Annotated in this window: 45 protein-coding genes and 1 pseudogene (1 of these 46 only partly in view); 16 read left to right on the forward strand and 30 right to left on the reverse strand. The window is 72.0% G+C overall.

Going from position 1 to position 57,671, the window contains the following annotated elements:
- Positions 1-146: 146 nt before the first annotated feature.
- The 4 genes from ACFWW8_RS12700 to ACFWW8_RS12715 form a co-directional block, all read right to left on the reverse strand.
- A complete protein-coding gene (locus ACFWW8_RS12700; RefSeq protein ID WP_386527302.1) occupies positions 147-875 on the reverse strand; it encodes an HAD family hydrolase in 729 nt (242 codons plus the stop codon).
- Positions 876-981: 106 nt separating this feature from the next.
- Complete coding sequence (gene gltX / locus ACFWW8_RS12705; protein ID WP_386527304.1) at positions 982-2,457, reverse strand: glutamate--tRNA ligase; 1,476 nt, start codon at positions 2,455-2,457, stop codon at positions 982-984.
- Complete coding sequence (locus tag ACFWW8_RS12710; protein WP_386527307.1) at positions 2,450-3,256, reverse strand: fumarylacetoacetate hydrolase family protein; 807 nt, start codon at positions 3,254-3,256, stop codon at positions 2,450-2,452. Before ACFWW8_RS12710 ends, gltX begins: the two co-directional genes overlap by 8 nt.
- A 97-nt stretch (positions 3,257-3,353) precedes the next feature.
- Positions 3,354-3,539 carry a hypothetical protein gene (locus tag ACFWW8_RS12715; RefSeq protein ID WP_386527308.1) on the reverse strand — a complete coding sequence of 62 codons (186 nt, stop codon included), beginning with the start codon at positions 3,537-3,539 and terminating at the stop codon, positions 3,354-3,356.
- Between the two features lie 568 nt (positions 3,540-4,107).
- On the opposite strand from ACFWW8_RS12715, the gene ACFWW8_RS12720 reads away from it, so the two are divergent.
- The 8 genes from ACFWW8_RS12720 (at position 4,108) to ACFWW8_RS12755 (ending at position 14,492) form a co-directional block, all read left to right on the forward strand.
- Positions 4,108-7,803 carry a nitrate- and nitrite sensing domain-containing protein gene (locus ACFWW8_RS12720; protein WP_386527311.1) on the forward strand — a complete coding sequence of 1,232 codons (3,696 nt, stop codon included), beginning with the start codon at positions 4,108-4,110 and terminating at the stop codon, positions 7,801-7,803.
- Positions 7,804-7,812: 9 nt separating this feature from the next.
- On the forward strand, positions 7,813-8,226 hold the full coding sequence (locus ACFWW8_RS12725) for a roadblock/LC7 domain-containing protein (protein WP_008739864.1): 414 nt from the start codon (positions 7,813-7,815) through the stop codon (positions 8,224-8,226).
- A gap of 151 nt (positions 8,227-8,377) precedes the next feature.
- Positions 8,378-8,770: a DUF742 domain-containing protein gene (locus ACFWW8_RS12730; RefSeq protein ID WP_007266775.1), complete on the forward strand. Its 393-nt coding sequence runs from the start codon at positions 8,378-8,380 to the stop codon at positions 8,768-8,770.
- Positions 8,751-9,335 carry an ATP/GTP-binding protein gene (locus tag ACFWW8_RS12735; protein ID WP_385229961.1) on the forward strand — a complete coding sequence of 195 codons (585 nt, stop codon included), beginning with the start codon at positions 8,751-8,753 and terminating at the stop codon, positions 9,333-9,335. Before ACFWW8_RS12730 ends, ACFWW8_RS12735 begins: the two co-directional genes overlap by 20 nt.
- A gap of 292 nt (positions 9,336-9,627) precedes the next feature.
- A complete protein-coding gene (locus ACFWW8_RS12740; RefSeq protein WP_386527315.1) occupies positions 9,628-12,855 on the forward strand; it encodes a nitrate- and nitrite sensing domain-containing protein in 3,228 nt (1,075 codons plus the stop codon).
- 10 nt (positions 12,856-12,865) lie between these two features.
- Entirely contained in the window at positions 12,866-13,279 is a 414-nt protein-coding gene (locus ACFWW8_RS12745) for a roadblock/LC7 domain-containing protein (protein WP_267717653.1), read from the forward strand.
- Positions 13,280-13,372: 93 nt separating this feature from the next.
- Positions 13,373-13,927, forward strand: coding sequence for a DUF742 domain-containing protein (locus ACFWW8_RS12750; protein WP_386527318.1), 555 nt, complete (start codon positions 13,373-13,375; stop codon positions 13,925-13,927).
- The gene (locus ACFWW8_RS12755; protein WP_267717655.1) at positions 13,908-14,492 is read left to right on the forward strand and encodes an ATP/GTP-binding protein; all 585 of its coding nucleotides are present in this window, start codon (positions 13,908-13,910) and stop codon (positions 14,490-14,492) included. Before ACFWW8_RS12750 ends, ACFWW8_RS12755 begins: the two co-directional genes overlap by 20 nt.
- 177 nt (positions 14,493-14,669) lie before the next feature.
- Here ACFWW8_RS12755 and ACFWW8_RS12760 read toward each other — a convergent pair whose 3' ends face one another.
- The gene (locus ACFWW8_RS12760) at positions 14,670-14,867 is read right to left on the reverse strand and encodes an acyl-CoA carboxylase subunit epsilon (RefSeq protein ID WP_267717656.1); all 198 of its coding nucleotides are present in this window, start codon (positions 14,865-14,867) and stop codon (positions 14,670-14,672) included.
- A gap of 17 nt (positions 14,868-14,884) precedes the next feature.
- Entirely contained in the window at positions 14,885-16,468 is a 1,584-nt protein-coding gene (locus ACFWW8_RS12765; protein WP_383921094.1) for an acyl-CoA carboxylase subunit beta, read from the reverse strand.
- A 271-nt stretch (positions 16,469-16,739) separates the two neighbouring features.
- Here ACFWW8_RS12765 and ACFWW8_RS12770 point away from each other — a divergent pair, with 271 nt between their 5' ends.
- Entirely contained in the window at positions 16,740-17,354 is a 615-nt protein-coding gene (locus ACFWW8_RS12770) for a YceI family protein (RefSeq protein ID WP_386527322.1), read from the forward strand.
- A gap of 26 nt (positions 17,355-17,380) precedes the next feature.
- Here the strand turns inward: ACFWW8_RS12770 and ACFWW8_RS12775 are convergent, their stop codons facing one another.
- The 6 genes from ACFWW8_RS12775 to ureA form a co-directional block, all read right to left on the reverse strand.
- Positions 17,381-18,724: a hypothetical protein gene (locus ACFWW8_RS12775; protein ID WP_386527325.1), complete on the reverse strand. Its 1,344-nt coding sequence runs from the start codon at positions 18,722-18,724 to the stop codon at positions 17,381-17,383.
- A 74-nt stretch (positions 18,725-18,798) separates the two neighbouring features.
- Complete coding sequence (cimA, locus tag ACFWW8_RS12780) at positions 18,799-20,412, reverse strand: citramalate synthase (protein WP_386527327.1); 1,614 nt, start codon at positions 20,410-20,412, stop codon at positions 18,799-18,801.
- A gap of 361 nt (positions 20,413-20,773) precedes the next feature.
- Positions 20,774-21,400, reverse strand: coding sequence for a TetR/AcrR family transcriptional regulator (locus tag ACFWW8_RS12785; RefSeq protein WP_386527329.1), 627 nt, complete (start codon positions 21,398-21,400; stop codon positions 20,774-20,776).
- A gap of 18 nt (positions 21,401-21,418) precedes the next feature.
- Positions 21,419-22,477: an agmatine/peptidylarginine deiminase gene (locus ACFWW8_RS12790; protein WP_386527332.1), complete on the reverse strand. Its 1,059-nt coding sequence runs from the start codon at positions 22,475-22,477 to the stop codon at positions 21,419-21,421.
- A gap of 28 nt (positions 22,478-22,505) precedes the next feature.
- Complete coding sequence (locus ACFWW8_RS12795; RefSeq protein ID WP_386527335.1) at positions 22,506-24,239, reverse strand: urease subunit alpha; 1,734 nt, start codon at positions 24,237-24,239, stop codon at positions 22,506-22,508.
- Positions 24,236-25,093, reverse strand: a complete 858-nt coding sequence (ureA, locus tag ACFWW8_RS12800; RefSeq protein ID WP_386527339.1) for an urease subunit gamma — start codon at positions 25,091-25,093, stop codon at positions 24,236-24,238. The genes ACFWW8_RS12795 and ureA overlap by 4 nt, the downstream gene beginning before the upstream one ends.
- Before the next feature lie 155 nt (positions 25,094-25,248).
- On the opposite strand from ureA, the pseudogene ACFWW8_RS12805 reads away from it, so the two are divergent.
- A pseudogene (locus ACFWW8_RS12805) lies at positions 25,249-26,674 on the forward strand (cytosine permease).
- A 99-nt stretch (positions 26,675-26,773) separates the two neighbouring features.
- Here ACFWW8_RS12805 and ACFWW8_RS12810 read toward each other — a convergent pair.
- From ACFWW8_RS12810 to ACFWW8_RS12825, 4 genes are all read right to left on the reverse strand, one after another.
- The gene (locus ACFWW8_RS12810) at positions 26,774-27,859 is read right to left on the reverse strand and encodes a branched-chain amino acid aminotransferase (protein ID WP_386527342.1); all 1,086 of its coding nucleotides are present in this window, start codon (positions 27,857-27,859) and stop codon (positions 26,774-26,776) included.
- Positions 27,860-28,087: 228 nt separating this feature from the next.
- Positions 28,088-29,128 carry a 3-isopropylmalate dehydrogenase gene (locus ACFWW8_RS12815; protein WP_386527344.1) on the reverse strand — a complete coding sequence of 347 codons (1,041 nt, stop codon included), beginning with the start codon at positions 29,126-29,128 and terminating at the stop codon, positions 28,088-28,090.
- Between the two features lie 120 nt (positions 29,129-29,248).
- Positions 29,249-29,380 (reverse strand): hypothetical protein, encoded by a 132-nt coding sequence (locus ACFWW8_RS12820; protein WP_267717669.1) that lies wholly within the window; start codon positions 29,378-29,380, stop codon positions 29,249-29,251.
- Between the two features lie 514 nt (positions 29,381-29,894).
- Positions 29,895-30,434: a GNAT family N-acetyltransferase gene (locus tag ACFWW8_RS12825; protein WP_386527347.1), complete on the reverse strand. Its 540-nt coding sequence runs from the start codon at positions 30,432-30,434 to the stop codon at positions 29,895-29,897.
- 174 nt (positions 30,435-30,608) lie between these two features.
- Between ACFWW8_RS12825 and ACFWW8_RS12830 the strand changes: the two genes are divergently transcribed.
- Entirely contained in the window at positions 30,609-31,310 is a 702-nt protein-coding gene (locus tag ACFWW8_RS12830; RefSeq protein ID WP_386527350.1) for a nitroreductase family protein, read from the forward strand.
- A gap of 91 nt (positions 31,311-31,401) precedes the next feature.
- Here ACFWW8_RS12830 and pruA read toward each other — a convergent pair whose 3' ends face one another.
- Together pruA and ACFWW8_RS12840 are read right to left on the reverse strand one after the other, a co-directional pair.
- Complete coding sequence (pruA, locus tag ACFWW8_RS12835) at positions 31,402-33,033, reverse strand: L-glutamate gamma-semialdehyde dehydrogenase (protein WP_386527353.1); 1,632 nt, start codon at positions 33,031-33,033, stop codon at positions 31,402-31,404.
- Positions 33,034-33,064: 31 nt separating this feature from the next.
- Complete coding sequence (locus tag ACFWW8_RS12840; protein WP_386527356.1) at positions 33,065-33,991, reverse strand: proline dehydrogenase family protein; 927 nt, start codon at positions 33,989-33,991, stop codon at positions 33,065-33,067.
- A 184-nt stretch (positions 33,992-34,175) separates the two neighbouring features.
- On the opposite strand from ACFWW8_RS12840, the gene ACFWW8_RS12845 reads away from it, so the two are divergent.
- A complete protein-coding gene (locus ACFWW8_RS12845; protein WP_386527359.1) occupies positions 34,176-35,558 on the forward strand; it encodes a PucR family transcriptional regulator in 1,383 nt (460 codons plus the stop codon).
- A 114-nt stretch (positions 35,559-35,672) separates the two neighbouring features.
- On the opposite strand, the gene ACFWW8_RS12850 is transcribed toward ACFWW8_RS12845, so the two are convergent.
- Entirely contained in the window at positions 35,673-36,317 is a 645-nt protein-coding gene (locus tag ACFWW8_RS12850; protein WP_386527362.1) for a TetR/AcrR family transcriptional regulator, read from the reverse strand.
- Positions 36,318-36,406: 89 nt separating this feature from the next.
- On the opposite strand from ACFWW8_RS12850, the gene ACFWW8_RS12855 reads away from it, so the two are divergent.
- A complete protein-coding gene (locus ACFWW8_RS12855; RefSeq protein ID WP_386527365.1) occupies positions 36,407-37,978 on the forward strand; it encodes an MFS transporter in 1,572 nt (523 codons plus the stop codon).
- Positions 37,979-38,057: 79 nt separating this feature from the next.
- Here the strand turns inward: ACFWW8_RS12855 and serA are convergent, their stop codons facing one another.
- From serA to ACFWW8_RS12885, 6 genes are all read right to left on the reverse strand, one after another.
- Complete coding sequence (gene serA / locus ACFWW8_RS12860) at positions 38,058-39,647, reverse strand: phosphoglycerate dehydrogenase (protein WP_386527368.1); 1,590 nt, start codon at positions 39,645-39,647, stop codon at positions 38,058-38,060.
- 273 nt (positions 39,648-39,920) lie between these two features.
- Positions 39,921-40,922: a ketol-acid reductoisomerase gene (gene ilvC / locus ACFWW8_RS12865; RefSeq protein ID WP_386527369.1), complete on the reverse strand. Its 1,002-nt coding sequence runs from the start codon at positions 40,920-40,922 to the stop codon at positions 39,921-39,923.
- A 151-nt stretch (positions 40,923-41,073) separates the two neighbouring features.
- Positions 41,074-41,598 (reverse strand): acetolactate synthase small subunit, encoded by a 525-nt coding sequence (gene ilvN / locus ACFWW8_RS12870; RefSeq protein ID WP_069922074.1) that lies wholly within the window; start codon positions 41,596-41,598, stop codon positions 41,074-41,076.
- 32 nt (positions 41,599-41,630) lie between these two features.
- Positions 41,631-43,517 (reverse strand): acetolactate synthase large subunit, encoded by a 1,887-nt coding sequence (locus tag ACFWW8_RS12875; protein WP_386527374.1) that lies wholly within the window; start codon positions 43,515-43,517, stop codon positions 41,631-41,633.
- A gap of 204 nt (positions 43,518-43,721) precedes the next feature.
- Positions 43,722-46,586, reverse strand: a complete 2,865-nt coding sequence (locus ACFWW8_RS12880) for a putative bifunctional diguanylate cyclase/phosphodiesterase (protein WP_386527377.1) — start codon at positions 46,584-46,586, stop codon at positions 43,722-43,724.
- Positions 46,587-46,860: 274 nt separating this feature from the next.
- Positions 46,861-47,808 (reverse strand): 2-hydroxyacid dehydrogenase, encoded by a 948-nt coding sequence (locus tag ACFWW8_RS12885; RefSeq protein WP_386527380.1) that lies wholly within the window; start codon positions 47,806-47,808, stop codon positions 46,861-46,863.
- Between the two features lie 71 nt (positions 47,809-47,879).
- On the opposite strand from ACFWW8_RS12885, the gene ACFWW8_RS12890 reads away from it, so the two are divergent.
- The 3 genes from ACFWW8_RS12890 (at position 47,880) to ACFWW8_RS12900 (ending at position 50,551) form a co-directional block, all read left to right on the forward strand.
- Positions 47,880-48,887: an aldo/keto reductase gene (locus ACFWW8_RS12890; protein WP_386527383.1), complete on the forward strand. Its 1,008-nt coding sequence runs from the start codon at positions 47,880-47,882 to the stop codon at positions 48,885-48,887.
- Between the two features lie 105 nt (positions 48,888-48,992).
- Positions 48,993-50,270 (forward strand): PQQ-dependent sugar dehydrogenase, encoded by a 1,278-nt coding sequence (locus ACFWW8_RS12895; protein WP_386527386.1) that lies wholly within the window; start codon positions 48,993-48,995, stop codon positions 50,268-50,270.
- A gap of 92 nt (positions 50,271-50,362) precedes the next feature.
- Positions 50,363-50,551: a DUF6191 domain-containing protein gene (locus tag ACFWW8_RS12900; protein ID WP_386527389.1), complete on the forward strand. Its 189-nt coding sequence runs from the start codon at positions 50,363-50,365 to the stop codon at positions 50,549-50,551.
- On the opposite strand, the gene ACFWW8_RS12905 is transcribed toward ACFWW8_RS12900, so the two are convergent.
- The 5 genes from ACFWW8_RS12905 to ACFWW8_RS12925 form a co-directional block, all read right to left on the reverse strand.
- Positions 50,514-53,585, reverse strand: a complete 3,072-nt coding sequence (locus ACFWW8_RS12905) for an AAA family ATPase (protein WP_386527580.1) — start codon at positions 53,583-53,585, stop codon at positions 50,514-50,516. The two genes, ACFWW8_RS12900 and ACFWW8_RS12905, sit on opposite strands and share 38 nt — an antisense overlap.
- A gap of 79 nt (positions 53,586-53,664) precedes the next feature.
- Entirely contained in the window at positions 53,665-53,868 is a 204-nt protein-coding gene (locus ACFWW8_RS12910) for a hypothetical protein (protein WP_386527391.1), read from the reverse strand.
- A 163-nt stretch (positions 53,869-54,031) separates the two neighbouring features.
- Positions 54,032-54,691, reverse strand: a complete 660-nt coding sequence (locus ACFWW8_RS12915) for a hypothetical protein (RefSeq protein WP_386527394.1) — start codon at positions 54,689-54,691, stop codon at positions 54,032-54,034.
- Between the two features lie 116 nt (positions 54,692-54,807).
- Positions 54,808-57,096, reverse strand: a complete 2,289-nt coding sequence (locus ACFWW8_RS12920; RefSeq protein ID WP_386527397.1) for an MMPL family transporter — start codon at positions 57,094-57,096, stop codon at positions 54,808-54,810.
- A gap of 249 nt (positions 57,097-57,345) precedes the next feature.
- Positions 57,346-57,671, reverse strand: partial view of a signal peptidase I gene (locus tag ACFWW8_RS12925; protein WP_386527400.1) — the 3' portion only. The gene runs 91 nt beyond the window's last position; the window shows 326 of its 417 coding nt (coding positions 92-417); the start codon falls outside the window, past its right edge; its stop codon occupies positions 57,346-57,348.

The raw sequence follows: 57,671 nt of genomic DNA on the forward strand, positions 1-57,671 counted from the left end.
GACTCGAACCTAGAATAAGGGAACCAGAAACCCTCGTGTTGCCAATTACACTATACCCCACCATAAGTCAACCCCTTGTCGGGGTTTTTCTTTGGGTGGCGCCTCCGTCCGGCCTTTCGGCCCGCTCCGGCGGCGCAGAAAGAACATTACCGGATGCCTGACCGTGCTCCAAAACGGGTATCCCCTGCCAGCAGCTCCGGCAGCCGGTCAAGCCCCTCGATGCGGTGGATCCCTCCGGGCCCCGGTCCCCGGCCTCCGTCGCGGTCCAGCCAGACCGCCAGCAGGCCGGCGTCACGGGCCCCGCGGGCGTCGATCTCCGGCTGGTCCCCCACGTACGCCACCTCGCCGGGCCGCAGCCCGAGCGCCTCGCACGCGGCGAGGAAAGCGGCGGCCTCGGGCTTGCTCACCCCGAGCTCGGCGGCGCAGACCAGCACCTCGAAGCGGTCGCGCAGCCCGAGGTGGCGCAGCTTCGGGTCCTGGTTGGCGACGGAGGAGTTGCTGAGCACCCCGTGCCGGTAGCCGGCGGCCAGGGAATCCAGGACGGAAACCACGTCGGGGAAGACGACCCAGGCGGCCTTGTAGTGCGTGACGTACCGGTCGAACCAGGAGTCCGTCTCGGCGCCGGTCATGGCCGGCGCGCCCAGGAAGTCCCGGACCCGGTCGCGGCGCTGTTCCCGGAAGTCCACCTGCCCGGCGGCGAAGCGGGCCCAGTGCCGTTCGGTGATCTCCCGCCACAGCGCCAGCGCTTGCGCCGGGGACCCGTACCGGCCCTCCAGCCCCTCGTCGGCGAGCTGCCGCGCCAGGCCGGCCCGGTCGGCGCCGGTGTAGTCGAACAGGGTGTCGTCGATGTCCCACAGCACGGCTCTGATCACCATGGGCCAAGTATGCGAGGAGGCGGTCCGCCGCACCCCGGATACGGCGAAGAGGCCCGGCCCCGGAAGCGTGCTTCCGGGGCCGGGCCTCGTGTGCGCGGCGCGGCGGTCAGCCGGCGAGCTTCGCCAGGGCGGCGTCGATGCGGGACAGCGAGCGCTCCTGGCCCAGGATCTGCAGGGACTCGAAGAGCGGCAGGCCGACCGTGCGACCGGTGACGGCCACGCGGACCGGTGCCTGGGCCTTGCCGAGCTTGAGGCCGTGGGCCTCGCCGGCGGTCAGGACGGCCTGCTTGAGGGACTCCGGGTCGTTCCAGTCGGCGGCGGCGAGGTTCTCGCGGGCCGTCGTCAGCAGCGCCGCGGGCTCGCCCTTCATCGCCTTGTCCCAGGACGCCTGGTCCTCGACCGGCTGCTTCAGGAACAGGAAGTCGACGTTCGCGGTGATGTCCGACAGGACGGTCACGCGGGTCTGGGCGTACGGCGCGATGGCCGCCCAGGCGTCGGCGTCGAAGTCCTCCGGGGCCCAGTTCGCGTGCGGGGCCCGCAGCCACGGGCCGCAGGCGTCCGCGAAGGCCTTCGGGTCCAGCAGGCGGATGTGGTCGGCGTTGATGGCCTCGGCCTTCTTGAGGTCGAAGCGCGCCGGGTTGGCGTTGACGTCCGGGATGTCGAACTTCGCCACCATCTCCTCGATCGAGAAGATGTCCTGGTCCTTGGAGAAGGACCAGCCGAGGAGCGAGAGGTAGTTCAGCAGGCCCTCGGGGAGGAAGCCGCGCTCGCGGTACAGGTTGAGCGAGGACTCCGGGTCGCGCTTGGAGAGCTTCTTGTTCCCCTCGCCCATGACGTACGGGAGGTGGCCGAAGTCCGGGACGCCCTTGGCGATGCCGAGCTCGATCAGCGCCTTGTACAGGGCGATCTGCCGGGGGGTGGAGGACAGCAGGTCCTCGCCGCGCAGGACGTGCGTGATCTCCATCAGCGCGTCGTCGACGGGGTTGACCAGCGTGTACAGCGGGGCGCCGTTGGCCCGGACGATGCCGAAGTCCGGCACGTTCTCCGGGCTGAAGGAGAGCTCGCCGCGGACCAGGTCGGTGAAGGTGATCGTCTCGTCGGGCATCCGGAAGCGGACGATCGAGGTGCGGCCCCCGGCCTCGTACGCGGCCTTCTGCTCGGCGTCGAGGTCGCGGCAGTGGCCGTCGTAGCCGGAGGGGCGGCCGGCGGCGCGGGCGGCGTCGCGGCGCTGGTCGAGCTCCTCGGTGGTGCAGTAGCAGCGGTAGGCGTAGCCGCCGTCCTGGAGCTTCTTCGCCACGTCCGCGTAGATGTCCATGCGCTGCGACTGGCGGTACGGGGCGTGCGGGCCGCCCACCTCGGGGCCCTCGTCCCAGGTGAAGCCGAGCCAGCGCAGCGAGTCGAGCAGCTGGTCGTACGACTCCTCGGAGTCGCGCGCCGCGTCGGTGTCCTCGATGCGGAAGACGAACGTGCCGCCGTGGTGCCGGGCGAACGCCCAGTTGAAGAGGGCGGTCCGGACCAGGCCCACGTGGGGGTTGCCGGTCGGGGAGGGACAGAAACGTACGCGGAAGTTCGCGTTAGCCACGCTTGATCACCTTGTTGGTGAGAGTGCCGATGCCTTCGATGGTGACGGCGACCTCGTCGCCGACGTTCAGGGGGCCGACTCCGGCCGGGGTGCCCGTCAGGATGACGTCGCCGGGGAGCAGCGTCATGGCCTCGGAGATGTGGACGACGAGGTCCTCGATGGACCGGACCATGTCACTGGTGCGGCCGAGCTGACGCTGTTCGCCGTTGACGGTGCACTGGATGGTCAGGTCGGCCGGGTCGAGGTCGGTCTCGATCCAGGGGCCGAGGGGGCAGGAGCTGTCGAAGCCCTTGGCCCGGGCCCACTGCTTCTCGCGCTGCTGGACGTCGCGCGCGGTGACGTCGTTGGCGCAGGTGTAGCCGAGGATCACGTCCTTGACGCGCTCCTTCGGGACCTCGCGGCACATCCGGCCGATGACCACGGCGAGCTCCGCCTCGTGGTGGAGGTCCTGCGAGAAGGAGGGGTACGTGATCGGGTCGCCCGAGCCCACTACCGAGGTGGAGGGCTTGAAGAACGTGATCGGCGGTTCGAGGCGGCCCCGGTCGTCGACGACCGAGTGGCCGAGCTCCGCCGCGTGCTCCGCGTAGTTGCGGCCCACGGCCACGACCTTGTTCGGGAGCACGGGCGGCAGCAGCCGGACCTTGCCGAGCGGGACCTTCACCCCGGAGAGCTCGAAGTCCGCGAACGGAATCCCCTTGATGATGTCGAGGACGAGCTCACCTTCGGCGCCGGGGGCAGTGCTGCCCTCGACCGCGCCGAACGCGACATTGCCGTCGATGGAGAACCTGGCGATGCGCACGTGTTGCGTCTGCCCCTCTGTATGTCCGCTGGCTGGAGTCTGCGGACTCCAGGCTAACGCGGCGGACAGGGGCGGTCCGCGTCCGTTTGCGCGGCGCCTACTGCGCGGCGGCGACCGGCGCGTCCATCAGGACGGTGCGGCGCGGGTTCGCGGTCTGCGCCGGCAGCTCGACGGCGTGCTCCGGGACGGCCGGGGCCGCCTGCAGCTCCTCTGCGTCCTTCAGGTGCGCGAGGGTGGTGCGGCGGGGGTTGGCAATGTTGCGGAACATCGTCGTCGTCTTCATCGGAGTTCGGGGTCCTCGGTTCGGTCTCGTGGATGGACGGCTGCGCGTGTGCCAACCCTTTAAGGGGCAAGGCTAAACATCTGAATCCCCCGCGGAACCGGGAAGTATTGGCCACGACTGTGTGAGTTTGCTCACCCGTGACCCGACATAACTGACATAACAGACAGTCACATCCGGCTAACAAAGCGGACATTGCGCTACTGAATGCGCCATTCCGCTCCTGATCATCGCGACTGGGACACCTTGCCAGCCTTGGGGTTTGGTTGGCGTAAGTCCGGTTCCTCCCGAAAGCAGCCCCACATCGTGTAGCCCGTCTGTCACGTGCCGTCACCGACTCCCCGGGCCGACACGCGCACCTTGTTGGAGATCCTCCACTGTGCTGGAATTCGCGGGACCGCCGCGGGAAACAGTCGGCGCGCAGGTGGCGCGAACCAGCGCCGAGCGCGGCGGCAAGGAGAGGGAAACGCGCCGGTCACCGACGACCACACATGGGGCCGTTAGTGCCCCACGACTCGACACCGTCCCGCCGGTCACCGGTAGGGCGCCTGGTCCAGAGGTTGCGACGCTAGTGCAGGGACGATTCAAGAGGGATGGCAGCGCTGCGGCGGAGCAGGAGCCGCGCGGCGGGACCGACCGTGGCTCCTCACCCCAGCACGCCCAGAACCGCGGGCCGGCTGTCGAAGGGGCGAACCCCCATGCCTCCACCACGGTGAAGGTGAAGGGTCGCGGGAAGCCCGGCAAGGGCAAGGCGGCCGTCAAGGCGACGCCGGCGACGCAGGACGTGGCGATACCGAAGGCCCCCAGCGGGCCCGGCTCTCGTCTCGCCATGCAGAACTGGCGCATCAGCACGCGACTGGTGTCGCTGCTGACCCTGCCCGTCGTCGCCGCCACCACGCTCGGCGGCTTCCGCATCAACGACTCGATGAACGACATCGCCCAGCTGGAGCACATGCAGCTGCTGACGACCATGACCCGGCAGGCCACCAACCTGGCCGCCATGCTCCAGGAGGAGCGGGACATGTCGGCGGGTCCGATGTCGATCACCAAGAACGGCAAGAGCAACAGCATCGTCGACGGTGTCCGGGAGCAGACCGACACCGCGGCCAAGGCCTTCGCCTCCGCGACCGACAAGGTCGACAGCGCGGAGGACAAGGACGAGACGCTCAAGTCGATCCGCAACAACATCCTGCAGATCGGCCGCCAGCTCACCGGCATCGAGGACATCCGCAAGAAGGCGTACGCCAACGGCGCCCAGCAGACCATCACCGAGTACAACGCGCTGATCGTCTCGCTGCTCTCCCTCTCCCAGGACATGGCGCAGGCCACCTCGAACCCCGAGATGATCAAGCGCACGCGCGCCCTGGCGGCGTTCTCCTCCGCCAAGGAGTACGCCTCCATCCAGCGTGCCGTCATCGCCGCCTCGCTCCCCGACAGCGGCGAGAAGCAGGGCAGCCTCGGCGAGAACGACCGTTTGTACGCGCTCTCCGCCCTCCGCGGCGAGAGCCAGGCGAAGAAGACCTTCGAACTCGTCTACCAGGGCAAGCCCGAGGAGCTCCTCGCCGCGCTCGGCGACGGCAACCAGGAGATCGGCAAGGCCGACCACTTCACCCGCCGCGTCCTGAGCACCGAGGGGCAGTTCGCCAAGGAGCAGCAGTACCGCTCCTGGATGGACTGGTACGACGCCGACGGCACCAAGCTCCAGGCGATGAAGGTCATCGAGCTCACCCTGCTCGAGGACATGGAGCAGAAGGCCCGCGAGCTCAAGAACGAGTCGCAGCAGGACGCCATCCTCAACGGTGCGCTGATCCTCCTCGTCCTCGGTGTCTCCCTCGTCGGCGCCTTCGTCATGGCCCGGTCGATGATCCGCTCGCTGCGCCGCCTTCAGGACACCGCGACGCGCGTCGCCCAGGACCGCCTCCCCGAGCTCGTCAAGCAGCTCTCCGAGTCCGACCCGCAGGACGTCGACACGTCCGTGGAGTCGGTCGGCCTGCACACCCGCGACGAGATCGGCCAGGTCGCCGCGGCCTTCGACGACGTGCACCGCGAGGCCGTCCGCCTCGCCGCCGAGCAGGCCCTCCTCCGGGGCAACGTCAACGCGATGTTCACCAACCTCTCGCGCCGTTCCCAGGGCCTCATCCAGCGTCAGCTCTCGCTCATCTCCGAGCTGGAGTCGCGCGAGGCCGACCCGGACCAGCTGTCCTCGCTCTTCAAGCTCGACCACCTCGCGACCCGCATGCGCCGTAACGGCGAGAACCTCCTCGTCCTCGCGGGCGAGGAGCCGGGCCGCCGGTGGACCCGCCCCGTCCCGCTCGTCGACGTGCTCCGCGCCGCCGCGTCCGAGGTGGAGCAGTACGAGCGCATCGAGCTCACGTCGGTGCCGGGCACCGACGTCGCCGGCCGCGTCGTCAACGACCTCGTGCACCTGCTCGCCGAGCTGCTGGAGAACGCCACTTCGTTCTCCTCCCCGCAGACCAAGGTCAAGGTCACCGGCCACGCGCTGCCGGACGGACGCGTGCTCGTCGAGATCCACGACACCGGCATCGGCCTGTCCCCCGAGGACCTCGCCGCGATCAACGAGCGGCTCGCCGCTCCGCCGACCGTGGACGTCTCCGTCTCCCGCCGCATGGGCCTGTTCGTGGTCGGCCGCCTGTCCCTGCGACACGGCATCCGCATCCAGCTGCGCCCCTCCGACTCGGGCGGTACGACGGCCCTCGTCATGCTGCCGGTGGACGTCGCCCAGGGCGGCAAGAAGCCGGCTCCGATGCCGAACCAGGGCGGCCCCGGCGGCGCCCCGGGCGGCTCCGGCGCGCAGACCTCCGTGTCCGGCGGCGCCCGTCCCCCCGTGGGTACGGCGCCCCAGCGCGGCCAGGTCTCCGGGGTCGGCCAGCGCACCGCCCTGCCGGGCCGCGACGGTGCGGGCCAGCAGCGGCCGCAGGGCCAGCAGTCCCCGCAGGGCGGTCTCCCGCAGCAGGGCGGTCCCGGTGCGGCGGGCGGCCGTCCGCAGGCCGGGCCGACCACCTCCGCCCAGGGCCAGGGAGCCTTCGGCTCCGGCGCCCCGATGCCGGGTCGCGGCCCGGCCGGCGGCGGCGCGGGCGGTTCCGCGGGCGGCTTCGCCGGCGGAGGCCTCTCGGGCGGCCCGCAGGCCCGTCCGGCGTCCCCGCCCCCGGGGTCCGGCGGCCCCGCCGGGTTCCCCCAGGGCAACGGCTTCCAGCGGCCGCAGCCGCAGCAGCCGGCGGCCCAGCCCCCCCAGCAGCAGCCCCAGCAGCCCGCCGACCCGTCTTCGCGCGGTCCCCGGCCGCAGCTGCCGCCGCGCGGTGGCGCCCCGCGTCCCGAGCTCCCCGGCCCGCAGACCCCCAGCTGGGGCGCCGACCAGGCGCGCGGCCACGACGAGCTGTCGGGCCCCGGCTCGACCTCCGAGTTCGCCCGCCCGGACTTCAACGCCCCGATGCCCCAGGGCGACGGCTTGAACAGCACCACGGGACAATTCGAGCGCCCGGACGTCCGCGGTTCCCTGGACCCGTCCTCCACCGGCCAGTTCGAGCGCCCGGGGTACCAGCCCCAGCGGCCGGGCGGTCCCGGTGTCGGCGGCTTCGCCCCCCAGCCCCAGGCCCCGCAGCAGCCCCAGCCGCAGCAGTACCAGCCGCCGCAGCCGCAGCCCGGCGCGGACTTCGCGCCCGTACCGCCCCGGCGTCCGGAGCCTGTCGGCCTGCCGCCGGCCTCCCGGCCCGAGGCGCTGCCACCGGCGCCGGGTGCCGGCGAGGCGCGCAGCCCGATCTTCGACACGCTGGAGTCGAACTGGTTCCGCGAGGAGGGGCAGCAGCCCCCCGCGCAGGGACCGGCCGTACCCCAGCAGCCGCAGCAGTCCGCCCCGGCATCCGCTCCGCAGCAGCAGCTGCCGCAGCGCGGCCAGGAGCAGGTGGCCGAGACCGCGGCGGCGGCCACCGGCGCCATGCCGACGGTCAGCTGGCGCTCCTCGCCGAACGACGAGCTGATGCGGCAGGCCGAGCGCGTGCGCCAGCCCGCCGCCGGCGGCATCACGACCTCGGGCCTGCCCCGCCGGGTGCCGCGGGCGAACCTCGTGGCCGGCACCGCGCAGCAGCAGGCCGAGGAGCAGGCCGGCCCTCAGGTCTCCCGGTCCCCGGACGACGTCCGCGGCCGTCTGACCAACCTCCGACGCGGTATCCAGCAGGGCCGTCAAGCCGGCACCAGCGGTCCGGCGACCGGCAGTTACCACATCGACCCCACTTATCAGCAGGAGCGTTAGTTGAGTTCGATGAGCCAGGCGGCACAGAACCTGAACTGGTTGATCACCAACTTCGTGGACAACACCCCCGGGGTGTCCCACACCGTGGTGGTCTCCGCCGACGGACTCCTTCTGGCCATGTCCGAAGGATTCCCGCGCGACCGCGCCGACCAGCTGGCGGCCGTGGCCTCCGGTCTGACCTCCCTCACGGCCGGCGCCTCCCGCATTTTCGAGGGCGGCGCCGTCAACCAGACCGTGGTCGAGATGGACCGGGGATTCCTCTTCCTCATGTCCGTCTCGGACGGTTCCTCGCTGGCCGTGCTCGCACACCCCGAGTGCGACATCGGCCTCGTGGGCTACGAAATGGCCCTCCTCGTGGACCGCGCGGGCAGTGTCCTCACCCCGGACCTGCGCGCCGAGCTTCAGGGAAGCCTGCTCATCTGACCTCTCCCCTCCCGGCCGGACGGTACTTCCGGCCGGGAGACCGGGGCCCGTGCCCCGGAACCAAGTACCCCCGACAGGCCGTCATACCGTCCCCCCACCGGCCGCCCCGTCAGACGGCACGCTGACCACTGCTGTCCAGCCCGGAGGATCAATGACCCCGCCCCCCGCCTACCCCGATGCGTACGGAGATTCGTACTCGGAAGGCGACCAGCCGCTGGTGCGTCCGTACGCGATGACCGGCGGCCGGACCCGGCCCCGCTACCAGCTCGCCATAGAGGCGCTGGTCAGCACCACCGCCGATCCGATGCACCTCTCCGGCCTGCTCCCCGAGCACCAGCGCATCTGCACCCTGTGCCGAGAGGTCAAGTCGGTCGCGGAGGTCTCTGCACTGCTGTCGATGCCGCTCGGTGTCGCCCGGATCCTCGTCGCCGACCTGGCGGAGGCCGGAATGGTGGCCATCCACCAGCCGGGCAACGGAGAGGCCGGCGGCACGCCGGACGTGACTTTGCTCGAAAGGGTGCTCAGTGGACTTCGCAAGCTCTAGCGGCGGAGCGGCTCCTCGCTCCACCACCTCCGCGAAGATCGTGGTGGCGGGCGGCTTCGGCGTGGGCAAGACCACGTTCGTCGGCGCGGTCTCCGAGATCAACCCGCTGCGCACCGAGGCGGTGATGACCTCCGCGAGCGCCGGGATCGACGACCTCACCCACACGGGCGACAAGACGACCACCACGGTCGCGATGGACTTCGGCCGCATCACCCTGGACCAGGACCTGATCCTGTACCTCTTCGGCACACCGGGCCAGGACCGCTTCTGGTTCATGTGGGACGACCTCGTCCGAGGCGCCATCGGCGCGATCGTGCTCGTCGACACCCGCCGCCTCGCCGACTGCTTCCCCGCCGTCGACTACTTCGAGAACAGCGGCCTGCCGTTCGTCGTCGCGCTCAACGGCTTCGAGGGACACCAGCCGTACACCCCGGAGGAAGTCCGCGAGGCCCTCCAGATCGGCCCGGACGCCCCGATCATCACCACCGACGCCCGCCACCGCGCGGACGCCAAGAGCGCACTCATCACGCTCGTCGAGCACGCCCTCATGGCGCGGCTCAAATAGCACGGTTCAGGTGCCGCGCGGGAGGGGCGGGTTGTGTCGTGCGACACGGCCCGCCCCTCTCGTTCATAACGTTTCGACAGAGAATTCCCGCCGGCCGGGCACAGGGTGCGTTCAGTTGGTGCCGCTACGCTCACAACTTCCCCCATTTTTGCCGCCGGAAGCTCTTTATGTCCGATTTATGTGGGGCATAAGGCTCTGGGAATGGCCGATTTCAACTGTTTGGAACACGGCCGTTAACCGTGCTGGAATTCAACGAACCAGCTAGTAGCACCGCGGAGAGGTTGTTGGTCGAGTGAGGCGAAGCAACGCAAGCCCCGCGGATGAACCCGCGCGCGGCAACTTCACCCCGCCGCCGAGAGCGGGCGTGTCGCCCGTCGACGCGCCCATGGAGCCACCGGCCAGCAGCGGCAGCACCAGCCGGTTCGCACCCCGCAACTGGCGCGTGCCGACCCGCCTGAACGCCATCCTGCTCGTGCCCGCCCTCGTCGGGCTGGTCATGGGCGGGTTCCAGGTGAAGGGCTCCGTGGACACCTGGAACGAAGCCCAGGACGCCGAGAAGATAGCCAGGGTCGTCCAGGCCTCCTCCGAGTACAGCCAGGCGCTGCTGAACGAGCGCGACCTCACGGCCGAGCCGCTCCTGAGCGGCGACACCAAGAGCGAGACGGTCACCAAGGCCTACTCGGCGACCACCGCGGCCAAGGCCAAGTTCGACAAGGCCGTCCAGGACATGCCGAAGCAGCAGGGCCTGGAGCGCCGTCTGGAGCTCTTCCGCGCGGACGAGCCCAAGCTGGAGCTGGTCCGGAAGTCCGCCTACCAGGCGGCGATCGAGACCCCGAAGAAGAACCTCCCCAACTCGGCGGGCCCCATCCCCACCGAAGAGGGCTACGTCCTGGTCCAGCACTACCTCATGCAGTTCGCCAACGAGCTCGGCCTCGGCACCGGCAACGTGACCTCGTACGGCCGCATGGTCTACGCGATCCAGCTGGCCAAGGCGGCGAACTCGCTGCAGCGCGCGGTGGGCACCCACCTGCTGGTCCGCCCGAGCACCAACGAGGACATCCGCAAGTCCCAGCTCGTGGCCTTCACCTCCTACGCCTACCTCGAAGAGATCGCCATCGGCGAGTTCGTCGCGGCCGGCACCGAGGCGGACACCAACCGCCTCAAGGAGGTCATGGGGCAGAAGTCCGAGGAAGGCGCGCAGAAGCTCGCCGAGGCCAAGTCGGCCGCCGAGCAGGCGGGCACCGCCTTCAAGCCGCCGCCGGTCGTCAACGGATCCGCGCTCACCGGCATGACCGAGGACATCGCCGGCGGCAACAGCAAGGCCAAGCTGGCTCTGAACGGCACCACGCCCGCCGCCTGGCAGTTCGCCTCCACCGCGAAGTTCGACGGCTACGACCAGATCGAGAGGGAATTCCTCGACAGGGCCGTCAAGGAGGCCGGCGCGATCTCCGACGAGGCCCGCAACGACGCCATCACCAACGGCGCCATCGTCGTCCTGGCCCTGCTCGCCGCCTTCATCCTGGCGGGCCTCATGGCCCGGCAGATGGGCCGCGCGATGCGCGGTCTGCGCGGCGCCGCCTTCGACATCGCCGAGCAGCGCCTGCCCATGCTCGTCGACCAGCTCTCGCGCACCGACCCGGGCAAGGTGGACACCCGGGTCCGGCCGATCCCCATCGACTCCCAGGACGAGATCGGCGAGGTCGCCCGCGCCTTCGACCAGGTCCACCGGGAAGCGGTACGGCTCGCGGCCGAGCAGGCGCTCCTGCGGGGGAACGTCAACGCGATCTTCACGAACCTCTCCATACGCAACCAGTCCCTGATCGAGGGCCAGCTGACCCTCATCACCGACCTGGAGAACAACGAGGCCGACCCGGACCAGCTGGAGAACCTCTTCCGCCTGGACCACCTGGCCACCCGCATGCGCCGCAACGGCGAGAACCTCCTCATCCTCGCGGGTGAGGAGCCGGGCCGCCGCTGGGACCAGCCGGTCCCCCTCGTCGACGTCCTGCGCGCCGCCTCCTCCGAGGTGGAGCAGTACGAGCGCGTCGAGCTCTCCGGCGTCTCCGACGCCGAGATCCACGGCCAGGCCGTGACCGACCTCGTGCACCTGCTCGCCGAGCTGCTGGAGAACGCCACCACGTTCTCCTCCCCGCAGACCAAGGTCCGGGTCAACGCGACGCGCCTGCCCGACGGCCGCGTGATGATCGAGATCCACGACAAGGGCATCGGCCTCACCGCCGAGGACTTCGCGGACATCAACCACAAGCTGGCCAACCCGCCGACCGTGGACGCCGCGATCTCGCAGCGCATGGGCCTGTTCGTGGTCGGCCGGCTGGCGGACCGCCACAGCATCCGCGTCCAGCTGCGCCCCTCGGGCGAGGCGGCCGGCACCACGTCGCTGGTCATGCTCCCCGACGCCATCACCCACGGTGGCGGTGGCGAGGCCGTACCGGACGGCGACTTCACGGTCTCGCAGATCATCCCGGAGCAGCAGACCCGGCAGCCGCAGCAGGCCCTCCAGGCGCCCGCGATGCGCACCGCGGCCGAACTCGGCTTCGACGACTCCCGGTACGACCAGCAGGGCGCCGACGGCCCCGGCCTCGACCCGGTCGGACGCTCCCTGGGGCGCGAGGAGCGCCGGGCCGCGCTGGAGGCCCAGGCCGGATACGGCCAGCAGGAGCAGGGCCAGCAGCCGCACCAGGCCGTACCGGCGTACCCCGGCCCGGAGTATCCGGAACCCCAGCCTGAACACGGGTACCAGCCGTACCAGGGCTACGAGCAGCAGCCCGAACAGGGCTACGAAGCCCCGTACGAGCAGCAGGGCGCGCAGTCCGGCTTCGACGCCTACCCGCAGCAGGGATACGGCTATCCGGAAGCCGGCCTCCAGGACCGGCAGCAGGCCGCCCCGGCGTACGACGGCGGCTACGATGCCCAGTCCGGAGCCGCCGAGTGGCCCGAGCAGAACACGTATCCGGCTGCCTACCAGCAGGATTACGGGACCGAATCGGAATCACCGTCCGGTGCCGAACAGGCCCCGGAACGCGTAGGCTTCGACCGTCCGGACACCGATGCCGACACCGGTCACAAGATGACCGGAGCGGGTCTGCCGCGGCGCGGCAGCCAGCAGCAGTGGCAGCCGGCACAGAAGGAAGCGGAGTCCACCGGATCCCTCTTCGCGCAGCGGCCGCCGCGTCAGCAGCAGCCCGCCGAACCGGAGAAGGCCCCGGAGGAAACCGAAGGCACCGCGGCCTGGCGTTCGCGCAACGACGATCGCTGGCAGCAGGCCGGCAAGCTCCGTGAGCCGAAGGCGGGCGGGATCACCCCGTCCGGTCTCCCTCGGCGGGTACCCAAGGCCAACCTGGTCGAGGGTGCGGCGGAGACGACCCCGCAGGGAGGCCCACAGGTCTCCCGCGCCCCGGAGGACGTCCGCGGCAGGTTGAGCAACCTGCGGCGCGGTGTCCAGCAGGGACGCAGCGCGGGTTCCGAGCAGTCAGGTAACAGCTATGACCAGGAGCGTTAGTGTGAGCCCGATGAGCCAGGCGGCACAGAACCTGAACTGGTTGATCACCAACTTCGTGGACAACACCCCCGGGGTGTCCCACACGGTGGTGGTCTCCGCCGACGGACTGCTTCTGGCGATGTCCGACGGGTTCCCGCGCGACCGCGCCGACCAGCTGTCGGCGGTGGCGTCCGGTCTGACCTCGCTGACCGCCGGGGCTTCCCGGATCTTCGAGGGCGGCGCCGTCAACCAGACCGTGGTCGAGATGGACCGGGGGTTCCTCTTCCTCATGTCCGTCTCGGACGGTTCCTCGCTCGCGGTGCTCGCGCACCCCGAGTGCGACATCGGCCTCGTGGGCTACGAGATGGCTCTTCTGGTGGATCGCGCGGGCAGTGTCCTCACCCCGGACCTGCGTGCGGAGCTGCAGGGAAGTCTTCTCAACTAGCAGACAGGCAGTGCGTTTCGCGCCATCGCACCATAGGGTGCGGTGGCGCGGTCCCACAGGGAGCACTGCGCACTTGGAGTCGGAGGAGGAAACGTGACAACACCCGGAGGACATCCCTATGGCGGCCCGCAGCAGCCGCAGGGTGGGCACGACCAGAACCGCTTCAACTTCCCGTCTGCTCCCAGTCGGCCTGTGTCGGAGCACAACCCCTATCAGCAGCCGTACGGACAGCCCCCGCAGTACCAGCAGCCACAGGTGCCCCCGCAGCAGCAGCCGCGCGCCGCGCGCCAGCCCGCTCCCAAGGCCCACAATCCGCTGGTGCGCCCGTACGCGATGACCGGCGGCCGTACCCGGCCGCGCTACCAGCTCGCCATCGAGGCGCTGGTCAGTACCACGGCCGATCCCGCGCGGTTGCAAGGGCAGCTGCCCGAGCACCAGCGCATCTGCCGTCTGTGCCAGGAGATCAAATCCGTCGCGGAGATCTCGGCACTTCTCTCCATTCCTCTTGGTGTCGCCCGCATCCTCGTCGCCGACCTGGCGGAGGCGGGCCTTGTCGCCATTCATCAGCCCGGCGGCGACGAGTCTGCCGGCGGCCAGCCAGATGTGACACTGCTCGAAAGGGTGCTCAGTGGACTTCGCAAGCTCTAGCGGCGGAGCGGCTCCTCGCTCCACCACCTCCGCGAAGATCGTGGTGGCGGGCGGCTTCGGCGTGGGCAAGACCACGTTCGTCGGCGCGGTCTCCGAGATCAACCCGCTGCGCACCGAAGCCGTCATGACCAGCGCCTCCGCCGGGATCGACGACCTCACCCACACGGGCGACAAGACGACCACCACGGTCGCCATGGACTTCGGCCGCATCACCCTGGACCAGGACCTGATCCTGTACCTCTTCGGCACACCGGGCCAGGACCGCTTCTGGTTCATGTGGGACGACCTCGTCCGAGGCGCCATCGGCGCGATCGTGCTCGTCGACACCCGCCGCCTCGCCGACTGCTTCCCCGCCGTCGACTACTTCGAGAACAGCGGCCTGCCGTTCGTGATCGCGCTCAACGGCTTCGAGGGACACCAGCCGTACACCCCGGAGGAAGTCCGCGAGGCCCTCCAGATCGGCCCGGACGCCCCGATCATCACCACCGACGCCCGCCACCGCGCGGACGCCAAGAGCGCACTCATCACGCTCGTCGAGCACGCCCTCATGGCGCGGCTGCGCTAGCGGCCCCCGCAGCACACGAAGGCCCCCGCGTCCGGGACGCGGGGGCCTTCGGCGTTGCCCCGGAGCCTGTCGCCGGCCCGCGGGGCGCTCAGCGGCGCTCAGGGGCTTACCGGGGCATGCGGGAGGCCCCGCACCCCTTGAGGGTGCGGGGCCTCCCGGTACGGAGCCTCGCGGGGCTCAGCCCTGCCAGCTGTGCGGGGCGCGGAAGCCCGGCGTGCGCTCCAGGCGGCGCCAGCCGGCCTGGGAGCGGGGGGTGCGGGCGGGGGCGGTCTCCGGGGTGGCGGCGGCGCGGGCCAGCAGGATCGCGGTGATCGCGGCCAGTTCCTCGGGGGCAGCGTTGCCCTTTTCGACGCGGAGCAGGGTGTCGGTGCTCATCGGTGGCGTGTCTCCTCTTACTGCGGCGGGTTGCCGTGCTTGCGGGACGGCAGGTCGGCGTGCTTGTTGCGGAGCATCGCGAGGGCGCTGATGAGGGTCCCGCGGGTCTCGGCGGGGTCGATCACGTCGTCGACGAGGCCGCGCTCGGCCGCGTAGTACGGGTGCATCAGCTCGGCCTTGTACTCCTTGACCATGCGGGTGCGCATGGCCTCCGGGTCCTCGGCGTCCGCGATCTGCTTGCGGAAGATGACGTTGGCCGCGCCCTCGGCGCCCATGACGGCGATCTCGTTGGTGGGCCAGGCGTAGGTGATGTCGGCGCCGATGGACTGGGAGTCCATGACGATGTACGCGCCGCCGTAGGCCTTGCGCAGGATCAGCGAGATCCGCGGGACGGTGGCGTTGCAGTACGCGTACAGCAGCTTGGCGCCGTGGCGGATGATGCCGCCGTGCTCCTGGTCGACGCCCGGCAGGAAGCCGGGTACGTCCAGAAGGGTGATGATCGGGATGTTGAACGCGTCGCAGAGCTGGACGAAGCGGGCCGCCTTCTCCGAGGCGTGGATGTCGAGCACGCCCGCGAGGTGGCCGGGCTGGTTGGCCACGATGCCGACGACCTGGCCGTCGAGCCGGGCCAGGGCGCAGATGATGTTGCGCGCCCAGCGCTCGTGGATCTCCAGGACGTCGCCCTCGTCGACGAGTTCCTCGATGACCTTGAGCATGTCGTACGGGCGGTTGCCGTCCGCGGGCACCAGGTCCAGCAGGACCTCCGAGCGCCGGCCCGGGGGGTCGGACGTCTCGTGGACCGGGGGGTTCTCGCGGTTGTTGGAGGGCAGCATCGAGATCAGGTAGCGGACCTCGGAGATGCAGGTCTCCTCGTCGTCGTACGCGAAGTGCGCGACGCCGGAGGTCTCGGCGTGGACGTCCGCGCCGCCGAGGCCGTTCTGGGTGATCTCCTCGCCCGTCACCGCGCGGACCACGTCGGGTCCGGTGATGAACATCTGCGAGGTGTCCCGGACCATGAAGACGAAGTCGGTCAGGGCCGGGGAGTAGGCGGCGCCGCCCGCGCAGGGGCCCAGCATGACCGAGATCTGCGGGATGACGCCCGAGGCGCGGGTGTTGCGCTGGAAGATGCCGCCGTAGCCGGCGAGGGCGGAGACGCCCTCCTGGATGCGGGCGCCGGCGCCGTCGTTGAGGGAGACCAGCGGGGCGCCGGCCGCGATGGCCATGTCCATGATCTTGTGGATCTTCGTGGCGTGGGCCTCGCCCAGCGCGCCGCCGAAGATCCGGAAGTCGTGCGCGTAGACGAAGACCGTGCGGCCCTCGACCGTGCCCCATCCGGTGATGACACCGTCGGTGTACGGCTTCTTGTTCTCCAGGCCGAAGCCGGTCGCCCGGTGGCGGCGCAGCTGCTCGACCTCCCGGAAGGAACCCTCGTCGAGGAGCAGGGCGATCCGCTCACGGGCGGTCAGCTTGCCCTTGGCGTGCTGGGTCTCGGTCGCCCGGTCACTGGGGCCGCGCCGCGCCTGCTCGCGCAGCGAGTGCAGCTCGGCCACGCGCCCGCGGGCGTCCGTGGGCTCGCTCGGGGTCTGGTCCACAACGGTCATGTACCGACCTTACGAAGCGAGGGGTGAAAAACCTCCGTTGATTCCGCACAGTCTCGGGTGTCTTCCGCTGTCCGGCCCGCACAGAAGGGCTCGGCGATGCGCGGACTCCGCCATACGGGGGACGGCTCCTTTGTCGATCCCCGACAAAGAGGGATGCCGCCCATCCAGGAAGTTGAAATTTGAACGGAATGGGTCTAGCGTCATCCTCGTTGAAGTCGTTGAAGATTCAACAGATACGCAGGACGTGCAGGACACCACAAAGGAGCAAGCCATGGGCCTCTTCACCCGCCGCAGCCAGGACACCGCCACCGCCACCGCCGTCGCCACGCTCGACGTGGACCCGGCCCTCGCCGCGCTCACCGGTGACTACGTCATCGACGCCTCCCACAGCAGCATCGGCTTCACCGTGCGCCACGCCATGGTGACCAACGTCCGCGGCAGCTTCGGCGAGCACGAGGGCATCCTGCACCTCGACGGCTCGGACCCGTCGCGCTCCACCGCCTCCATCGACGTCACCATCGCCTCCGTCGGCACCGGCATCGCCGACCGCGACGGCCACCTCCTGAGCGGCGACTTCTTCGACGCCGAGCGCTTCCCCCTGATGACGTTCCGCTCCACCTCGGCGGCCCGGCTCGGCGGCGACGCGTACCGCATCACCGGTGAGCTGACGATCAAGGACGTCACCCGCCCGCTCGCCATCGACCTGGAGTTCGCCGGATCCGCCACGGACGTCTACGGCAACGAGCGCGTCGGCTTCGAGGGCTCGGCCGAGATCCTGCGCTCCGACTGGGGCCTGACGTGGAACGCGGCCCTGGAGGCCGGCGGCGTGATGGTCAGCGACAAGGTGAAGCTGACCTTCGACATCTCCGCCATCAAGCAGGCCTGACCCGCCGGACCGGCCCCCGGGGGCGGTTACCAGCCGCCCCCGCCGTCGAAACCGCCGCCGCCGCCGAAGTCCCCGCCGCCGAAGTCGGACGGGTTGAAGTCGGCCCCGGACACGTCCCCGCCCTCGAAACCGCTCCCCGCTCCGCCGAAGTCCGAGGCGTAGGCGGGACCGGCCATCATCGACCCGAGCATCGTGCCCATCAGCAGACCCGGCAGCATCCCGCCGCCGAAGTAGCCTCCGGCCCAGGGACCGTACGCCGGGCCAGCGTCGTAGTAGGGCCTCGGCCCCAGCTCGGTGTCCACGGTGCGGACCGCCGGATCGAGCCCGTCGCGCAGTCGTACGGCGTCCGCCGCGCAGACCGGGACGGTACGGGCGGCCCCGGCGGGCGGTGCCCACGCCGCCTCCTCGGTGCTCGGCCCGTGCCGGGGGTCGAAGAAGCAGGGCGCGCGGCGCTCGGGCACCGGCCTGCCCTGACGGCGCGCGTCGAGGCTGGCCAGGGCGTAACGGCCGTCCTCCAGCGCCTGGGTGACCCCCTTGACCTCTTCCGGCCGCTGGACGGAGGCCATGATCTGCTTGGCCTTCTCGTAGGAGTCGAGCCCGTGCTCGTAGTCCTTGCGCATGGCGTCGTCCGCGCCGGGCTCGCCGGGGTGGAAGTCGAGCCGCTCCAGCTCCTCGCCGAAGGCCGTGATGTCCTCGTCCACGACAACGCCCAGACGGGCGACCGCCTCGTGCCGGGCCTCTTCCTTCTTCTTCCGGTTCCGCCTGACCAGCGCGTACGCACCGCCACCGCCGACCAACGCCACCGCGCCGAGCGCGATCAGCCCGCCGACCGGGGCGCCCTCGCCGGCTCCGGTCGTGCCCCAGGAGGCGGGGGCGGAACCCTTGGCCTGGCCGAGGGCCTGGTCCACGAAGGTGTTCAGCTGGGTCGTCGCGTCGACCGGGCCGCCGGTCTTCACCGCCTCGGAGAGGTTCTGGACGGCGTAGCCCGGCATGACGGTCCGGTCGGCGGCGGCCCGGAAGCCGTCGCCGAGGCGGATCGCGTACAGCCCGGTGATGCCGGTCTCGGCGCGGACCGCCGCGAGGACCTTGTCCTGCGGGAACTCTGCGGCGGCCGGCAGCACGGCGACGAACACCGGCTTCCCGGCGTCCTCGATCTTCTCCGCGAGCGCGTCCGCCGCGGCCGGGGGCAACTGCGCCCCGACCCGCGGATCGACGTAGACCGGGCCCTTCTTGAGGGCCTCCGCGACGGCGGCGGTCCCGGTGGCGGCCGACGCCTGCGGGGCGGCCACCACCAGGGCGGGCGCCGACAGGGCCAGCAGCAGACCGGCCAGCAACGGTCCGGATCGTGCGGATATCAGCCTGGTCCTCATACTCACGACGCTACCCGAACCGGTACTTTCCCGTGTGAGCAGGACATAAGGCTCCGCTGCCGCCGCCCGGGCGGCTACTCGGCCGGTTCCACACCCGCGTGCAGGAGGCCGTAGGTGTAGGCGTCCTCCAGGGCCTGCCAGGACGCCGCGATCACGTTCTCGGCGACGCCGACGGTCGACCATTCGCGGACGCCGTCCGTCGTCGCGATCAGGACGCGGGTCGTGGACTCCGTGCCGTGCGTGCCCTCCAAAATGCGGACCTTGTAGTCCACCAGCTCGAACTTGGCCAGCTGGGGGTAGAACCGTTCCAGCGCCACCCGCAGGGCCCGGTCCAGGGCGTTGACCGGGCCGTTGCCCTCCGCCGTGGCGACGATCCGCTCGCCCTTGGCGCGCAGCTTGACCGTGGCCTCGTTGGCGTGGATGCCGTCCGGGCGGTCCTCGACGATCGCGCGCCAGGACTCCGTACGGAAGTACCGCCGGGCGCGGCCCTCGACCTCGGCGCGGAGCAGCAGCTCGAAGGAGGCGTCGGCGGCCTCGTACGTGTAGCCGCGCAGCTCCCGCTCCTTGACCCGCTCGACGACCCGGGAGATCAGCGCGCGGTCCCCGCCGAGGTCGACGCCGAGCTCCTTGCCCTTGAGCTCGATGGAGGCCCGGCCGGCCATGTCGGAGACCAGCATCCGCATGGTGTTGCCGACCCGCGCGGGGTCGATGTGCTGGTAGAGGTCCGGGTCGACCTTGATGGCCGAGGCGTGCAGGCCCGCCTTGTGCGCGAAGGCGGAGACGCCGACGTACGGCTGGTGCGTGGAGGGGGTGAGGTTCACGACCTCGGCGATGGCGTGCGAGATGCGGGTCATCTCGGCGAGGGCGCCGTCGGGGAGCACCCGGCGCCCGTACTTGATCTCCAGGGCGGCGACGACGGGGAAGAGGTTGGCGTTGCCGACGCGCTCGCCGTAGCCGTTCGCCGTGCACTGCACGTGGGTGGCGCCCGCGTCGACGGCGGCGAGGGTGTTGGCGACGGCGCAGCCGGTGTCGTCCTGGGCGTGGATGCCCAGGCGGGCGCCGGTGTCCGCGAGGACGGTGGCGACGGTGGCCGTCACCTGGGCGGGCAGCATGCCGCCGTTGGTGTCGCAGAGGATGACGACGTCGGCGCCGGCCTCGTGGGCGGTGCGCACGACGGACTTCGCGTACTCGGGGTTGGCGCGGTAGCCGTCGAAGAAGTGCTCGCAGTCGACGAAGACGCGGCGGCCCTCGGCGACCAGGTGGGAGACGGTGTCGCGGACCATCTCCAGGTTCTCTTCGAGGGTGGTGCGCAGGGCCAGCTCGACGTGGCGGTCGTGGGACTTGGCGACGAGCGTGATCACCGGGGCGCCGGAGGCCAGCAGGGCCCGCACCTGCGGGTCGTCGGCCGCCGAGCCGCCGGCCCGGCGGGTGGCTCCGAAGGCGACGAGCCGGGCGTTCTTGAAGTCGATCTCAGCCCGGGCGCGGGCGAAGAACTCGGTGTCGCGGGGGTTGGCGCCGGGCCAGCCGCCCTCGATGAAGCCCACTCCGAAGTCGTCCAGGTGCCGGGCGATCGTCAGCTTGTCGGCGACCGTGAGGTTGATGCCTTCGCGCTGGGCGCCGTCGCGCAGCGTGGTGTCGAAGACATGGAAGCTGTCGTCGAGGACCTCTGCGACCTCTGTCGTCGTCATGCTGATCTGACTCCTGTCGGATGAGTGGGTCCGGATGTCCGGGATCCACTGCCCCCATCATCGCGCGCGGCCCGGTCCCGGCAGGGATGGAGCCGGGAAACGAAAAAACCCCTCGCGGGTAGCGAGAGGTCTGCGCGCGGGTCTGGGGCACGGTGGCCGCTTCCCGCGAAGTTCTTCCGCGGTTCAGCGGCCACTGGGGACCGGCGCGCTGCTGGCGATAATCATGAGCTGAGCAGGCACGCCCGCAGTGTGCCACACCGGCGCCGGTCCGCGGACACGGATCTCAGCATCCGGGCATCCGGGCATCGGGTATCCGGACACGCGGCCCCCCGGGCGTCCGGCGTCCGGGCGGCGGGTCGGGTCATGCCGGTGCGTGCGGGATCAGGGTGTCGTCCAGGAACTCCTGCACGTGGGTGAGGATCGCGGCGCGGTCCAGCGTCGGAAGTCCGACCGCCAGCTGGATGCTGAAGCCGTCGAGGAGGGCGCGGATGCGGGCCGCCACGCGGTCGGCGTCCACGGGCCGGAACTCGCCGCGCGAGATGCCCTCGGCGAGCAGCGCCACCAGGTCGCGGTGCCAGGCGCCCTCGATGGCCGCCTGGCGGTCGCGCTCCTGGGGGCCCGCGTTCTGCGAGCGGTTCCAGACCTCCAGCCAGAGCGTCCAGTGCGGGTCGCGGGCCCGGGTGGGGACGTACAGGTCGACGTAAGCGCGCAGGCGCTCGGCCACCGGCCCGCGGCGGGACAGCAGCCCCCGGCGCTCGGTGCCGAGCGCCGCCTCGCTCCACTCCAGGGTCTGCAGCAGAAGCTCGTCCTTGCTGCCGAAGTAGTAGAGGAGGTGTCCGCTGCTCATGCCGACCTCGCGGCCGAGGCCCGCCATGGTCAGGCCTTCGAGGCCCCGCTCGGCGATCGTGGCCATGGCGGCGACGAGTACGTCCTCGCGCGGGGGCGCGTTCTTGCGCGCCGCCCGTACCGGTACTCCACCCGCCACCATGGACCCACTCCTCGTCGGTCAGACCTTCGGCTGTTGCTGGGTGATGCAGTGGATACCGCCACCCCCGGCGAAAATCGTACGTGCGTCAACCAGTGTCACGGTCCGCTCGGGGAACAGTCCGCGGAAGATCTCGGCGGCCTCCTCGTCGCGCGGGTCGTCGAAGGAGCACAGGACCACGCCGCCGTTGCACAGGTAGTGGTTGATGTAGGAGTAGTCCACCCACTCCCCGTCCTCCTCCAGCACGGTCGGCGCGGGTACCTCCACGACCTCCAGCCGGCGGCCCCGCGCGTCGGTGGACGCCCGCAGGAGCGCGGCGATGGCCTTGCAGCGCTCGTGGTCCGGGTGGGCCGGGTCGGGCTGGGTGTGCACCATCACCACGCCGGGGCGGGCGAAGGCGGCGACGATGTCGACGTGGCCCTGGGTCCCGTAGGTGCCGTAGTCGCCGGCCAGACCGTACGGCAGCCAGATCGCCTTGGTCGTGCCGAGGTGCGCGTGGATCTCGGCCTCGACCTGGCGCCGGGTCCAGCCGGGGTTGCGGCCCTCGCCCAGCTGCACGGTGTCGGTGAGCAGGACGGTGCCCTCGCCGTCGACGTGGATGGCGCCGCCCTCGTTGACGAGCGCGGTGCTGTAGGTGCGGCTGCCGACGACGTCCGAGACGTGCCGGGCGACCTTCTCGTCGTGGTCCCAGCGGGCCCACTCCTGGGCGCCCCAGCCGTTGAAGGTCCAGTCGACGGCGGCCAGTTCGCCGCCTTCGTTGGTGACGAAGGTCGGGCCGATGTCCCGCATCCAGGCGTCGTCGAGCTCGCGCTCGACCAGCTGGACCCCGTCGCCGACCACCGCGCGGGCGGACGCGGTGTCGCCCGGGCGGACCACGAGGGTCACGGGCTCGTACGCGGCGACCGCGCGGGCGACGGCCCCCCAGGCCTCGCGGGCCGCGGCCAGCTCCTCCTCGGTGGTGAAGGTCGGGTTCGGGGAGGGCCAGGCCATCCAGGTGCGCTCGTGGGGGGCCCACTCGGCGGGCATCCGGAATCCGGCGTCGGCGGGCTTGCCGGTGGGGACGGGCTGTGCAGCGGTCATGGCGGGGGTCCTTAGGGGCAGGGCCGGTTTACAGGAAGTACAGGCGGTTGAGGGAGACCGAATCGGCGGCTTCGGAGCGCAGCGGTTCGCCGTCCAGGGAGACGAGCCCGCTGGCCGCGTCCACGTCGACCGCGCCCACCCGCGAGTTGAGGAGCAGGTCCCCCGGGCCGATCCCGCGGGTGCCGCGGACGGTGACCCGGCGGCGGCGGGTCGGCATCTCGTCGCCGCCGAGCGCGGCGGCGGCCGCCGAGACGAAGGCGACGGAGATGTCGGCCGCGGTGGCCCCGTACGAGCCGAACTGCGGGCCGAGCACCAGGGGTTCGCAGGTGTCGGTGGCGGCGTTGGGGTCGCCGGTGACGCCGTAGGCGGGGAAGCCGGACTTGAGGACGAGCTGCGGCTTGGCACCGAAGAAGGGCGGGCGCCACAGGACGATGTCGGCGAGTTTGCCGACCTCGATCGAGCCGATCTCGTGCGCCAGGCCGTGGGCGATGGCCGGGTTGATGGTCAGCTTCGCCATGTAGCGCAGCACCCGGGCGTTGTCGTCGCCCTCCCCGTCACCGGCCAGCGGGCCCAGCTCGCCCTTCATCTTCGCCGCCATCGCGAAGGTCCGCCGGATCGTCTCCCCCGCCCGCCCCATGCCCTGCGCGTCGGAGGAGGTGATGCCGATCGCCCCGAGGTCGTGCAGGACGTCCTCGGCCCCCATCGTCCCGGCGCGGATCCGGTCACGGGCCATCGCCGCGTCACCCGGCAGGTCCGGCTTCAGGTCGTGGACCGAGACGATCATCCCGTAGTGCTCGGCGACCGCGTCCCGCCCGAACGGCAGCGTCGGATTGGTCGAGGAGCCGATCACGTTCGCCACGCCGGCCATCTTCAGCACGTTCGGCACGTGCCCGCCGCCACAGCCCTCGATGTGGAACGCGTGGATCGTCCGCCCGTCCAGCACCCGCAGGGTGTCCTCCACCGACAGGCACTCGTTCAGCCCGTCACTGTGCAGCGCCACCTGTACGTCGTGCTCCTCCGCCACCCGCAACGCCGTATCCAGCGCGCGCGTGTGGGCGCCCATGTCCTCGTGGACCTTGAACCCGCACGCACCGCCCTCGGCGAGCGCCTCCACCAGCGGAGCCGGGTCCGAGGAGGAACCGCGGGCGAGGAAGCCGATGTTCACCGGCCAGGCGTCGAAGGCGTTGAAGGCGTGCTTCAGCGCCCACGGGGAGTTGACGCCGACGCCCCAGACGGGGCCGAACTCCTGGCCGATGACGGTAGTGACGCCCGCGGCGAGCGAGGCCTCCATGATCCGCGGGGAGAGCAGGTGGACGTGGGTGTCCACCGCGCCCGCGGTGGCGATCAGGCCCTCGCCGGAGACGATCGAGGTGCCGGTGCCGACGACGACGTCGACGCCGTCGAGGGTGTCGGGGTTCCCGGCCCGCCCGATCGCGTGGATCCGGCCCTCGCGGATGCCGATGGACACCTTGCGGATGCCCAGCACGGCGTCGATGACCAGAACGTTGCTGATCACCACATCGCACGTGTCACGGACGGCCGCCGCCTTCAGGTGCAGCCCGTCCCGCGCCGTCTTCCCGAAACCCGCCAGGAACTCGTCCCCCGGTCGCTGCGCGTCGGACTCCACCCGGACGGTGAGCCCCGAATCACCCAGCCGGACCCGGTCCCCGGCCCGCGGGCCGAAGACGGAGGCGTACTCGTGCGGGTCGATGTGCCGGCTGCCGGGGGCGCAGTGGTCGCTGTGGGGGGTCTGGCGGCTCATGCGGGGTTTCCTTCCGGGCGGGCCGTGGGGCCGGGGGCAGCTCCGTGGGGACCGGGGGCGCTGCCGGGTCCGCCGGGGGCGGAGGGGCCGGCAGGGCTCCTGGGGTCGGTGGGGTCCGTGGGGTCCGTGCGACCGGCCGATTCCGCCGTACCGTCCGGATCCGGATCCGTCGGGTCCGCGCCGAGGTAGCCGCAGGCCGCGGCCCGGCGCAGGGCCTCCCGCTTCGCGCCCGGAGCGTCCAGCGGGCCGTCGACCAGACCCGCGAAGCCGATCGCGATGCGCCCGCCGCCGATCGGGACCAGCCCGACCTCGCCCTCCCCGTGCGGGTCGAACCGCACGGACGAGCCGGCGGGCACGCACAGCCGCATGCCGTAGGCGGCGGCCCGGTCGAAGTCCAGGCGCGGGTTGGCCTCGAAGAAATGGAAGTGCGAGGTGACGCTCACCGGCACGGGGGCGGTGTTGCGCACCCGAAGGTGGAGGACGGGCTCCGGCTGCGGCACGCCCGGCCCGGGCACCACGGCGCCCGGGGCGTCGTCGCCGAGCGGGACGGCGCCCCGGATGGGGGCCGATACGACCGCGAGGCGCGATCCGTCGTCGAAGACGGCTTCCACGTGCACCTCGGTGACCACGTCGGAGACGCCGGGAAGGACGTCGTCCGGGCCCAGCACCGAGCGGGCCTCCTCGATGGCCTCCGCCAGCCGCTTCCCGTCGCGCGCCGCCTCGCAGACCGTGTCCGCGATCAGCGCGGTGGCCTCCGGGACGTTGAGCTTCAGGCCACGGGCCCGTCGGGCCCTCGCCAGTTCCGCAGCGCTGCGGAGCAGCAGCCGGTCGCGCTCCGTAGGGGTCAGCCGCACGCCGATCCACCACCTCTTGAGTCGATGGGTTAGAGCATCACTCTAACTCTTCATCTCCTGGGAGGGAATCATTGACCTGACCTACGGGCGTGCGTCACATTGAGTGTCGCTCAAACACTGTGCAACCACCCCCTGCCCTGCCAAGGGAGTCCCCCATGCCCATCGAACAGCGCGGAGTCGACACCATCCCCGAGGAGGAGCGGACGAGCGGTCCCCGTGACCTGATCTCGATCCTGCTCGGCTCCAACCTCTGCCTCGGCGTGATCGTCTTCGGCTGGCTGCCCCCGTCCTTCGGGCTGGGGCTGTGGCCCTCGGTCACCGCCATCGTGACCGGCACCCTCGTCGGCATCGCCTTCACCGCGCCGCTCGCGCTCGTCTCCCTGCGCACCGGCACCAACCTCTCCACCTCCAGCGGCGCCCCAGTTCGGCGTCCGCGGCCGCCTCGTCGGCTCGGTGGTCGGCCTGCTGCTCTCGCTCGGCTACACCGCCCTGACCCTGTGGATCGGCGGCGACGTGATGGCCGGCGTCCTCTCCCGGCTCACCGGGCTCCCGGACACCGGGCTCACGCGGGCCGCGATGTACGGCGCGCTGGCCGTGTGCACCGTCGTCGGGGCCGTCTTCGGCTACCGGCTGCTCCTGCGCGTGAGCAAGGTGCTGTCCGTCGGGATGCTGGTGCTGCTCGCGGCCGGCGTGTTCGCCTACTCCGGCGACTTCACCGCCGCCGCGCCGCCGGACACCCCGTACCTGCTCGGCTCGTTCTGGCCGACCTGGCTGCTGGCCACCGTCGCCGCCGGCCTCAGCGGCCCCGTCGCGTTCATCACGCTGCTCGGCGACTACACGCGTTACGTCTCACCCCGCCGGCACGGCTCCCGCTCGGTGCTCCGGGCCACCGCCCTCGGCCTGCTCGCCGGCCTGCTGATCCCCCAGCTGTTCGGCACCTTCACCGCGCTCGCCGCCCGGGCCGGCGCCGAGTACGCCGGACCCCTCGTGGCCGCCGCGCCCTCCTGGTACCTGGTTCCGCTGCTGGCCGCGGCCGCGGGCGGTTCGGTGGGCAACGCCGGGCTGATGCTCTACTCCATGGGCCTCGACCTCGACGCGATCGTCCCCCGGGCCACGCGCACCACGGCCACCCTGGCCGCAGCGGTGGTCGCCACCGCCTTCGTCTTCGTCGGCTCCTTCGGATGGAACGCGCAGGCCGCGATGACCTCTTTCGTCCTGCTGCTGACCGCGGTCGGCACCCCCTGGGCCGTGATCACCCTGATCGGTTACGCGCGCTGCCGCGGGCAGTACGACGCCGAAGCCCTCCAGGTCTTCAACCGCCGCTCGGTCGGCGGGGTCTACTGGTACCGCGGCGGCTGGAACCCGCGCGCCACCGCATCCTGGGCGATCGGCGCCGGGGTCGGGCTGCTCGCCGTGACCACCCCGTTCTACGAGGGCCCGCTGCTGGCCCTGACCGGCGGAGTGGACTGCTCCTTCGTCCTGTCCGGCCTGGCCGGCGGCCTCGCGTACGCCGCCCTGACCCCCGGCGCCTCCCCGGCCCCGGCGTCTGCCGGGGACCCGGCGGTGCGGACGGCGGCCTGAGCCCCGCCCCGTACGACGAGGGCCCGCGCCACCGGAGCTTCCGGGGGTGCGGGCCCTCGTACGCGGGCCGGCGTACGCCGACAGTCACACGCGGGCGGTCTAGCCGAGCGGGTGCATCCAGCCGTGCGGGTCGGCGGCGTGGCCGGTCTGGAGCTCCAGCAGCGCCTTGCGCAGGCGCATGGTGACCCGGCCGGGCTCGCCGTCGCCCTGGGTCCAGTCGGCGCGCTCGGACTTGACCGAGCCGACCGGGGTGATGACGGCGGCGGTGCCGCAGGCGAACACCTCGGTGAGAGTGCCGTTCTCGTTGTCGCGCTTCCAGTCCTCGGTGGTGATCCGGCCCTCTTCGGCGGTGTAGCCGAGGTCGCGGGCGATGGTGAGGAGGGAGTCGCGGGTGATGCCCGGAAGGAGCGAGCCGGTGGGCTCGGGGGTGACGATGCGGTCGCCGTACACGAAGTACAGGTTCATCCCGCCCATCTCCTCGATCCAGCGGTGCTCGACGGCGTCGAGCCAGACCACCTGGTCGCAGCCGTGCGAGGCGGCCTGGGCCTGGGCGACGAGGGACGCCGCGTAGTTGCCGCCGGTCTTGGCGGCGCCGGTGCCGCCCTTGACGGCGCGCACGTAGTCCTCGGAGAGCCACACGGAGACGGGCTTGACGCCGCCCGGGAAGTAGGCGCCGGCGGGCGAGGCGATGACGATGAAGAGGAACTCGTTGGCCGGGCGGACGCCCAGGCCGACCTCGGACGCGAACATGAACGGCCGCAGGTACAGCGAGGCCTCGCCGGAGTCCGGGACCCAGGCGCGGTCCTGCGTGATCAGGGCGTCGCACGCCGAGATGAACAGGTCGACGGGCAGCTCCGGCATGGCCATGCGGCGGGCGGAGGCCTGGAAGCGCTCGGCGTTGGCCTCGGGGCGGAAGGTGGCCACGGTGCCGTCGGGCTGGCGGTAGGCCTTCAGGCCCTCGAAGATCGTCTGCGCGTAGTGCAGGGTCATGTTCGCCGGGTCGATCGACAGCGGGGCGTACGGGACCAGCTCGGCGTCGTGCCAGCCGCGGCCCTCGGTCCACTTGATCGTCACCATGTTGTCGGTGAAGTGGCGGCCGAATCCGGGGCTGGCCAGGATCGCCTCGCGCTCCGCGTCGGACAGCGGGTTCGAGGAGGGCTTGAGCTCGATCGTGGGCGTCGTCATGAGTGCTTGTCCTTCACCGTTGTGTATGGCGGACCGCGCTCATGCGTACTAGGACGTCCGAGCTTCCCCGTATTCAGCGGCCTCGCGTTCGATTATCGCGCGCGCGGGGACTTCGGTGAAACGGAGGGATTGCGGCCCAGGGGAGATGGTGACACCCGGGGCCGCACAGGAAAAGCCGCCGGGGCGTCGATCGCGACCCGGCGGCTTCCTGGAGGTGGAGCGGCCGGGTCAGCCGGCTACGCGAGCGGCGAGGGCGTCGCCGATGGCGTCGGTGGAGCGGAAGGTCCCGTCGCGCTCCGCGAGGTCGGCGGAGACGGCGTCCTCGATGCGGGCGGCCTGGGCCTCGTAGCCCAGGTGGCGCAGCAGGAGGGCGACGGAGAGGATCGTCGCGGTCGGGTCGGCCTTGCCGGTGCCCGCGATGTCCGGGGCCGAGCCGTGGACGGGCTCGAACATGGACGGGAAGGCGCCGGTCGGGTTGACGTTCCCGGACGCGGCCAGGCCGATCCCGCCGGTCACGGCGGCGGCCAGGTCGGTGAGGATGTCACCGAAGAGGTTGTCCGTGACGATGACGTCGAAGCGCTCCGGCTGGGTGACGAAGAAGATCGTCGCGGCGTCGACGTGCAGGTAGTCGGTGGTGACCTCGGGGTACTCGCGGCCGACCGTGTCGAAGATGTTCTTCCACAGGTGACCCGCGTACACGAGGACGTTGTTCTTGTGGACCAGCGTCAGCTTCTTGCGGGGACGGGCGTTCGCCCGCTCGTACGCGTCGCGGACGACGCGCTCGACGCCGTACGCGGTGTTGATGCTGACCTCGGTGGCCACCTCGGCGGGGGTGCCGGTGCGCAGGGAGCCGCCGTTGCCGGTGTACGGACCCTCGGTGCCCTCGCGGACCACGACGAAGTCGATCTCCGGACGGCCGGCCAGCGGGGTGGCCGTGTTCGGGAAGAGCTTCGACGGGCGCAGGTTGATGAAGTGGTCGAACGCGAAGCGGAGCTTCAGCAGCAGACCGCGCTCCAGCACGCCGGACGGGACCGAGGGGTCGCCGATGGCGCCCAGCAGGATCGCGTCGTGGTGCTTGAGGGCCTCCAGCTCCGCGTCCGGGAGGGTCTCACCGGTGCGGTGCCAGCGCTGGGCCCCGAGATCGTATTGCCTGGTCTCCAGCTTCACATCCTGGGGCAGGACCGCGGTAAGGACCTTGAGTCCCTGAGCCACGACTTCCTGGCCGATGCCATCACCGGGGATCACTGCGAGATTGATGCTGGTCGACATGGCGAAACCGTACTCCGTGTCCCAGCCCTCAGACACATTGCGTCCACCATGTGGACCATCGTGAACGCAACGTGTCGGGGCGACGGCGGGGCGAAGGCCTGCTCAGCGGGCCTGCCGGCCTCAGTGGCCGGTCGAGCCGCCGTTGTCGCGACGGTCCAGCGCACGCTGCAGGGCGGCGGCGGCGTTCTTGCGGTCGGAGTCCGCCGTGGAGGAGTGGCGGACACGGCGGACGGCAGCGGTGGTGGGGGTCATGGTGATCGACTCCTTGAGATCACGGCGTGGCGGGGCCACGGATGAGGGGTTCCTTCAAGGCGCCGGAAGAGGCGGGGAGCGGTGCGCCGCAGGGGTTGCCTGCCGGGGGCGCGCGCTCACGACCGCCATTCGCCGGATCGGCGAGACGTTCGGCTCCTACAAAGCTAGGCCAGGTCCGGCTGTATGTCTCCGCACTTACTCGGACTTCCTACTATCTGAGACGCCCGACCCGCCCGCGGGCCCCCGGCCGCAGGTCCGTTTCAGCCCCTCGCGGAGCGGAGTTCCCTGATCAGAGCCCTGCCCCTGCGGGAGGCAGCCGATTCCGGTGTGGTGACGTATCCCACCTGCCTCACCGGCCGCGGAGAGCCCGGACCGGTGATCTCCCCGCCCATCCGGAGGGCTCGATCGACGTGCTGCGCGACTACGGGCGGCGTCGTCCGGGTCGGCCCCGTGTCGACGCACGACGGCGACCGGTCCCCCGCCGCGCCCGAGCGTCTCGGGGTCGCGGCGGCGGCTACAGCACGTCCCCGTTGCGCCAGTCGAAGTCGAGCCGCCCGCCGGGGTCCGGCAGGGCCGCGCCGGGCGGCGCCCACACGTAGGTGGACCCCTCCTCCCCGGCGAGCCGCTGCGGCCCGCCCGGGCCGAGGACCCCGAGCCGCCCGCCCCACACGCTCCAGCCGCGCCCCGCGTACAGGCCGGCCCCGTCCTCGGACGCCGACAGCGCCCCGAGCACGTAGGCCCGCCCGATGACCCGCTCGAGCCCGTCCATGACCAGGGCGCCGAGCCCCTGACGGCGCCGGTCGGCCCGTACGGCGACGGCCTCCACGTACCCCGTCCGCAGCGCCCGCCCGCGGTGCACGGCCCGCCGCTGGACGACGCTCCCGTGCGCGGCGAGCCGCCCGTCCGGGTCCCGCACCAGGACGTGCACGCCGCCGAGCGCGTGCTCGAAGTCCTCCTCCCCGAAGTCCCCGCCGAAGGCGCCGAACAGCAGGTCCCGGATCTGCCCGAGCTCCTCCGCGGTCAGCTCGGAGGTGTGGACGGTCCGGGTGCTCATCGCTGCTCCAGCCAGTCGGTGTTCCAGGAGGGGAGGTCCGGGCTCTCGGGCCCGTGACAGCCCGTCACGCGACCGTACCAAGGACCGCATTGCGGACGCCGCGCGCTTTCCACCGGCCGGATTCGGCCGACGCGACTCTGGCGGTCTGGACCATTGCGTCGGCAGACTCGCCCCATGTCGCCCGATACCCAGCAGTGGACCCCGATCCACGGCCAGCCGTACCGCTCCGCCCCCTACCGGCCCGCGCGGATGCCGGGCGCCCAATCCCTCGTGCGGGCCGCCGAGTTGCGCACGCGGATGAACGAGCGGCGCACCGTACGCCACTTCTCCCCGGACCCGGTGCCCGAGCAGGTCGTGCGGGATGCCGTCGCCTGCGCCGCGACCGCCCCGTCCGGTGCCCACCAGCAGCCGTGGACCTTCGTCCTGGTCAAGGACCCGGCCGTGCGGCAGCAGATCCGCGCCGCCGCCGAGCAGGAGGAGGTGCTCTCGTACGACGGACGCCTCGGCGACGAGTGGCTCGCGGCCCTGCGCCCGCTGGGCACGGACGCCGTGAAGACCCACCTCACCGACGCCCCGGCCCTGATCGTGGTCTTCCAGCAGCGCTACTGGCTGGGCCCGGACGGCACGAAGCACAAGCACTACTACGTCGACGAGTCGGTCGGCATCGCCGTCGGCATGCTGCTGTCCGCCCTGCACCTGTCGGGACTGGCCGCGCTGGTCCACACCCCCAGCCCGATGCGCTTCCTCAGCCACGTCCTGAACCGCCCCGAGAACGAGAAGGCCTTCGCCGTGATCCCGGTGGGCTACCCGGCCCCGGACTGCGAGGTCCCGGACCTGGTCCGCAAGTCCCTGGACCAGGTCATCGTGGAGGTGTGACCCCTCCCCCGGGGACCCGGCGGACATGGGACCGCCCCCGCTCCGGACTTGGGGGTACCGGAGCGGGGGCGGGGTTTCAGGGGCCGGGAGGTCAGCCCATGTGGGGGTACGGGTAGTCGGTCGGCGCGACCAGGGTCTCCTTGATGGAGCGCGTCGACGTCCAGCGCTGCAGGTTCGTCGCCGCGCCCGCCTTGTCGTTCGTGCCCGAGGCGCGGCCGCCGCCGAAGGGCTGCTGGCCGACGACGGCACCGGTCGACTTGTCGTTGATGTAGAAGTTGCCCGCCGCGAAGCGGAGCTTCTCCATCGCGTCCGCCGCCGCGTAGCGGTCGGCGGCGATGATCGAGCCGGTCAGGGCGTACGCCGAGACGGACTCCATCTGGGCCAGCATGCCCTCGTAGTCGGCGTCGTCGTAGACGTGCACGGCCAGGATCGGGCCGAAGTACTCGGTCGTGAAGACCTCGTTCTCCGGGTCCGTGCAGGCGATGACGGTCGGGCGGACGAAGTAGCCCTCCGAGTCGTCGTACGTGCCGCCCGCGACGATCTCGCAGGTCGGATCGGCGGCCGCGCGGTCGATGGCGGCCTTGTTCTTCGCGAAGGAGCGCGCGTCGATGACGGCGCCGACGAAGTTGGTCAGGTCGCGGACGTCGCCCATGGCGATGCCGTTGACCTCGGCCGCGAACGACTCCTTGAAGCCGTCGTTCCAGATCGACGCCGGGACGTAGGCGCGCGAGGACGCCGAACACTTCTGGCCCTGGTACTCGAAGGAGCCGCGGGTCAGGGCGGTCTTCAGGGTGGCGCGGTCCGCGGACGGGTGCGCGACGACGAAGTCCTTGCCGCCGGTCTCGCCCACCAGTCGCGGGTAGGACTTGTACTTCTCGATGTTGTTGCCGACCGTCTTCCACAGGTACTGGAAGGTCTTGGTCGAGCCGGTGAAGTGGATGCCGGCCAGCTCGGGGTGGTTCAGGGCCACCTCGGAGACCGCGATGCCGTCGCCCGTGACCAGGTTGATGACGCCCTTGGGGAGACCGGCCTCCTCCAGCAGCTCCATGAGGAGGACCGCGGAGTGGGTCTGCGTCGGGGACGGCTTCCACACGACCACGTTGCCCATGAGGGCGGGGGCGGTCGGCAGGTTGCCGGCGATGGCCGTGAAGTTGAACGGCGTGATCGCGTACACGAAGCCCTCGAGCGGGCGGTGGTCGCTGCGGTTCCACACGCCGGCGGAGTTCGCGACCGGCTGCTCGGCCAGGATCTGACGGGCGAAGTGGACGTTGAAGCGCCAGAAGTCGACGAGCTCGCACGGGGTGTCGATCTCGGCCTGCTGCGCCGTCTTCGACTGCCCCAGCATGGTCGAGGCGGCCAGCTTCTCGCGCCACGGGCCGGACAGCAGCTCGGCGGCGCGCAGGATGATCGCGGCGCGGTCGTCGAAGGACATCGCGCGCCACGCCGGGGCGGCGGCGAGGGCGGCGTCGACGGCCTCCTGCGCGTCGGCGGCCGTGGCGTGGCCGAAGGTGCCGATGACGGACCTGTGGTCGTGCGGCTGGACCACGTCGAAGCGCTCGCCGCCGCCCATCCGCTTGACGCCGTTGATCGTCATCGGGAGGTCGATGGGGTTCTCGGACAGCTGCTTGAGCTGCTCTTCGAGCCGCGCGCGCTCCGGGGTGCCGGGGGCGTACGAGTGGACCGGCTCGTTGACCGGCGCGGGGACCTGGGTCACAGCATCCATGGGGCTGGTAACTCCTTGACCTAGTTCTTGGCTAGTTCTTGGTGATCATCGAGCGGAGGAAGAAGAGCAGGTTGGCCGGCTTCTCCGCCAGGCGGCGCATGAAGTAGCCGTACCAGTCGGTCCCGTACGCGGTGTACACGCGCATCCGGTGGCCCTCCGCGGCGAGCCGCAGGTGCTCCTCGCCGCGGATGCCGTACAGCATCTGGAACTCGTACTCGTCGAGCTTGCGCCCGGCCTGCCGTGCCATCTCCTGGGCGATCGCGATCAGCCGCGGGTCGTGGGACCCGATCATCGGGTAGCCCTCGCCCTCCATGAGGATCCGCATGATCCGGACGTACGCCTTGTCGATCTCGGCCTTGTCGAGGTACGCGACCTCGGCGGGCTCCTTGTAGGCGCCCTTCACGATGCGGACGCGGCTGCCGGCGGCGGCCAGGCGGCGGGCGTCGGCCTCCGTGCGGAACAGGTACGCCTGGATCACGCAGCCGGTCTGCGGGAAGTCGCGGCGCAGCTCCTCGTGGATGGCGAACATCGAGTCGAGGGTGGTGTGGTCCTCGGCGTCCAGGGTCACGGTGGTGCCGATGGCGGCGGCCGCCTCGACGACCGGGCGGACGTTGGCGAGGGCGAGCTCGTGGCCGCCTTCCAGCGCCTGGCCGAACATCGACAGCTTCACCGACATCTCGACGCTCTCGCCGAGTCCGAGCTCCGCGAGGCGCTCGATCAGCAGGAGGTAGGCGTCGCGGGCCGCGTGCGACTGCGCCACCTCGGTGATGTCCTCGCCCACCACGTCGAGGGTGACCTCGAGGCCGTTGCGGGTCAGCTCCTCGACGATCGGGATGACCTGGTCGACCGTCTCCCCGGGGATGAACCGGTTCACCACGGGCTTGGTCACGGGGGCGGCGGAGACGATGCGGCGCATCGTGTCGCTGCGCGATGCGGCGAGGATCACGGGACCCAGCACGGGGGCACCTCCAACGGGTGGCAGTAGAAGAACGCGAGCGGGAGCGCTGGCAAAACCACAGGTAAAGCCACCGTGAAACCTAAGGATCGCTTCGATCCTCTGCCAGCGACAGCTGTCACGCATCCGTGTCCCGGATCTCATACAGATGTCTGAGAGGCCGGTCGGCAGGTGGGAGAATGGCCGGGTGAAGGGCGATTACCAGGACCTGGTGGACGAGATCTCGGCGCTGCTCGGCGCCCCGGCGACGCTGGAGAACCGGGACTTCCGCCTGATCGCCTTCGGCGCGCACGACAGCGACGACGACCTCGCGATGGACCCCGTACGGACCCGCTCGATCCTGACGCGGCAGTCCACGGCCGCCGTGCGCTCCTGGTTCGAGGGCTTCGGCATCGCCCGCGCCACCGGTCCCGTACGGATTCCGGCGGCGCCCGAGGCGGGGGTCTTCCGCGGGCGGATCTGCCTGCCGGTGCGGTACCGGGGCATCGTGCAGGGCTACGTGTGGCTCCTCGACCGGGAGCCCGGCCCCGGGCCGGAGGCCCTCGCCGCGGCGATGGAGGTGGCCGAGCGGGTCGGCACCCTGCTCGCCGAGGAGGCGAAGGCGGGGGCCGACCTGTCACGGGAGTTCCTGGCGGTGCTCACCGCCGGACGGGGATGGCAGCGGGACATGGCGGTGGCGGCGCTGCGGGCGGCCCTGGGGCCGGGCGGGGACGGGCTCCACGCGGCGGTGTGCGTGGCGCCGTGGACCGGCGAGGCCCCGGCGGTGGTCCCGGGCGCGGCGGCCGTGTGCGTGGTCCCGCGCGCGACGGCCCCCGACGACGGCGGCGGGCCGGAGGCCGGCCGGGCGCTGGCGGTACTGCTCCGGCTCCGCTCGACGGACGCCCTGGCCCCCGCACGGACGGCGGTGGCCCGCCTGCTGCCCCGCGCCCCGGCAGACGGCACGGGCGGTGCGGGCGGCAAGGGCGGCGGAGGCGACGCGAGCGGCAAGGGCGGCGGAGGCGGCGCGAGCGGCACGGGCGGCGGAGGCCGCGTGGGCGGCACCGGCGGCACGGGCGGTGGAGGCGGCGCGAGCGGCAAGGCCGGTACGGGCGGTGCGGGCGGCGGAGGCGGCACGGGCGCCCCGGGTCCCGTCGGCGGCGGAGCCGCCCCGTACGCCGTGACCGCCGGCGTGGGCGACCCCGTACGCACCCTCGCGGACCTCCACGACGCCTGGGACCAGGCCTTGGCCGCGGCGCGGGCGGCCGCCGCCCAGCCGCGGTGGGGCCCGGTCGCCCAGTGGTCGGAGATCGGCCCGTACCGGCTGCTGGCGGCGCTCGCCCCGGGCCCGGTGGACGACCCGTCGACGCGCGCCCTGCTGGGTCCGGCCCACCGCGAACTCGCCCGCACGGCCGAGGTGTTCCTGGACTCCGCCGGGCAGGCCGGCCGCGCGGCGGCGGCCCTGGGCATCCACCGCCAGACGCTGTACTACCGCCTGTCCCGGGTGGAGCAGCTGACCGGCCTCGACCTGGGCGAGGGCGAGGACCGCCTGCTGCTGCACATGGCCCTCAAGGCGTCCCACCTGCACGGCTGACCGGAGTACCGGCGGGCGGCGCGGCCCGTACCGGAACCGTCGGCCGCCGCGGACGCGCGAGGGCGGGCCGCCGCGGGCGACGCACCGGAGCCGTCGACCGTCGCCGCGGCCGCGTCAGTTGGCGGAACCCCCGGCATACCCGTCGGCAGCCGTTCCCGGCGCGACCGCGCCCCCCGCGCCCCCCGCCCCACCCCGCATCGCCGCGTCGGCGGCCCGGCGCATCCCCTCGGTGATCTCCTCGGCGGTGGCCGCCGAGGCCGGGTCGAAGAGCCACTGGATCATCAGGCCGTTCAACAGCGCCTGGTAGAAGGCGCCCAGGGTCCGCACGTCCCGGTCCGTCAGCTCGTCCTCCGGGGTGCCGGTCAGCATGCCGATCAGCCCTCGGCGCCCCTCCGCCTGCGAGCCCGCGATCATCGCCCGCAGCTCCGGCAGCCGCTCCCCGCTCAGCGCCACCTCCATGCTGGCCGACCAGACGGGGCCCGACTCCTCGTGCCCGGACAGGACGCCCTCCCAGAACGCGCGGAACCGCTCCAGCGAGCCGCCCTCCCCGCTCAGGCCGGCCTGGAAGCCCTCACCCCACTCCTCCATCAAGGCGATGAACGCCTGGGTGAGCAGGGCGTCCTTCGAGCCGTAGTGGTAGCCGATGGACGCCAGGTTGGTACCGGAGGCACTCACGATGTCGCGCGCCGTCGTGCGCACGAATCCCTTCTCGACCAGGCATTTCTTGGCGCCGTCGAGCAGATCTTCACGATGTCCCATGACGTCACGGTAGCAAGACGGCCGTCCTAGACGACAGTTCCATACAGCCGTCATAGACGAGCGTATTAAACGTCTGTACATTGCTCCTCATGACGAACCCCGCCGCCACGGCGCGACGCGCCGGCCGTCGCGAATGGACCGCCTTCACCGTCCTGTTGCTGCCGATGCTCCTGGTCTCGATGGACGTCTCCGTCCTCTACTTCGCCATCCCCGCCCTCACCCGCGAACTCGACCCGAGCGCCACCCAGCAACTCTGGATCTTCGACAGCTACGCCTTCGCCCTCGCCGGCCTGCTGATCACGATGGGCTCGCTCGGCGACCGGATCGGCCGCCGCAAACTGCTGCTGATCGGCGCGGCCGCCTTCGGTCTCGCATCCGTCGGCGCGGCCCGCGCCACCAGCGCCGAGATGCTGATCGGCGCCCGCGTCCTGCTCGGCGTCGGCGGCGCGACCCTGATGCCCTCCACGCTGGCCCTCGTGCGCAACCTCTTCCAGGACGCCGGGCAGCGGTCCCGCGCCGTCGCCATCTGGTCCGGGGCCATGGTCGGCGGCGTCGCCCTCGGCTCGGTCATGAGCGGGGTGATGCTGAACCACTTCCACTGGGGCTCGATCTTCCTCGTCAACGTGCCCGCGATGCTGCTCCTGCTGGTCCTGGTCCCCGCGCTGGTCCCGGAGTTCAAGGACCCGGCCCCCGGCCGCGTAGACCTGCCGAGCATCCCGCTGTCGGTGGCCGCCGTGCTCCCGGTCGTCTACGGCCTCAAGGAGATCGCCGCCGAAGGCCCGGCGCCGCTCTCCTGCGGCAGCCTCGCCTTCGGCCTGGTCTTCGGGTACGCCTTCGTGCGCCGCCAGCGCACCCGGGACGATGCCCTGGTCAGCCGGGACCTCCTCCGCCACCGCGGCTTCGGCGCGGGCATCGGCCTGGGCGCCGTCGCCTCCTTCGCGATGATGGGCTCGGCCTACTTCACCACCCAGTACCTCCAGTCCGTGCTGGGCATGGGCCCCCTGGAAGCGGCTCTGTGGAGCCTCGCCCCCTCGGTCGTCATCGGCGCCGCGGCCCCCGCCTCCGCAGCCCTGGCCCGGACGGCGGGACGGGCCAGGGTGATCGCCGGCGGGTTCGTCCTCGCCGCGGCCGGCTTCGTCCTGGTCGGCCTGGTCGACACCGACGACCTGTGGCTGGCGCTGACCGGGGCCGGCGTCCTCGCCTCCGGGATCGTCACCGTGATGTCCCTCGTCTCCGACATGGCCCTCGGCGCGGCCCCCGCCGAGAAGGCCGGCTCCGCCGCCTCCCTGCTGGAGACCGGCGCCGAGTTCGGCGGCGCCCTCGGCATGGCCGTGCTGGGCAGCATCGGCACCGCGGTCTACCGCCGCGACCTCGCGGACTCCGAGCCCGCCGTACGGGAGACCCTCGGCGGAGCCGTGGCCGCCGCCCGGCAGCTCGGCGGGGCGGCGGGGACCCGGCTGCTGGACCTGGCCCGCGAGGCCTTCGTCCACGGGATGCAGTACGCGGCCTGGGGCGGCGCCCTCCTGCTGCTCGGGGCGGCGCTGCTCGCCGCGACCCTGCTGCGGCGGGCCGAAGCCCCCGCCCCGCCCGCGTCGGAACCGGCCGCGGCGGAACCGGCCCCCGCGCCCGGAGCCCCCGCGCCCGGGGGGACGTACGCCTGACGGGGCGGCGCGGGCGGGGGAACGCGGAAGGGCCCGGGGTCTCCCCCGGGCCCTTCCCCCGTTCAGCGGGTGCGCGCGATCAGCCGAGGCTGACCGTGCGCGCCGAGGCGGCGCCGATCTCGGCGGAGATGTCCGCGAGGACGCCCACCGGGACCTCGGCGTCGACGGTGAGGACGACGAGCGCCTCGCCGCCCTCCTCGGCACGGGCGACCTGCATGCCCGCGATGTTCAGGCCGGCCTCGCCGAGGATGCGGCCGACGGTGCCGACCACACCCGGGCGGTCCGTGTAGCGCAGCACGACCATGAAGTCGGCCAGCGCCAGGTCCACGTCGTACTCGCCGATGCCGACGATCTTCTGCAGGTGCTTCGGACCCGCGAGCGTGCCGGAGACCGACACCTCCGAGCCGTCCGACAGGGTGCCGCGGACGGTCACCACGTTGCGGTGGTCCGGGGACTCCGAGCTCGTCGTCAGCCGTACCTCGACGCCGCGCTCCTGCGCGAACAGCGGGGCGTTGACGTAGGAGACCGTCTCGTCGACGACGTCCTCGAACACGCCCTTGAGCGCGGAGAGTTCGAGCACCTTCACGTCGTGCTGCGTGATCTCGCCGCAGACCTCGACGTCGAGACGGACCGCGACCTCGCCCGCCAGGGCGGTGAAGATGCGTCCGAGCTTCTCGGCGAGGGGCAGGCCGGGGCGGACGTCCTCGGCGATGACCCCGCCCTGGACGTTGACCGCGTCGGGCACGAGCTCGCCGGCGAGCGCGAGGCGCACCGACTTGGCGACCGACACACCGGCCTTCTCCTGGGCCTCGTCCGTGGACGCGCCGAGGTGCGGGGTGCAGACGACCTGGTCGAGCTCGAAGAGCGGGGAGTCCGTGCAGGGCTCCTTCGCGTACACGTCGAGTCCGGCGCCGGCGACGCGGCCCTCCTTGATGGCCGTGTACAGCGCGGCCTCGTCCACGATCCCGCCGCGGGCGGCGTTGACGATGCGGACGGACGGCTTCACCTTGTGCAGGGCCTCGTCACCGATGAGACCGAGGGTCTCGGGGGTCTTGGGCAGGTGCACGGTGATGAAGTCGGCGACCTCCAGGAGCTCGTCCAGCGTCAGCATCTTGACGCCCATCTGGGCGGCGCGCGCGGGCTGCACGTAGGGGTCGTACGCGACGATCTTCATGCCGAAGGCCGACATGCGCTGGGCGACCAGGACGCCGATGCGGCCGAGACCGACGACGCCGAGGGTCTTCTCGCTCAGCTCGACGCCCGTGTACTTGTTCCGCTTCCACTCACCGTTCTTGAGCGCGGTGTTGGCCTGCGGGATGTGGCGCGCGGTGGCGACGAGCAGGCCGCAGGCGAGCTCGGCGGCGGTCACGATGTTGGAGGTCGGGGCGTTGACGACCATCACGCCGGCCTTGGTGGCGGCGGAGACGTCGACGTTGTCCAGACCGACACCGGCGCGGGCGACGACCCTCAGCTTCTTCGCCGCGGCGATGGCCTCGGCGTCGACCTTGGTCGCGGAGCGGACGAGGATCGCGTCGGCGTCGACGATCGCGGGCAGCAGCTCGGCGCGGTCAGCGCCGTTGACGTGCCTGATCTCGAAGTCCGGACCGAGTGCGTCCACCGTTGCGGGCGACAGCTCTTCGGCGATGAGTACGACAGGTTTCGAGCTCACGTGGGTCCTCACAAGTCCAGTGCGGACGGCCGTCCCGACGGCCGCAGGCGTGGAGGGGGTAGCCGCGTGGAAGACGCACGACACTGTGGGCCTGACGCGTATGTGTTGAGCAGTGTAGTGGCGTTGGCGTCCCGGATTTCCGCCTGTACGGAAGGATCACCCGTCCGTGGTTGGCCGGGGTGGACAAGCCGCCCTCCGGAAGGGCGTCGTCCGGGCCTTCCGGTGGTGCGCGGCGGGGCCGGGACGCACCGTCCCGGCCCCGCCGCCGCGAGATCAGCTCTCGTCGCTGTCGACCCAGCTCATGAGCTTGCGCAGCTTCTTGCCGGTGGTCTCGAGCAGGTGCTCCTCGTCGGCCTTCTTGTACGCGTTGTACTTCGGCAGACCGGCCTTGTACTCGGCCATCCAGGTGTTGGCGAACTCGCCGCTCTGGATCTCCGCGAGGACCTTCTTCATCTCGGCCTTGGTGGCGTCGGTGATGACGCGGGGGCCGGTGATGTAGTCGCCCCACTCGGCGGTCTCGGAGACCGACCAGCGCATCTTCTCCAGACCGCCCTCGTACATGAGGTCCACGATGAGCTTCAGCTCGTGCAGGCACTCGAAGTACGCGATCTCCGGCTGGTAGCCGGCCTCGGTCAGGGTCTCGAAACCGGCCTTGACCAGGGCGGAGGCGCCACCGCAGAGGACGGCCTGCTCACCGAACAGGTCGGTCTCGGTCTCCTCGGTGAAGGTGGTCTTGATGACGCCGGCGCGGGTGCCGCCGATGCCGGCCGCGTACGAGAGCGCGAGGGCGAAGGCGGAACCGGTGAAGTCCTGCTCGACGGCGGCGATGCAGGGCACGCCGCGGCCTTCCTCGTACTGGCGGCGGACCAGGTGGCCCGGGCCCTTCGGGGCGACCAGGGCGACGTCCACGTTGGCCGGGGGCTTGATGAAGCCGTAGCGGACGTTGAAGCCGTGGCCGAAGAAGAGCGCGTCGCCCTCCTCGAGGTGGTCCTTGATGGACTCCTCGTAGATCTCGGCCTGGAGCGGGTCCGGGGTGAGGATCATGATGACGTTCGCCCAGGCGGCGGCCTCGGACACCGGGACGACCTTGAGACCCTGCTCCTCGGCCTTGGCCTTGGACTTCGAGCCCTCCTTCAGGCCGACGACGACGTCGACGCCTGAGTCACGGAGCGACAGCGCGTGGGCGTGGCCCTGGCTGCCGTAGCCGATGACAGCGACCTTGCGGCCCTGGATGATGGACAGGTCGGCGTCGTTCTCGTAGAACAGCTCGGCCACTGGGATATCTCCTTGGTGCGCTGGTGTTGCTCCCACCGTACGGCGGGGAACGGAATCTGAGTTCGCCGGTCTCGCCATGCGGGCGGGGGCGTGTCGGTCGGCCGGCCGCGGTCGGGACCGCGGCCGGTGCGCTGCGGTCGCGAAGCTCCGGTCAGGCGCTGCGGTCGAGCGCGCGCAGGCTGCGGTCCGTGATGGACCGGCCGCCGCGCCCTATGGCGATCGTGCCGGACTGGACGAGCTCCTTGATGCCGAAGGGCTCCAGCATCTTGAGCATCGCGCCGAGTTTGTCGGTGCCGCCGGTGGCTTCGATGGTGACGGCCTCCGGGGAGACGTCGACCGTCTTGGCGCGGAACAGCTGGACGATCTCGACGATCTGCGAGCGGGTCTCGTTGTCGGCGCGGACCTTCACCAGGACGAGTTCGCGCTCGATGGCGTTGTGCGGCTCCAGCTCGACGATCTTGAGCACGTTGACCAGTTTGTTGAGCTGCTTGGTCACCTGTTCGAGCGGAAGGTCCTCGACGTTCACGACGATGGTGATGCGGGAGATGTCGGGGTGCTCGGTGACACCGACCGCGAGGGAGTCGATGTTGAACCCGCGGCGGGAGAACAGCGCGGCGATCCGGGCGAGGATGCCGGGCGTGTTCTCGACCAGGACGGAGAGCGTGTGCTTGGACATGTGAGTCGTTCTCTCTCTCAGGCTCTCTCGGCTCAGTCGTCTTCGTTGTCGCCGAAGTCGGGACGGACGCCCCGGGCTGCCATGACCTCGTCGTTGGAGGTGCCGGCGGCGACCATCGGCCACACCATGGCGTCCTCGTGGACGATGAAGTCGATCACGACCGGGCGGTCGTTGATCGCGTTGGCCTCGGCGATGACCTTGTCCAGGTCGGCCGGGTCCTCGCAGCGCAGCGCCACGCAGCCCATGGCCTCGGACAGCTTGACGAAGTCCGGGACGCGGGTGCCCTTGCGGGGGGCGGCGGACTCGCCGAGCTGGGAGCCGGCGGCGGCGTGACCGGTCTCCTCGCCGTGCAGCACCGTGTTGGAGTAGCGCTGGTTGTAGAAGAGGGTCTGCCACTGGCGGACCATGCCCAGTGCGCCGTTGTTGATGATCGCGACCTTGATCGGGATGTTGTTCAGCGCGCAGGTGGCCAGTTCCTGATTGGTCATCTGGAAGCAGCCGTCGCCGTCGATCGCCCAGACGGTGCTGTCGGGCATGCCGACCTTCGCGCCCATGGCGGCCGGGACCGCGTAGCCCATGGTTCCGGCGCCGCCGGAGTTGAGCCAGGTGCGCGGCTCCTCGTACTGGACGAAGTGCGCGGCCCACATCTGGTGCTGGCCGACGCCCGCCGTGAACACGGTGCCCTGCGGGGCGAGCGCGCCGATCCGCTCGATGACCTGCTGGGGGGAGAGCATCCCGTCCTCGGGCAGGTCGTAGCCCAGCGGGTACGTCTCGCGCCAGCGGCTGAGGTCCTTCCACCAGGCGCTGTAGTCGCCGGCGTTGCCGTCGGTGTGCTCGGCCTGGACGGCCTGGACCAGGTCGGCGATGACCTCGCGGGCGTCACCGACGATCGGGACGTCGACCGCGCGGTTCTTGCCGATCTCGGCCGGGTCGATGTCCGCGTGGATGATCTTGGCGAAGGGGGCGAAGCTGTCGAGCTTGCCGGTGACCCGGTCGTCGAAGCGGGTGCCCAGCGCGATGAGCAGGTCCGCCTTCTGGAGCGCGGTGACGGCCGTGACCGCGCCGTGCATGCCGGGCATCCCGACGTGCAGCGGGTGGCTGTCGGGGAAGGCGCCCAGCGCCATCAGGGTCGTGGTGACCGGGACGCCGGTGAGCTCGGCGAGGACCTTCAGCTCGGCGCTCGCGCCGGACTTCATGATGCCGCCGCCGACGTACAGGACCGGGCGCTTGGCCTGGCAGATGAGCTTGGCGGCCTCGCGGATCTGCTTGGCGTGCGGCTTGGTGACCGGCCGGTAGCCCGGGAGGTCGTGCGTCGGCGGCCACGAGAAGGTGGTCTTCGCCTGGAGGGCGTCCTTGGCGATGTCGACCAGGACCGGGCCGGGACGGCCGGTGGCGGCGATGTGGAAGGCCTGTGCGATGGTCCGCGGGATGTCCGCGGCCCGGGTGACCAGGAAGTTGTGCTTGGTGATCGGCATCGTGATGCCGACGATGTCCGCCTCCTGGAAGGCGTCGGTGCCGATCGCCTTGGAGGCGACCTGACCGGTGATCGCGACCAGCGGGACGGAGTCCATGTGGGCGTCGGCGATCGGGGTGACCAGGTTGGTGGCGCCCGGGCCGGACGTGGCCATACAGACGCCGACCTTGCCGGTGGCCTGCGCGTAGCCGGTGGCGGCGTGACCCGCGCCCTGCTCGTGGCGGACCAGGATGTGGCGGACCTTCTCGGAGTCCATCATCGGGTCGTACGCGGGAAGGATGCAGCCGCCCGGAATGCCGAAGACGGTGTCGCACCCCACCTCTTCGAGAGAGCGGATGAGGGCCTGCGCACCCGTGACGTGCTCAACTGCGGCGGACTGGTGTCCGCCGGAACGGGGCCGCGGCTGCGGATGGTGGGCCCCGGTGGCCTGCTCGGTCATCGGCATTCTCTTCTCGAAGCTGAGGGTTTTACGAGGATTCGACTCTGTGCCAGTGCAACAAAAAACCCCTCGTGCCGGGAGGCAGGCGAGGGGAGCGCGTCGGGTGCGTTGAGCGGGGACATGCTGGTCCCGGCTTCAGCCGACGCGCTTTCCAAGTACGAGAATTCGGGTGCGCATGACACTGACCCTCCCTCCGGCGGGAGGTGGATGTCAAGTAGGTGGGACGGGCGTCTCATTATGTGAGCCTCTGTGGATGGCCATCGAAGCCGCTGGCGAGCCCCCGGCCAAGGCGGGCTGCACCGCCCCGCCCGGTACGGGGAACGTACCGCGCACGAGCGCGCGGCGCAGCCTGTACTCGTCGAGGGGGCCGGAAAAGGCCATTCCCTGGCCGTGGGTGCAGCCCATGGCGCGCAAGGCGGCGACCTGCTCGGGAAGGTCCACCCCGTCGGCCACGGACTGCATGCCCAGGTCGTTTGCGATCCGCAACAGACCTGCGGTGATCTTGTGGAGGCGGGTGGACTCCACCACCCCCTCCACCAGGCCCCGGTCCAGCTTGAGCATGTCCACCGGGAGTCGCCGCAGGGCGCTGATGGCCGCGTAGCCGCTGCCGAAGCCGTCGAGGGCGATGCCGACCCCCAGCCGGTGCAGGGCCGCCAGGCGGCGCTCCAGATCGTCGAAGGGGACCCGGGGGTCGGAGACGGCCAGCTCCAGGACGAGGGCCCCGGAGGGCAGCCCGTGCCGGGTCAGCACAGCCTCGACGGCACCGAGCGGCATGGAGCGGTCGAGGAGCCGCTGGGCGGTCATCCGTACGGCCACGGGTACGGACTGCCCGGCCCGGTGCCGGTCGGCGGCCTGTTCGACGGCCTCCTCCAGCAACCAGCGGCCCAGCTCGGCGGTTCGCAAGGCGTCCGGGCCGGCGGAGGCGGCGCCCTCGCTGTACTCGGCGACGCGCAGGAACTCGGCCGGGGTGAAGAGGATCCCCTGGGCGGAGCGCCAGCGGGCCTGGGCGGCCACGACGGAGACCTCGCCGGTGGCCAGCGACACCACGGGCTGGTGCAGCAGGGCGAACTCGCCCTCGTGCAGCGCGGTCCGCAGACGCCCCGCCAGCTCGGCCTTCCGGACGACCTCGGCCTGCATCTGCGGGGCGTACAGCTCGACGCGGTTCTTGCCGCCCGCCTTCGCCCGGTACATCGCGAGATCCGCGTTGCGCATCAGGTCCGAAGGAGTGATGCCGGAGTCGGCGAAGGCGACGCCGATGCTGGCGGCGACGCGGACCTCGTTGCCGGCGATGCGGTAGGGCTGGGAGAGGGTGGCGCGCAGCCGGTCTGCGATCTCGTGCACCTGGTACTCGCGGGCGCTGTGGTCGCGGCTGCCGTCGCCCAGGATCAGCGCGGCGAACTCGTCCCCGCCGAGGCGGGCCGCGGTGTCCCCGGCCCGGACGGAGTCCTGGAGCCGGTGGGCGGCCTCGACGAGCAGTTCGTCGCCGGCCTGGTGGCCGATGGTGTCGTTGACCGCCTTGAAGCCGTCGAGGTCGATGAAGAGCACGGCGGTGCTGTGGTCGCCCGCGCGCCGTCCGGTCAGCGCCTGGCGGACGCGCCGGGTGAAGAGGGCCCGGTTGGGCAGGTCGGTCAGGGGGTCGTGCTCGGCGCTGTGCTGGAGCTGCGCCTGGAGCCGGACCCGCTCGGTGACGTCACGGCTGTTGAGGATGAGTCCGCCCTGGTGGCGGTTGACGGTGGACTCGACGTTGAGCCATTCGCCGCCGCCGGACCTGAACCGGCACTCGATGCGGGTGGTGGGCTCCTCGACGGGCGGGGCGGCGAGGAAGCGGCGCACCTCGTGGACCACGCGCCCGAGGTCGTCGGGGTGGATCAGGGTGGCGAGCTCGGTGCCGACCAATTCCTCGGCCTCGCGGCCGTAGACCCCGGCGGCGGCGGGGCTGACGTAGCGCAGGGTCCCGGTGGGCGCGGCGATCATGATGACGTCGCTGGAGCCCTGTACCAGGGAGCGGAAGTGGTTCTCCTTCTGGGCCAGTTCCTGGGTGAGCGCGATGTTGTCGAGGAGCATGATGCCCTGGCGGACCACGAGGGCGAGCACGACGGTGCAGCCCGTGACGACGACGACCTTGTCGATGCTGCGGCTCTCGATCACGTTGTAGAGGATGCCGAGCGTGCAGACGGCGGCGGCGAGGTACGGGATCAGCGCGGGCAGCGACCGGGCGATCGGGCGGCTGACGGGGCGCGGTCCGGGGGCCTCCGGGGCCTCGTGCGCGGCGCCGGCCCGGCCGGCGCCCCAGGGCGCGTACGCGAGCAGCAGGGACCCGGCGAACCATCCCGCGTCGAGGAGCTCGCCGGAGCTGTAGGTCTCCTTCAGGAGCGGTGAGGTGAAGATGGCGTCGCACAGGACCGTGAGCGCGAGGGCCGCGATGGCCGTGTTGACGGCGGAGCGGTTCGTCGCGGACCGCCGGAAGTGCAGGACGAGCACCATGGAGACGAGGGCGATGTCCAGGAGCGGATAGGCGAGCTCGAGGGCGGCGCCCGCCACGCTCTCCCCGCTGTGGGACCTGGCCGCCTTGGCGAGGGCCAGGCTCCACGACAGGATCAGCAGCGATCCGGCGATCAGCCAGGAGTCGAGGGCGAGGCAGAGCCAGCCGGCCCGGGTGACGGGGCGCTTGGCGAGCACGAGGAGTCCGACGATCGCCGGCGGTGCGAAGCACAGGAAGAAGAACTGCGCCGGGGACGGGCTCGGCATCTCCTCGTGGATCACGACCTCGTACCAGCCCCAGATGCCGTTGCCGCAGGCGGACATCAGGGACGAGAGAGCAAAGAGCACCCAGGCGAGCCGGTCACGGTTCGCATGGGTGCGCGCGTACAGGTAGCAGGATCCGGCGGCGACGAGGGCCGCGGCGCTGAGGCCGAAGTCACCCATGATGTCGGCCAGTTCATCGCTGCCCCAGCCGAGGCCGGCGCCGACGGCGTATCCGCCCCACACCACTGCCAGGAGCACCTGGACGGCCACTCCCCGGCCTCCGCCCGAGAGGGAGGGCCGGTTCAGGAGCGCCGCCCCCGGGGCACTCACCGGTCCCCCTCGCCTGCCGGCTTGGGGGCACCCCGTCGTCGCCTGCGGCGGCTCTGCCGCGTCGGATCCTTCGTCCATTGGCCGTACATCGCCCGTCGCCCCCCAAAGTGTCCGAATCACTCCCCGGCGCCAGACGTTCGCGGCGCAGCCCCTTGGTCCGGACGATACACCAATTCCGTCACTCAGGGACATAGTCTCTCTACGCTCCGTTACCACGCGGGGAGTTGACCCCACCGACCGCATTCGTACGACTGCGGAGCGTGCATGTCGGTCGTCACTCGGTGACCAGCACCGTGTGCTCCACGGGCTCTCCGGCGGCGAACCGGGTGAGCTGGCGGGCGAGCAGTCGCTTGGCCCGGGGTTCGAACGCCGAGCTGCTGCCGCCGACATGAGGAGTGATCAGGACATTCGGAGCATGCCAGAGCGGGTGGCCCGCGGGCAGCGGTTCCGGGTCGGTGACGTCGAGTGCCGCGCGCAGCCGCCCCGACTCCACCTCCGCGAGGAGGGCCGCGGTGTCGACGACGGGGCCGCGGGCCACGTTCACGAGCAGGGCCCCGTCCTTCATCCGGCGCAGGAACCCGGCGTCGGCGAGGCCCCTGGTCTCGTCGGTCAGCGGTGTCGTGAGGACCACCACATCGGCCTGCGGGAGGAGTCGGGGGAGCTCGGCGAGGGCGTGCACGGGCCCGCGCGCCGTGGTGCGCGCCGTGCGGGCGACGCGTGCGACCGGCCCGCTCTCGAAGGGGACGAGCCGGTCCTCGACGGCCGAGCCGATCGATCCGTAGCCGACGATCAGGAAGGACTTGTCGGCGAGGGCTTCGTAGAACCCGGCGTGCCACTCCTCGCGGTCCTGTCCGCGGACCATGCCGGGGATGCCGCGCAGGGAGGCCAGGGCCAGGGTGAGGGCCAGTTCGGCGGTGCTGGCGGTGTGGACGCCGGCGGCGTTGCACAGCCGTACGCCGGGACGCAGGTCGCCGAGTCCGCCGAGGACGTGGTCGATGCCCGCGGTGAGGGTCTGGACGACCCGGAGGCCGGGCATGGCGGCCAGCGGGCGCACGGTGACCTCGGGGGACTTCATGTACGGGGCGACGTAGAAGACACAGTCGCCCGGGTCGGCCGGGAACTCGTCCTCGCCGTCCCACCGGCGGTATCGGAAGGAGTCGGGCAGGCCCTCGATCTCCTCGGCGGGAAAGGGGAGCCAGACGTCCGCGGTCTTTGCAGTCATGATCACGAGGCTATGCCAGGGCGGCCGGATCGAGCCGTTAGTTTGTTTCCGGACCGGGAGGGGGACGCAGGGTGGAGCGCAGGGCGATCGGGGCGGGGGCGCTGACGGTGGGCGCCGTCGGTCTCGGCTGCATGCCGATGAGCTGGGCGTACGCGCCTTCGCGGCGGCGCGGGCAGGAGTCGCTGGCGGCGGTGCACGCGGCGCTGGACCTCGGTTCGAACCTGCTGGACACGGCGGACGTGTACGGACCGTTCACCAACGAGCTGCTGCTGGGCCGGGTGCTGCGGGAGCGGCGGCCGGACGCGTTCGTGTCGGCCAAGGTGGGGCTGCGGGCCGACGCCCAGCACGTGGTGGCGGACGGGCGTCCGGGCTACGTGCGCCGGGCGTGCGACGCCTCGCTGCGGCGGCTGCGGACCGACGTCATAGACCTCTACCAGCTGCACCGGGTGGACCCGGACGTGCCCGTGGAGGAGACCTGGGGGGCGATGGCGGAGCTGGTGGGCGCCGGGAAGGTGCGGGCGCTCGGGTTCTGCGCGCTCGGTGCCGGGGCCGGGCCGGGTGCGGGGCGCGGCGGGGACCGGGCGTACGGGACGACGCTGCGGCACCTGGACCGGGCGCAGCAGGTGTTTCCGGTGAGCGCGGTGCAGGCGGAGCTGTCGGTGTGGTCGCCGCAGGCGGCGTGGCAGCTGCTCCCGTGGTGCGCGGACCGCGGGGTGGGGTTTCTGGCGGCGATGCCGCTGGGCAGCGGTTTCCTGACCGGGACGCTCACGCCGGGCGAGGGTTTCGAGCCGCAGGACGTACGGGCCCGGCACCCGCGGTTCACGGCGGACGCGATGGCGTCGAACCAGGTGCTCGTGGCGGCCCTGCGCCGGGTGGCGCGGCGGCACGGGCCCGGTGTCACGGCGGCGCAGGTGGCGCTGGCGTGGGTGCTGGCGCAGGGGCCGCAGGTGGTGCCCGTACCGGGAGCCGACCGGGCGCCGTGGGCCGCGGAGAACGCGGCGGCGGCGGAGGTGCTGCTCTCGGCGGCCGATCTCGCGGAGATGGCGGCGCTTCCGGTGGCGGTGGGAGCCTGGGACTGACCCGCAACCACTCGATCGAGTGTACGAGCGGTGGAACTTCGGCAGCCGTCGGAGAGGTTGAGACGGGTGAAGGGCACGGTCGGGGCACGGGAAGGGAGCAGGGCGATGCGATTCACACGCGGGGGGTACGCGGCACGGGGCGCGCGGAGCCGGGGCGCGCTGAGCAGGGACGTGCTGAACCGGGGCGTGCTGAGGGACGTGCTGGGCAGGGGCGTGCTGGGCGCGGTGGCGCTGGCCGGGTGCGGAGCGCTGCTGGCCACCGGCTGTTCGCCGGCCGGCGTCGACGGCGCCCGGCCGGGAGGCTCGCCACCGGGCTCGGCCGCGGGCCCGGGGTCGCCGGGCCCTTCGGGGACCCCTTCGGGTTCCCCGTCGGTGTCGGTCCCGCCGGCGAAGGGCGCGGTGACGGTGACCGGCGAGGTCGCCAAGGACCTGGAGTCCCCGTGGGGGGTGGCACCGCTGCCGGGCGGGGACCTGCTCGTCGCCTCGCGGGACAAGGGCACGATCAGCAGGGTCGCGGCCGGCTCGGGCACGGTGACGCGGATCGGGTCGGTGCCCGGGGCCGCCCCGGGCGGGGAGGGCGGGCTGCTGGGCCTGGCCCTGTCGCCGGACTTCGCGTCGGACCGGATGGTGTACGCCTACTTCACCACCGAGGGCGACAACCGGATCGCCCGGATGCGCTACGACGAGCGCAGACCCGCGGGGCAGCAGTTGGGCGCTCCGGACACCGTGTTCCGCGGCATCCCCAAGGGCCTGATCCACAACGGCGGCCGGATCGCCTTCGGCCCCGACAAGATGCTCTACGCGGGCACGGGCGAGACCGGTGAGACCGGGCTCGCGCAGGACAAGGAGTCGCTGGGCGGCAAGATCCTGCGCATGACCCCGGACGGGGACCCGGTGCACGGAAACCCGGAGGCGGACTCGGTCGTCTACTCCTACGGTCACCGCAACGTGCAGGGCCTCGCCTGGGACGGGGAGAAGCGGCTGTGGGCCGCCGAGTTCGGCCAGAACACCTGGGACGAGCTGAACCTGATCGAGCCCGGCGCGAACTACGGCTGGCCGGCGGCGGAGGGCAAGGCGGGCCGGCCCGGCATGCGCGATCCGGTGGCCGTCTGGAAGACCGACGAGTCCTCGCCGAGCGGGATCGCCTGGGCGCAGGGGTCGGTCTGGATGGCGGGCCTCAAGGGGAACCGGCTGTGGCGGATCCCCTTGTCCGGGGCGGACCCGGTGGCGGAGCCCGAGGCCTTCCTGGAGGGGAAGTACGGCCGGCTGCGCTCCGTGGTGGCCCTGGGCGGCGACAAGCTGCTGCTGGTCACGAGCGAGACGGACGGGCGCGGGTCACCGGAGGCGGGCGACGACAGGATCCTGACGCTGACGGTGCGGTGACCTCGACGGCGACGGTGCCGACGGCCACGCCGACGGCACGGACGGTGAGGTGACTCGCCACGGAGGACCCCGGCGACGGGGCGGAAGGTGCGGTGGACGCGGTGTTCAACATGATCGAGCAGCTGTTCAGTCCGGGGCGCAGGCACGCGGACGAGGAGAAGAAGCGTCTGGAGCTCTCCCGGGTCGACGTCGAGGACGGGGATCCGGGGCGCGGCCCGATAGACCTCGACTCCGGCACGGTCTTCATACGGCCCGCCGGGCAGCCTCCGGCAGGGGACTGACCGGACCGGCGACGGCGAACAGACGCAGCCGGTGGGCGAGGGCGGCCGCCTCGCCCCGCCCGGCGACACCCAGCTTCGCGAGGATGTTCGAGACGTGCACGCTCGCTGTCTTCGGGGAGATGAACAGCTCCCCGGCGATCTGACGGTTGGTGTGACCCTCCGCGACCAGGCGCAAAACCTCCCGCTCGCGGCCGGTCAGGCCGAGGGCTTCGGCGGGGTCGGCCTCCTGGGCGGGCGGGGCCGGGCAGGACTCCGCGGTCGCGGTGGTCAGGGTGATCCGGGCGCGCTGGGCGAGCAGGGCGAGGTCCTCGCGGAGCCGGCGGGCGCCGAGACCCGTCGCGGTGGTGTGGGCGTCCCGGAGCAGGGCGGCCGCGGGTTCCCGGTCGCCTCCGGAGGCCAGCAGCGCCTCGGCGAGCCGGTGGCGGGCCCGGGCGAGCAGGTACGGGCGCTCCAGGGGGCGGACGGCCTCCTCCACGGCGGCCCAGTCGGCGACCGCGTCCCGTGCCTCGGCGCGGCGCAGCTCGGCCCGGACGTACTCGGCGTGGGCGGTCCACACCGGGTTCGGGGTGGCCAGGGTGCGGGCGGTGGTGCGCAGCAGGTCCAGGGCGGCCTCGCGGCCGGCCTCCGCGGCGGGGAGCCCCCGGGCGTCCGCCTCGGCGGACGCCGCGGCGAGCAGCAGCGGCCAGGCGTAGCGGTGCTGTCCGAGCGGGAAGCCGAAGTCGGCGGCCGCGGTCATCGCGGTCCGGACGTCGGCGATGCGGCCCTCCCCCGCGGCGACCCCCACCGCGAGGCGGAACAGCGGTATCCGGTGCTGGGGCTGGGTCTCGTGGGTGCCGAAGTGCGCGTGTGAGGCGGCGAGCCGGTGGGCGGCCTCGGCCAACTCGCCGCGTGCCAGGGCCAGGTAGGCCAGTCGCGCGGAGGCCGAGCCGCGGGGGGCGGCGCTCTGGCCGGCGAGCAGGGTGCGCCGGGCCTCCTCGGTGGCCTCGTCCCAGCGGCCGAGGCTGTAGAGGCTCTCGGCCATGTTGCCGCGCACCCACGCCTCGGTGTCCAACAGCCGCGCGGTGGTGGCGAGTTCGATGGCAGGAGCCGCCACCTCGACGGCTTCCCGGGAGCGCCCCGCGCCTTCCAGCTGGGAGGTGAGGTTGATGTAGGCGCGTCCGGCGATCAGGGGGAGGCCGAGTGCGGTGGCCCGGTCCTTGGCCGCGTGCAGCTCGGCGAGGCCGGCCTCACCGGTGCCGGAGTCGGTGAGCAGGCAGCCGACGGTGATCCGGGCGTTCAGCTCGGTCTCCCCGGCGCCGACCATCCGCGCGTACGCGACGGCCCGTTCGGCGGCGACGAGGTTGCCGGGGCCCGGGTCGTGGAGCATGCCCCAGCCCGCGGCGCGGACGAGGACCTCGGCGTGAACGTGCGACGGCGGCAGGCCCCTGACCAGCTCCTGGGCCTTGCCGATCTCCTCCCAGCCGTCGCTCCGGCCGAGCGCGGACACCAGCCGGGAGCGCTCGGTCCAGAACCAGGCGGCCCGCAGCGGGTCCCCGTCGGCCTCCAGCATCCTGAGCGCCGTCTTGGTGATCTTCAGGGCGCGTTCCGGCTCCCCGCCGTAGCGGGCGGCGACGGTCGCCTCGGCCAGCAGGTCGATGCGCCGGAGCGGGGTGGTGGCGGGGTCGCACCCGCACGGCGGGTACACCTCGGTGTAGTCGGCCGGGCGGAGCGCTTCGCGCACCTCCTCCGGCGTGCTCTCCCAGAGGTCCATGGCCCGTTCCAGCAGGCGCAGCTGCTCGGCGTAGGCGTGCCGGCGGCGGGCGGCGACGGAGGCGGCGAGCACGGCGGGCAGCGCCTTGGCGGGGTCGTTCGCGTGGTACCAGTAACTGGCCAGCCTGATGATCCGTTCCTCGGCGCGGATCAGCGAGTCGTCGCTCTCCAGGGCCTCGGCGTAGCGGCGGTTGACGCGGGAGCGCTCGCCGGGCAGCAGGTCGTCGCTGACGGCCTCGCGGACCAGCGAGTGGCGGAAGCGGTACCCGTCGCCGTCGGCGGTGGCGAGCAGGATGTTGGCCCCGACGGCGGCGCGCAGCGCCTCGATCAGCTCGTCCTCGGTGAGGCCCGCGGCGGCGCGCAGCAGCGGGTACTCCACGGTGGACCCGCCCTCGGCGACGACGGCGACCACCCGCTGGGCCGCGTCGGGGAGGACCTCGACGCGGACGAGGAGCAGGTCGCGCAGGGACTCCGTGAGCCCGGCCCGGCAGCCGCTCGCCCGGGACGCGACGAGTTCCTCGACGAAGAAGGCGTTGCCGTCGGACCGGTCCAAGACGGAGTCGACGAAGTCCTCGTCGGGCTGCGAGGCGAGGATGCCGGCGAGCTGGCGGCGCACCTCGGCCCGGTTGAAGCGGGGCAGTTCGATGCGCCGGACGGTCCGCAGCCGGTCCAGTTCGGCGAGCAGCGGCCGTAGCGGGTGGCGGCGGTGGACGTCGTCCGCGCGGTAGGTGGCGACGACGACGAGGCGGCCGCTGCCGAGGGTGCGGAAGAGGTAGGAGAGCAGGTGCCGGGTGGAGGTGTCCGCCCAGTGCAGGTCCTCCAGGACGAGGACGAGGGTGCGGTCGGCGGCGAGCCGCTCCAGCATCCGGGCGGTCAGCTCGAAGAGGCGGGCGGTGCTCTCCTCGTCGTGCGGGCCGCGCGGGGTGTCGCCGAGTTCGGGGAGGATGCGGGCGAGTTCGCCCTCCTGGCCCGCGGCCGCGGCCGTCAACTCGCCGGGGAGCAGGCGGTGCAGGGTGCGCAGCGCCGTCGAGAACGGGGCGTAGGGAAGTCCCTCCGCCCCGATCTCCACGCAGCTTCCGACGGCGACCACGACGCCGCGGCGGTCCGCCTCGCAGAGGAACTCCTCCGTGAGGCGGGTCTTGCCGACCCCTGCCTCTCCCCCGATGAGCAGGGCCTGCGGTTCCCGGCCTTCGGCGCGCGTCAGTGCGTCGGTGAGTGCGGCCAGTTCGTCGGCACGGCCGACGAACACCGGGCTGACTGATCTGGTTTCCACGCCGCCGAGCATCGCACAGACGTCCTCCCCGGCGGCACCCGTTATCGGTGCGCTGCCCGCCACGTGCCGCTCCCCCCGGTCCCGGGGCGGACTACGCGGCGCGGACGAAGCGGCTCCGGCGGCTCCTCACCGACCCTTCGGGTTCCTGGCTCCGGGAGGAGGTGCGGCGCAGCGCCTTCCTCGCCTCCCGGACCTGGCGGTACGCGTCGGCCTCGCGGATGAGCTCGGCGTGGCGGGCGGTGGCCATCTCGTACTCGAACATCTCGTGCTCCCTGGTCGCGTCGTTCTCGGACACCTCGTTCGGTGTGTTCCGAGATTCGCGTCCCAGGGGGTGCCGGCACATCGGGAGCATGCCGCATGCGCGGGGTGCGCGGGGCCTTAGACCGGGCTGCCGGCCGGTGCTGGGTGCCTAAGGCGGCCGTCCGGGGGCCGGAGCCGGGCCCCGGACGGCGGGCGGGTCACGGCGTGGGCGCCGCCGGGACCGACGGGAGCGGCAGGAAGTACATGGCCCCGAAGACGACGATGCCGAGGCCGCCGAGGACGACGGCGGCCCAGGCGACGGACCGGACCCAGGCCGGGAGGGTGCGGCCGGGTGCGCCGAAGGCGGGTCGGGCCAGGACGAAGACGGCGACGAGCAGCGCGAGGGTGGACAGGACGCCGTTGGCGAGGGCGGTCAGCTGCCAGGCGTCGCCGTACAGGGCGGAGATCTGGTCCGCCGGCGGGGCCGACTTGTCGCCCTGGATCTGGCCGATGAGGGTCTGGCGCTCGGCCAGGACACGGGAACCCCAGCTGCCGCTGAGCGCGACGAGCCCGAGGCCGGCGGCCACGACGGCGGACGCGGCCGCTCCGACGCCGCCGGACCGCGCCTCCTCGTCGGCGTGGTCCTCGTCGAACGCGTCGTCCTCGTCGCCCTCGTCGAGGTCCTGGTCCGCGGGCTCGGCGTCGTTCACGGCGGCGGTGCCGTCCGCGGGCGCGGTCTCGGTCACAGGCGCGGTCGCGGTCGCAGGCGCGGTCGCGGTCTCGGCCCCGGCGGGCTGGGGGGCCTCGGCCTTCGTGAGGTCGGTGGGGGTGGTCTCCGCCTCGGGGGCGTTCGGGGCGGGGGTCTTCTTGGTGTCCATGCCGGGCACCGTAGGCGGCCTGTCTGAGAGGTCCATGAGAATTCGGTGCGGACGGCGTGCCGGGCTTGAGTTTCGGCTCCCGGCGCCCCGAAGGACGCCGGCGGTCCGGACCGCGGCTACGTCCGGCCGGCCCTCGCGGAGGTTTCCGCGGCGCGTTCCGTGGCCGTCTCCGAAGCCGTTCCCGAGACCGTTCCCGAGGCCGTTCCCGCGGTGGGCCGCTGCCCCGGAAGCACCGTGTCCGGGCGCTGTTCGGGGGGCTCGATGCTGATCCGCGGCAGTCGGCGGTCGAGCCAGCCGGGCAGCCACCAGTTCGCGCCGCCGAGCAGGTGCATCAGGGCCGGGACCAGGAGGGTCCGCAGTACGAAGGCGTCGAGCGCCACGGCCGCGGCGAGCGCGATGCCGAACATCGCGATGATCCGGTCGCCGCTGAGGACGAAGGCGAGGAACACGGAGATCATGATGACGGCCGCCGAGTTGATGACCCGGCTGGTCTCCGCGAGGCCGACGCGGACGGCGCGCCGGTTGTCGCCGGTCTCCAGCCACTCCTCGTACATCCGGCTGACGAGGAAGACCTGGTAGTCCATCGAGAGGCCGAAGAGCACGGACACCATGATCACGGGCAGGAAGGGCTCGATGGGCCCCGCGCTGCCGAGGCCGAGCAGTTCGCTGCCCCAGCCCCACTGGAAGATCGCCACGACCACACCGAAGGAGGAGGCGACGGCGGCGATGTTCATGGCGGCGGCCTTGAGCGGGATGCCGATGGACCGGAAGGCCAGCAGCAGCAGGACGCAGCCGAGGGCGATGACCACCCCGACGAACAGCGGCAGCTTGCCGACGATGACCTCGGCGAAGTCGTCGTAGCCGGCCGTCACCCCGCCCACGTGGACCTGCATGGAGCTGCCGTCCGCGGCGCGCGGGACGACCTCGGCGCGCAGGATGTCGACGAGGGCGCTCGTGTCCCGGGACTGCGGGGCGGAGTCCGGTACGACGGTCACCACGGCCGTGTCCCCGCTCCGGTTGAAGACGGCCGGGCCGGCGGAGGCCACGCCCTCCGTCGCACGGAGCGCTTCGGCCAGCCGCCCGGCGGCGAGCCGGTCCCCGGCGCCGTCGAGGCGGGCGACGACGGTCAGCGGGCCGTTCGTGCCGGGGCCGAACCCCTGCGCCAGCAGGTCGTACGCCTGCCGGGTGGTGGAGCCGGCCGGGTTGTTGCCCTGGTCGGAGGTGCCGAGGTGCAGGGAGAGGGTGGGCAGGGCGAGCACCAGCATGACGACGGTGGCGACGGCGCCCAGCAGCTTGGGGCGGCGTTCCACGAAGGCGGACCAGCGGACGGCGAACCCGGTGGTCCGCTCGGGCCGCGGTCCCTCGGCGGCGAGCCTGCGGCGCTCGCGGCGGGACAGCGCGCGCGTCCCGATGTACGAGAGCAGCGCCGGGAGCAGGGTGACGGACGCGGCGACGGTGAGGACCACGGTGACGGAGGCGGCTATCGCGACGCCGTCGAGGAAGTTCAGCCGCAGCACGAGCATGCCGAGCAGGGCGATGCAGACGGTGCCCCCGGCGAAGACGACGGCCCGGCCGGTGGTGGCGACGGCGCTCTCCGCCGCCTCGTCCACGGACAGGCCGCGCAGCAGGCCCTTGCGGTGGCGGGTGACGATGAACAGCGCGTAGTCGATGCCGACGCCGAGGCCGACGAGGGTGCCGAGCATCGGGGCGAAGTCGGCGACCGGCATCGCGTGCCCGAGCAGGGTGATGCCGAAGTAGGCGGTGCCCACGCTGACCAGCGCGGTCGCGAGGGGCAGCAGGCTCGCGGCGAGCGAGCCGAAGGCGAGGAAGAGCACCAGGGCGGCGATGGCGACACCGATGACCTCGGCGAGGTGGGCGGTGGGGGCCTCCGTCAGGCCGATGGCACGGCCGCCGAGTTCGACGCGCAGGCCGTCCGCCTCGGTGCCGGGGTTCTTCGCCGCTTCGACGACCGCCCGGGCCTGGCCCGGGGGTACGGCGTCGGCCTGCCGGTCGAAGGTCACGACGGCGTAGGCGGTGCGCCCGTCGGGGCTGATCCGGGCGGCGCTCTCGGGGCCCGGTCCGTACGGTCCCGCGACCGAGCCGACGCCGGGGAGCGCGGCGATGGTGTCCAGGGCGCGGGTCATGCGCGCTTCGATGTCCGGGGTGCGGGCGTTCTGGTGGTCCGGTGCCCGCCACACGACGGTGTCGGTGTCGCCGCCCTGGCCGTGGAAGCCCTCGCGCAGCAGGGCGTGGGCCTTGGCGGACTCGGTGCCGGGCACCTCGTAGTCGTTGGAGAACGCCGATCCCGCGGTTCCCGCCGCCGCGGCGCTCGCGCCGAGTGCGAGCAGCCAGATCAGTACGGCGAGGAGTCGGTGGCGCATGCACCACCGCGCGATTGCTGCCAACGGACGTGCTCCCTGGTGGTTCGGATCTTTAGCGGGAGAACGGCCCGTCGCAAAGAATCACGTGAACTGAACACTGCGGATCGTGAAGGGCCCGGCCGGCGGTCCGGCGGGTCGCCCCGAGGTTCCGGCCCGGGTGGTGCGCACCGTTTCGGCCCGGGTGGTGCGCACCGTCACAATCTCAGCGTTTTGTGATCGTCGGCCCGTTTCGTGTGCATCGTCACAGGTCGGCGGGGTGGTACGGGACCTTGGTCACGGCGCCGGGGAGCCGGGCGCCGCGACGGCCTCCGGTTCCCCGGGCCCGTCGACCCGGTAGCCCGGGACCGAGGGCCAGCGGACGGTCAGGACCACCGCGTCCTCCTCGGCGTACCAGGAGTGGTCCACGCCGCGTCCCCACAGCACGTAGTCGCCCTGTTCGGCGAGGACGACGCTGCGTTCCGGGAAGTCCAGCCGGAAGCGTCCGCTGATCAGCACCAGCAGGGCGGTGCGCCGCTCCGCGGTCGCCCACCGCTCCCGGGTGTCGCCCTTCGGGTGGACCCCCCATTTGATCTCGACGTCCTCGCTGTGGCGGGGGTCGG

This window comes from Streptomyces sp. NPDC058701 (assembly GCF_042715295.1).
Lineage (GTDB): Bacteria > Actinomycetota > Actinomycetes > Streptomycetales > Streptomycetaceae > Streptomyces.

Coding starts and splice junctions, on each gene's coding strand:
- ACFWW8_RS12700 (WP_386527302.1), bottom strand. CDS start 875: ATGGTGATCAGAGCCGTGCTGTGGGACATCGACGACACCCTGTTCGAC.
- ACFWW8_RS12715 (WP_386527308.1), bottom strand. CDS start 3,539: ATGAAGACGACGACGATGTTCCGCAACATTGCCAACCCCCGCCGCACC.
- ACFWW8_RS12725 (WP_008739864.1), top strand. CDS start 7,813: ATGAGCCAGGCGGCACAGAACCTGAACTGGTTGATCACCAACTTCGTG.
- ACFWW8_RS12730 (WP_007266775.1), top strand. CDS start 8,378: ATGACCCCGCCCCCCGCCTACCCCGATGCGTACGGAGATTCGTACTCG.
- ACFWW8_RS12745 (WP_267717653.1), top strand. CDS start 12,866: ATGAGCCAGGCGGCACAGAACCTGAACTGGTTGATCACCAACTTCGTG.
- ACFWW8_RS12760 (WP_267717656.1), bottom strand. CDS start 14,867: ATGAGCACCGACACCCTGCTCCGCGTCGAAAAGGGCAACGCTGCCCCC.
- ACFWW8_RS12765 (WP_383921094.1), bottom strand. CDS start 16,468: ATGACCGTTGTGGACCAGACCCCGAGCGAGCCCACGGACGCCCGCGGG.
- ACFWW8_RS12770 (WP_386527322.1), top strand. CDS start 16,740: ATGGGCCTCTTCACCCGCCGCAGCCAGGACACCGCCACCGCCACCGCC.
- ACFWW8_RS12775 (WP_386527325.1), bottom strand. CDS start 18,724: ATGAGGACCAGGCTGATATCCGCACGATCCGGACCGTTGCTGGCCGGT.
- cimA (WP_386527327.1), bottom strand. CDS start 20,412: ATGACGACGACAGAGGTCGCAGAGGTCCTCGACGACAGCTTCCATGTC.
- ACFWW8_RS12785 (WP_386527329.1), bottom strand. CDS start 21,400: ATGGTGGCGGGTGGAGTACCGGTACGGGCGGCGCGCAAGAACGCGCCC.
- ACFWW8_RS12790 (WP_386527332.1), bottom strand. CDS start 22,477: ATGACCGCTGCACAGCCCGTCCCCACCGGCAAGCCCGCCGACGCCGGA.
- ACFWW8_RS12795 (WP_386527335.1), bottom strand. CDS start 24,239: ATGAGCCGCCAGACCCCCCACAGCGACCACTGCGCCCCCGGCAGCCGG.
- ACFWW8_RS12810 (WP_386527342.1), bottom strand. CDS start 27,859: ATGACGACGCCCACGATCGAGCTCAAGCCCTCCTCGAACCCGCTGTCC.
- ACFWW8_RS12815 (WP_386527344.1), bottom strand. CDS start 29,128: ATGTCGACCAGCATCAATCTCGCAGTGATCCCCGGTGATGGCATCGGC.
- ACFWW8_RS12820 (WP_267717669.1), bottom strand. CDS start 29,380: ATGACCCCCACCACCGCTGCCGTCCGCCGTGTCCGCCACTCCTCCACG.
- ACFWW8_RS12825 (WP_386527347.1), bottom strand. CDS start 30,434: ATGAGCACCCGGACCGTCCACACCTCCGAGCTGACCGCGGAGGAGCTC.
- ACFWW8_RS12830 (WP_386527350.1), top strand. CDS start 30,609: ATGTCGCCCGATACCCAGCAGTGGACCCCGATCCACGGCCAGCCGTAC.
- pruA (WP_386527353.1), bottom strand. CDS start 33,033: ATGGATGCTGTGACCCAGGTCCCCGCGCCGGTCAACGAGCCGGTCCAC.
- ACFWW8_RS12850 (WP_386527362.1), bottom strand. CDS start 36,317: ATGGGACATCGTGAAGATCTGCTCGACGGCGCCAAGAAATGCCTGGTC.
- ACFWW8_RS12855 (WP_386527365.1), top strand. CDS start 36,407: ATGACGAACCCCGCCGCCACGGCGCGACGCGCCGGCCGTCGCGAATGG.
- ilvN (WP_069922074.1), bottom strand. CDS start 41,598: ATGTCCAAGCACACGCTCTCCGTCCTGGTCGAGAACACGCCCGGCATC.
- ACFWW8_RS12875 (WP_386527374.1), bottom strand. CDS start 43,517: ATGCCGATGACCGAGCAGGCCACCGGGGCCCACCATCCGCAGCCGCGG.
- ACFWW8_RS12885 (WP_386527380.1), bottom strand. CDS start 47,808: ATGACTGCAAAGACCGCGGACGTCTGGCTCCCCTTTCCCGCCGAGGAG.
- ACFWW8_RS12895 (WP_386527386.1), top strand. CDS start 48,993: ATGCGATTCACACGCGGGGGGTACGCGGCACGGGGCGCGCGGAGCCGG.
- ACFWW8_RS12905 (WP_386527580.1), bottom strand. CDS start 53,585: ATGCTCGGCGGCGTGGAAACCAGATCAGTCAGCCCGGTGTTCGTCGGC.
- ACFWW8_RS12915 (WP_386527394.1), bottom strand. CDS start 54,691: ATGGACACCAAGAAGACCCCCGCCCCGAACGCCCCCGAGGCGGAGACC.